This is a genomic window from Salipiger mucosus DSM 16094, from assembly GCF_000442255.1.
GTDB lineage: Bacteria > Pseudomonadota > Alphaproteobacteria > Rhodobacterales > Rhodobacteraceae > Salipiger > Salipiger mucosus.
Window position 1 is genome coordinate 30266 of the sequence record NZ_KE557286.1, and the last position, 44157, is coordinate 74422.

The following is a 44157-nucleotide window of genomic DNA, read 5'->3' on the forward strand; positions in this document are numbered from 1 at the left end:
CAACGGCGTCGAACCATTCGCCTATCTCAAGGCCACCCTTGAGGCCATCGCCGCTGGCTATCCGCAAGGTCGGATCGACGATCTCCTGCCGTGGAACTTCCCGCCGTCAAGCTGAACGCGCGTGGGGCGCAGCCAACGCTTACATCCAATTTCATTCCTCGCACAGGAGTACTTGTGCATTTTTCGTCTGCGCGCTTTAATGAGACACGTTGCTCTCAAGTTTAAATTGGCAAAACTCGGCCGCAAACTTCAGTTGCGAGAAGATCGCACTACGGTCCTAAGCGAGGCCGTGGAGATGAAAATGCGCGACCAAGACTATCGTATTGAGATTTTTCGCTATCTGAAGGACCGCTTCGGCGCAGAATTATTCCTGCACCCAGAACGTCAGAGGATATTCTCAGAGTATCGATTTATACTTGACTCGCTAGTTGAGAGCAAAGATTTAGTGAAAACGCCGAATGGCGCTTATAACGTTTCGCCTCAAGCGCTTAATACATTATCACAAATTGCCATTGAAGATAGACAACACCGGGATGCGATAAGTCAGCAACGCAAGCTCAACTTCCTAACCGCCGCACTGATATTGGTGACGCTGGTTGCAGCTCTTGTAGGAAACTAGGCTATTAAATCTAGATAACCCCTGATAGCCACTCGTCCGCTACTAAACGCACCATCGAAGAGGCAAAGCCGCAAACATGCCCCTAGCCGTCTTCACCACCACCGACTCCGAAACCGAGGCCCGCGATCTCGCGCGCGGAGCCGTGGAGCGGCACCTGGCCGCCTGTGTCCAGGTCGAGCGGATCACCTCGGTCTACGACTGGCAGGGCATCCAGGAGGACGCCGAGTTCCGGCTGCTCTTCAAGACCAGCGCCGAGCGCTATGACGCCCTCGCCGCCTTCATCCTCGAACGCCACAGCTACGACGAGCCCGCGCTCTGGGGCGTCGAGATGACCCACGGGTCGCCCTCCTTCCTGCAGTGGATCGACGAGACCTCGACCGGCTGAGCTTTCGCTTGCCTCGCGCCGCGCGGCGCCCTACCCCACGTCCATGCTGTCCTATCAACACGCCTACCACGCGGGGAACCTCGCCGACGTGCAGAAGCACGCGATCCTGGCCTCGGTGCTCGAGTACCTGACGCGCAAGGACAAGCCGCTGAGCTACATCGAGACCCACGCCGGCCGCGGGCTCTACGACCTGGGCGGCGCCGAGGCGCAGAAGACCGGCGAGGCCGAAAAGGGCATCGCCCGGCTCTCGGACCGCTTTCCGGCCGATCACCCCTATACCCGCGCGCTGAAGGGCGTGCGCGCGGCGCATGGCCCCCGCGCCTACCCCGGCTCGCCGCTCATCGCCGCGAGCCTGCTGCGCGAGACCGACCGCCTGCACCTGGCCGAGCTGCACCCGCAGGAGCATGCCGCGCTGACGCAGGCGCTGGCCGCGCCCAACGTGACGATCCACCGGCAGGACGGCTTCGAGCTGGCGCAGAGCCTCTGCCCGCCCGACCCGCGCCGGGGCGTCATGCTGATCGACCCCTCGTGGGAGGTGAAGGCCGATTATGCCCGCGTGCCCAAGGCAATGGCGCAGATCCACCGCAAGTGGAACGTGGGCGTGCTGATGCTGTGGTATCCGATCCTGCAGGACGCCCCGCACGCCCCCATGCTCAAGGCGCTGGGGCGCGAGTTCCCCGAGGCGCTGCGCCACGAGGTCCGCTTCCCGCCGATCCGCCCGGGCCACCGCATGCGCGGCAGCGGCATGTTCGTGGTGAACCCGCCCTGGGGCCTTGCCGAGGAGACCCGCGCGCTCGACCGCCTGCTGGCGCGGCAAGGCTGACACGACTGGGCCATTGTCCCGCGCCGAAAGCTGCGACAGACTGCCCCGGGTGACCGAGAGGGAGGAGGCGCGGATGACCGGGAGAGGCGCAAGGACCGTGCAGGCCGGCCGGAGCGGCGCCGCGTGGCCCGCTCGCTGAGATACTGGCTCGGGGCGCCCGAGCGCACGCAGCTCGACCCCGGCGACGTGCCGCTGGCGCTGGGGGCGCTGCTGGTCCGGCTCGCGCGGGCCGAGGAGGGCCGCCTGATCCGCGAGGCCGCCGCGATCGACGCGATCCTCGCCCGGCGCCACGAGCTGACCGCGCAGGAGGCGCTCGAGATGCGCGAAACCTGCGAGGCGCTGGCCGAGTTCGCGCCCGAGACCGCCCGTTTCGCCGCCATCCTGCGCGTCTCGGTGCCCTATGCCGACCGGCTTTCCATCGCGCGCTGCCTCTGCGAGGTGATGCGCGTCGCCGGCGCGGAGGAGGAGGCCCTCGTCGCGCTGGCCGAGACCGTGCTGGGCGTGCCCGCGCAGGACATCGCGCCGCCGCGCCGGGCCGGGTAAGAGGCGCAAGGAGACCTTCATGTTCGAGAGACTGACGCACCTCTTCCACCGGCGCGCCCGGCCGAAGGCGCCGCTGCCGCCGCTCGACGCGCGCCACGCGCTGGGGGCGCTGCTGGTCAAGATGGCGCTGGCCGACCGCGGCTACCTCTTTGCCGAGGTGGCCGAGATCGACCGCATCCTGCGCAGGGCCCACGGGCTGAAGCCCCTCGAGGCCGCCCGCATGCGCGCCGAATGCGAGGCCATCGCCCGAGCCGCGCCCGGTATCGACGAAATGGCCCGCGTGATCCGCGAGACGGTCGATCCCGCCCACCGCTACGAGATCGTCGAGGCGCTCTGGCAGGTCGCGCTGGCCGACGGCGCCACCGACGCGCAGGAGGCGGCGCTGGCGGACCTCGTCGAGGACAAACTGGGCCTCGACCGCGAGGCCTCGGAGACCGCGCGTGCCGCCGCGGCGAGCATTCCCTAGGCCGCCAGTGCGGCCTCGCACGCCCGTGCATTGCGGCCGCCGTCCGGCAGGCTATATCAGAGGCCATGTTTTCCGATTTCCTCAAGCGGCTCACGCAGCCCGACCCCGCGCCTCTTCCGGACGAAGACGCGCGTCTTGCATTGACCGCGCTGCTCGTCCGGGTGGCGCGCTCGGACGAAAGCTACGACGAGAGCGAGCGCGAGAGGATCGACCGCATCGTCGCCGCGCGCTACGGGCTCTCGCCCTTCGAGGCCGCGAAGCTGCGCGGCGAGGCCGAGGGGCTCGAGGGCGAGGCGCCCGACACCGTGCGCTTCACCCGCGCGATCAAGGACGCCGTCGACTACGAGCACCGGATCGCGGTGGTCGAGGCGCTCTGGCAGGTGGTGCTGGCCGACGGCGTGCGCGAGGCCGAGGAGGACGCCCTGCTGCGGCTGGTCGCGAACCTGCTGGGCATCAACGACCGCGACTCGGCGCTGGCCCGGCAAAGGGTCGAAGCCAAGGGATAGGCGCCGGCTCCCTGCCACGCCACGCCACGCCACGCCACGCCACGCCACGACGGCCGCGCTGGGGCTGCGCGACCTCGTGCGGCGCCACGCGGCCGACCTGCCGGGCCCGACATGGTCCGCGCCCCGCCGCTTTCGCGGGCAGATGCCCAGTGACGCAGCGAAACCCGGCGGATTGCGCATTGCCAAGCGCCGGGCTTTCCGACCATCCTCGCCCAAACTGACGCCCATGACAGAAGGTGAGGCTTGACCAACCCGGCCCCCGTCATCGAGATCCGCAACCTGCACAAGGCCTACGGGCCGCTCGAGGTGCTCAAGGGCGTCGACGTGACCGCGCGGCGCGGCGACGTGGTCTCGCTGATCGGCTCCTCGGGCTCGGGCAAGTCGACGCTGCTGCGCTGCTGCAACCTGCTCGAGGACAGCCAGCAGGGCGACATCCTCTTCAAGGGCGAGGGCGTGCACTGGCGCGGCGAAGGCCACCAGCGCCGGCCCTCGGACGCCAAGCAGGTGCTGCGCATCCGCACCAACCTGTCGATGGTCTTCCAGCAGTTCAATCTCTGGGCGCACATGACGATCCTGCAGAACGTCATGGAGGCGCCGCTCACCGTGCTGGGCCGGCCCCGCGACGAGGTGGAGGCCGCCGCGCGCGGCTATCTCGACAAGGTGGGCATCGGCGACAAGGCCGAGGCCTGGCCGGCGCAGCTTTCGGGCGGGCAGCAGCAGCGCGCCGCCATCGCCCGCGCGCTCTGCATGGAGCCAGAGGCGCTGCTCTTCGACGAGCCGACCTCGGCGCTCGACCCCGAGCTGGAGCAGGAAGTGGTGCGCGTCATCAAGGACCTCGCCGCCGAGGGCCGCACGATGATCATCGTCACCCACGACATGAAGATGGCCCGCGACGTGAGCGATCACGTGGTGTTCCTGCACCAGGGCCTCATCGAGGAAGAGGGCCCGCCGGACCGGCTGTTCGGCGCCCCCACGTCGGAACGCCTGCGGGGGTTCCTGAAATCGACCACCCATGCGTGAGACAACGCGCAGGGCAAAGACCAACCAAGGGAGCAAGACATGAAATCCATCCTTCTCGGCACGGCCGCGCTGGCCATGACCGCCGGCATGGCGCTGGCACAGGACGTGGTGCGCATGGGCACCGAGGGCGCCTACCCTCCGTACAACTTCATCAACGATGACGGCGAGGTCGACGGCTTCGAGCGCGAGCTGGGCGACGAGCTCTGCGCGCGGGCCGAGCTGGACTGCGAGTGGGTGACCAACGACTGGGATTCCATCATCCCCAACCTCGTCTCGGGCAACTACGACACCATCATCGCCGGCATGTCGATCAACGACTCGCGCGACGAGGTGATCGACTTCACCCAGGACTACATCCCGCCGGCCGAGTCGGCCTATGTCGCGCTCAGCGAGGACGCGCCGCTCGACGGCGTGATCGCGGCGCAGACCTCGACCCTGCAGTCGGCCTACATCGTCGAGCAGGGCGCGACGCTGCTGGAATACGCCACCGCCGAGGAGATCATCTCGGCCGTGCGCAACGGCGAGGCCGACGCGGCCTTCTTCGATTTCGACTTCCTCCGCCCGATCGTCGAGGAGTCGAGCGAACTGAGCTTCGTGGGCGAAGAGGTGATCCTTGGCCGCGGCACCGGCATGGGCATCCGCGAGAGCGACACCGAACTCAAGGCGACCTTCAACGAGGCCATCGACTCGATGAAGGAAGACGGCTCGCTCAACGAGCTGATCGTCAAGTGGTTCGGCGACGACGTCAAAGTCTACGAGTGACGGAGACGGGCGGGGGCTGCGCGCCCCCGCTCCCCCCGGCCCGCCGATGTTCGGATTCTGCGAAGACCCCTCCGTCCTGGATACCCTGCCGTGGTTCGCCTGCTACATGACCACGGGCAAGATGATGCTGTTCTACGGCTCCTTCGGGACGGTGCTGGTGCTGCTGGCCATCACCGCGCCGGTGGCACTGGGATTCGGTTTCGCCGGGGCCATGGCCGCGCGCTCGCACGTCGCGCCGGTGAGCTGGCTCGGGCGGATCTACATCGCCATGGTGCGCGGCGTGCCCGACATCGTCTTCTTCCTGTTCTTCATCGTGGCGCTGGACCAGGGGTTCGAATGGCTGCGCCACAAGATCAAGTGCCCGGACTGGGACCAGCCGATCCGCCAGGGCTCGGATTTCATCGTCTGCGCCGAGGCCAAGCTGCCGCTCTCGACCGCGCCGCAGGTCTGGCACGAGGTCTACGGCTTCTCGCTCGCGGTGCTGACCTTCGCCATCGTCTTCGGGGCCTTCGCGGCCAATGTGCTCTACGGCGCCATGCGGGCCGTGCCCAGGCCGCAGCTCGAGACCGCCGAGGCCTATGGCATGACGCGTCGGCAGATCTTCCGGCGCATCCTCGTGCCGCAGATGTGGGTCTATGCGCTGCCGGGACTGTCGAACCTCTGGATGGTGCTGATCAAGGCGACGCCGTTGCTCTTCCTGCTGGGGGTCGAGGACATCGTCTACTGGGCGCGCGAGCTGGGCGGCACCAAGTCGCCGCGCTTCACCGACTACCCGCACGGCGACTGGCGGGTCTGGTTCTTCCTCGCGCTGCTGGTCTTCTACCTGGCCTTCACGCGGGTCTCGGAGATCGTGCTGGAGCGGATCATGAAGCGGCTCACGCGCGGACAGGCGACGCTGGGCGGCGACGCCCAGAGGATGGCCTGATGCGGGGCGCGGTGCGTCATGCGGGGCTGCGCCCCGGTCGCCTGCGGCGACATTCGCGTATTTGCGGAAAGATGAAAGGGCGGGCCGTGCGCCGGTCCGGCGGGGGGCGCGCTTGAGCTGCTGGGAGACGCTGGCGGATTACGGGCTGCGCTCGCTCGGGATCGGCGAGCGGCTGCTGCCGCGCGACAACTTCACGCTCTGCCAGCAGGTGGTGCTGATCGGCTCGGGGCTGATCTGGAACGTCTACTTCGGCGTGCTGGCCCTGATCACTGGGTTCTTCATGGCGGCCGCGGTGGCGGTCGGCAAGGCCTCGCGCCGGCCACTGGCGCGGAAGCTCTCGGAGTGGTTCATCTTCGTCTTCCGGGGCTCGCCGCTCTTCATCCAGATCTTCTTCGCCTATTTCCTGTTTCTCAGCCTCAAGCAGGTCTCGCCGGTCTTCGATCCCTTCACCTCAGCCTGGGCCGGGGCGCTGGTTGTGCTGTTCCTGAACACCGCCGCCTACTCGGGCGAGATCTTCTACGGCGCGCTGCTCTCGGTGCCGCGCGGGGACATGGAGGCGGCGGATGCCTACGGGCTCTCGGGCTGGACCCGGTTCCGGCGGATCGTCTGGCCGACCATGCTGCGGCTGGCCTGGCCCGCCTATACCAACGAGGCGATCTTCCTGTTCCACGCCACGACGCTGGTCTACTTCTCGGGCTTTCCGGCCTTTCAGCAGCGCGGCGACGCGCTCTATTATGCCAGCTACTTCGCCGACAAGACCTTCAACCCCTTCGTGCCCTACCCGATCCTCGCGGTCTATTTCATCCTGCTGACGTTGCTGATCGTCGGGATCTTCGGCTGGATCAACCGTCGGCTGAACCGGCACCTGCCGCAGGAGCGCCGGCAGCGGATGCGATTCCGTCCCAACCTGCTGCGCTGAGCGGCACCGCCGCGCGGCCCCGAGGCCGTTCCGGCTCTGCCGAGAACGCGGGCGTTGGCGGCGCGGCGCGAACAGCGCTTCATCAATTCGCGCGTCATGCCGCCTCTCCTGCCTCGCGACGCGTGACGCAGGGGCAAGGAACGTGCTGCCCTGCCTATGCCCGGTGCGGTGCGCTTCTTCCTCCGAGCGCCCGCACCAGGGCACGAAGGATTTCGTCAGGCCAAGGTCATTCAGCAAGTCTGCGCAAAGAGGGCGCACCTCATGTTATCGTTTCTCATGCCCTTCCTGTTCAGGGTCCTGCTCGTCATGGTCGTCTACGAACTGATGCGCCACGTTCCCTCCTACTACGACATGCCGCGCCGGCGCCGGGCGCTGACCTTCGGCGGCATCCTTGCCGTGACGCTGCTTCCCTTCGGGCTTGCGCTGGCCCTCTTCCACCTGCCCTGAGGCAGCCCCCCGCACGGGCTCACCGCCAAGCCCCCTTGCCAAGGGCGGGTCCGGGTCGATATTGATGATTTGATCAAATTATCGACCTCTCCATCGACCCCCGGTGATCCATGCTTTCCGACACCAAGAACTGGCTGCGCAAGAACCCGCAGGTCCGCACCATCCGCGTCGCCGCCTGCGACCTCAACGGCCAGCCGCGCGGCAAGCGCGTGCCCGCGCGCTTCGCCCACAAGGTCGTGGAGGACGGCACGCGCTTTCCCTTCTCGGCGCTCAACCTCGACATCTGGGGCGAGGACATCGACGACAGCCCCCTGGTCTTCGAGAGCGGCGACCGTGACGGGCTGCTGCACCCGACGCAGCGCGGCTTCGTGCCGATGCCCTGGCTCGAGGCGCCGAGCGCGCTGCTGCCGATCTGGATGTTCCACGAGGACGGCCGCCCCTTCGAGGGCGACCCGCGCCACGCGCTGGCCAAGGTGCTGCGCCGCTACAAGGCGCGCGGGCTGACGCCGGTGGCCGCGGTCGAGCTGGAGTTCTTCCTGATCGACGACAGCGGCAAGAAGCTCGAGGTGCCGATCTCGCCGCGTTCGGGCAAGCGGCGCAAGGCGGCCGAGGTGCTGTCGATCCGCGCGCTCGATCAGTTCGACCAGTTCTTCACCGATCTCTACGACGCCTGCGAGGAGATGGACATTCCCGCCGATACCGCGATCAGCGAGGCGGGGCTGGGGCAGTTCGAGATCAACCTCATGCACCAGGACGACGCGCTGCGCGCGGCCGACGATGCCTGGCTCTTCAAGATGCTGGTGCGCGGTCTCGCCCGGCGGCACGGTTTCGCCGCCTCCTTCATGGCCAAGCCCTACGAGGACTACGCCGGCAGCGGCATGCACGTGCATTTCTCGGTGCTGGACTCGGAAGGCAACAACATCTTCGACGACGGCGGGCCCAAGGGCACCGACGCGCTGCGCCACGCGGTGGGCGGCTGCCTCGCGGCGATGTACGACAGCACGCTGATCTTCGCGCCGCACCTCAACAGCTACGACCGTCTGGTGCCCGAGAACCACGCGCCCTGCGGCATCTCCTGGGCCTACGAGAACCGCACGGCGGCGATCCGCGTGCCCAGCGGCAGCCCGGCGGCGCGCCGGGTCGAGCACCGCGTCGCGGGCGGCGACGTGAACCCCTACCTGCTGCTCGCCACGATCCTCGGCGCCGCGCTGGTGGGCATGGAGGACGGCATGGAGCCGCCCGAGCCCATCACCGGCAACGCCTACGCGCAGGACCTGCCGCGCATCCCCGACAACTGGGAAGCGGCCATGGACGCCTTCGAGGCCAGCACGCTGATCCCGCGGATCCTGCCCGAGGGGCTGATCCGCAACCTGCTGCTGACCAAGCGGCAGGAGGCGCACTACATGGCCGAACTCTCGCCCGCGGAGCAGGTGGAAATCTATCTCGACACGGTCTGAGCCGGCCCTTGCCGCGTCCCTGCGGCGGGTCTAGGCTCCGCGCCGACACGACCATTGGTGGTTCATGAAAATCGGCATACTGCAGACCGGTCTGGCGCCCGAGACCCTGGCGCCCGAGAGCGGTGAATACCCCGACATGTTCGCGCGGCTGCTCGCGGATCGCGGCTTCGAATTCGAGAGCTGGTCCGTGGTGACGGGAGAGTTCCCGCCCGGCCCCGAGGCGGCCGACGGCTGGCTCATCACCGGCTCCAAGCACGGCGTCTACGAGGATCACGACTGGCTGCCCCCGCTGGAGGCTCTGGTGCGCGACATCTATGCCTCCGGGCGGCCGCTGGTGGGCGTCTGCTTCGGCCACCAGGTCATCGCCCAGGCGATGGGGGGCAAGGTCGAGAAGTTCGAGGGCGGCTGGAGCGTGGGACCCACCGTCTACCGCTTCCCCGAGGGCGAGCGCACCGTGCACGCCTGGCACCAGGACCAGGTCATCACCCCGCCCGAGGGCGCGCAGACGCTGGCTTCGAGCGATCACTGCCAGCACGCCGCCCTGCTCTATCCCGGCCACGCCTACTCGGTGCAGCCGCATCCCGAATACGGCGACAGCTTCATCCGGGGCCTGATCGAGACGCGCGGCCCCGGCGTGGTGCCCGACGCGCTGCTCGCCGAAGCCTCGGAGCGCATGGGCACGCCGCTCGACAGCGCGGCACTGGCCGACCAGTTCGCGCATTTCTTCACCGAAAGGCGCCTGCCATGACCGACTGGACCGCAAACCTGCCCCGCGCCGCCATGGCCTACCTCGAGGGGCGCCGGCTGGACGAGGTCGAATGCATCATCTCGGACCTGCCGGGGATCGCCCGCGGCAAGGCGGTGCCGGCCTCGAAGTTCGCGCGGATGAGCTCGTTCCACCTGCCGGATTCGATCTTCTACCAGACCATCACCGGCGACTGGGGCGATGCCGCCGGCGAGGACGGCTTCATCGAGCGCGACATGATCCTGCGCCCCGACCTCACCACCGCCAGCGCCGCCCCCTGGACCGGCGACTGGACGCTGCAGGTGATCCACGACGCCTACGACCGCCACGGCGAGCCGATCAAGTGCAGCCCGCGCAACGTGCTCAAGCGCGTGATGAAGCTCTACGAGGCCCAGGGCTGGGAGCCGGTCGTCGCCCCCGAGATGGAATTCTACCTCGTGGCGCGGAACATCGACCCGGCCAAGGACATCGAGCCGATGATGGGCCGCTCGGGCCGCCCGGCGGCGGCGCGGCAGGCCTACTCGATGACCGCGGTGGACGAGTTCGGCCCGGTGATCGACGACATCTACGACTTTGCCGAGGCGCAGGGTTTCGAGATCGACGGCATCACCCAGGAGGGCGGCGCCGGCCAGCTCGAGATCAACCTGCGCCACGGCGACCCGGTGAAACTCGCCGACGAGGTCTTCTTCTTCAAGCGGCTGATCCGCGAGGCGGCGATGCGGCACGACTGCTACGCCACCTTCATGGCGAAACCCATCGCCGACGAGCCGGGCTCTGCCATGCACATCCACCATTCGGTGCTGGAGACGGAGACCGGCCGCAACCTCTTCGCCGGGCCGCAGGGTGGTGAGACCGACGCCTTCTATCACTTCATCGGCGGGCTGCAGGCGCATCTGCCGGCGGCAATCGCGGTGCTGGCGCCCTACGTCAATTCCTACCGCCGCTACGTCCGCGACCACGCGGCGCCGATCAACCTCGAATGGGCGCGCGACAACCGCACCACGGGCATCCGCATCCCGCTCTCCGAGCCCGAGGCGCGCCGTGTCGAGAACCGCCTCGCGGGGATGGACTGCAACCCCTACCTGGGGATCGCAGCCTCGCTCGCCTGCGGCTACCTCGGGCTGATGGAGGAGCGGCGCCCCTCGAAGCAGTTCCGCGGCGATGCCTACGAGGGCGAGGGTGACATCCCCCGCGTGCTGGGCGAGGCGCTGGACATGTGGGACGAGGCCACCGCCCTGCACGAGGTGCTGGGCCGGGAGTTCGCGCGGGTCTACTCGGTCGTGAAGCGCGCGGAATACGAGGAATTCCTGTCGGTGATCTCGCCCTGGGAGCGCGAACACCTGCTGACCAACGTGTAGCCGGGCCGGGCCTTCGGCCCGGCGCGGGGGCGCTGCCCCCGGTCCCTGCGGGACTCCCCCGGGATATTTGCAGCCAGAAGAAGCGAGGGGCGCGTGAACCTTCTGTTTTCCAACGACGAGCGCGGCGCCTACCCCGCGAGCTGGTATGCCGCCACGGCCCTGCCCGCGCCCGAGCGGCCGGTCCTGCGCGGCGAGGTGCGGGCCGACGTCTGCGTGGTGGGCGGCGGCTATACCGGGCTCTCGGCGGCGCTGCACATGGCCGAGGCCGGACTCGACGTGGTGCTGGTCGAGGCGCATCGCGCGGGCTTCGGCGCCTCGGGGCGCAACGGCGGGCAGCTGGGCTCGGGCCAGCGGGTCGACCAGGTCGCGCTGGAAAAGCTCGTGGGGCGCGACGACGCGCGGCACCTGTGGGATCTCGGCGAGGAGGCCAAGACGCTGGTGCGCGGGTTGATCGCGCGGCACGGCATCGATTGCCACCTGCGTGACGGCGTGGCCTGGGCGGGCTCCTCCGAGGCCGAGGTGCGCGAGCTGCACGCCTATGCGGGCCACATGGGCCGGCACTACGGCTACGAGGTCGAGGCGCTGAACCGCGAGGCCTTTCACGCGCTCTGCCCCTCGCCCGACTACCGCGGCGGCGTGCTCGACATGGGCGCGGGGCACCTGCACCCGCTGCGCTTCGCCCAGGGGCTCGCGGGCGCGGCCGAGGCGGCGGGCGCACGCCTCTTCGAGCGCTCGCTGGTGCTGGAGGTGAGCGAGGGCGCGCCCTGCACCCTGCAGTGCGAGGCGGGCCGGGTCACCGCCGCTCACGTGATCCTCGCCGGCAACGGCTACCTGGGCGGCCTGGCGCCGCGCGTGGCGCACCGGGTCATGCCCATCAACAACTTCATCGCCGCCACCGAGCCGCTGGGTCCGCGCGCCGCAGAGGTGCTGACCCGCGACGTGGCGGTCTCGGATTCGCGCTTCGTGGTGAATTACTTCCGGCTCAGCCACGACGGGCGGCTGCTGTTCGGCGGGGGCGAGAGCTATGGCTACCGCTTCCCCGACGACATCGCCGCCAAGGTGCGCCGGCCCATGCTCGAGGTCTTCCCCTCGCTGGAGGACGTCGAGATCGACTACGCCTGGGGCGGGACGCTGGCGATCACCATGAAGCGCCTGCCGCTGCTCGCGCGGCTCTCGCCGCACGTGCTCAGCGCCTCGGGCTATTCCGGGCACGGCGTCGGCACGGCGGTGCACGCCGGCCGGCTCATGGCCGAGGCGCTGCGCGGCGAGACCGCGGGCTTCGACGCCATGGCCGCCCTGCCGGTGCCGCCCTTCCCCGGCGGCGCAGCCCTGCGCAGCCCGCTGCTGGCGCTCGCCATGAGCTGGTACGCGCTGCGGGACCGCCTGGGGCTCTGAGACCACAGGTCAGATCATCGTGATCCGCCGCGGCCCCGCGCCGCGCCAATTTCGCTTGGCTGTTACAATGCGCTTGTTTAAACTTTTTGAAAGTGGACATTCTGGAAGTCGAAAACATGACCCGCCTGCCGAACATGCACCACGCCGAGCCGATCCCCGAGGAGGCCCGCGCCGAGATCGACCGCCTGCTGCAGTCGGGTGACCTCTTCCGCTACACCGCCCCCGAGGACGCGCCGGTCGCCCTGCTCGAGACCGAGTTCGCCGAGCTGCTGGGCAGCCGCTACGCGCTGGCGGTCTCGAGCTGTTCGGCGGCGCTCTTCCTCTCGCTCAAGGCGCTGGGGCTGCCCCGCGACGCGCGCGTGCTGATCCCGGGCTTCACCTTCGCCGCCGTGCCCTCGTCGGTGGTGCACGCCGACTGCATCCCCGTCCTCTGCGAGGTGGGCGAGAACTACCGCGTGGATCTCGCCGATTTCGAGGCCAAGCTCGATGGCGTCCAGGCGGTCATCATCAGCCACATGCGCGGGCATACCTCGGACATGGACGCGATCATGGCGCTCTGCGACGCGCGCGGCCTGCCGGTGATCGAGGACGCGGCGCATTCGCTGGGCACCACCTGGGCCGGACGCAACATCGGCACCATCGGCCGCGTCGGCTGCTTCAGTTTCCAGAGCTACAAGCTGGTGAACGCGGGCGAAGGCGGCATCCTGGTCACCGACGACGCCGACCTCGTGGCCCGCGCGGTGATCCTCTCGGGCGCCTACGAGCACAACTGGAAAAAGCACCCCGTCCTGCAGGAGGCCTTTGCCCGGTGGCAGAACAAGCTGCCGCTCTACAACCTGCGCATGTCGAACCTCTCGGCCGCGGTGATCCGACCGCAGCTGCCGCACATCGCCCGCCGGGTCGCGGACGGCCGCCGCAACCACGATTTCGTGGCCGAGCGCATCGCCCGCAGCCCCTGGATCGAGGTCCCCGAGAAGCTGGGCCCCGAGCAGCGCGCGCCCGACTCGCTGCAGTTCAACCTGACCGGCATGGATCTCGACGAGATGCGCGCCTTTGCCGAGGCGGCCGAGGCCGCCGGCGTCAAGGTGCAGGTCTTCGGCCTGTCGAGCGACAACGCGCGCGCCTTCTGGAACTGGCAGTTCATGCCCGAGATGCCCGAGCTGCCGCGCACGCGCGCCATGCTGCAGCGCGCCTGCGACACGCGCCTTCCGGCGCGGCTGACGCTCGAGGACTGTGCGGCGGTGGCGGATGTGCTGGTTCAGGCCGCCGAGGCGGTCATGGGCGATACCCGCGCCTACGGCACCTGAGTTCGGAAGCGGGGCGCGCCGTGGCGCGCCCTATTTTTCCATCTTCTTCAGCTTGCCCTGAAGCTCGGCCAGCTGGCGCTTGATCTCGTCGAGATCCTCTTCCTCTTCCTCGCCGCCCGATCCCTCGGGGCCCGACCACTGGTTGCCCATGTTGCCGGTCATCGCCTTGAGGAAGGCCTCCTGCTGCGCCTGCATCGCCTCGAAGCCGGGCACCTTGGGCACCTTGCCCATCATCGGGTTCATCTGGCTCATGCTCTCGGCCCACTTCGACTGGCTGTCGCGGAACATCTCGAAGCTCGCGGCCAGGAACTGCGGCACCGCGGAGGTCGCCTGCGTGGTGTAGCTGCGCACCAGGTCGGTCAGCACGTTGATCGGCAGCACGCTCTCGCCGCGGCTCTCGTGTTCGGCCACGATCTGCAGCAGGTACTGCCGGGTCAGGTCGTCGCCGGACTTGAGGTCGATGATCTGAACCTCGCGCCCGTCGCGGATGAAACCCGCGATATCCTCGAGCGTGACGTAGTCGCTCGTCTCGGTGTTGTAGAGACGCCGGCTGGCATAACGCTTGATCAGCAGCGGTTTTTCCTTTTCAGCCAACTGGGCACCTCCCCTCATGCAGCAGATGCAGAAAAGCCTATGCTGCTGCAGAAAAAAGAAAAGCCTTACGTTTCAGCAGCGCCCGGGCAAATGCTCATCCGCCGGCCGCGAGGATGTCGTCGATCCAGGCCTGCGTGCCCCGGCAGAACTCCAGCGGCAGGGGGTAATCGCTGCGCCCGCGCACCGCGTCGTTGAAGTTCTCGACCTGCAGGACGTAGTGGTTTTCCGCGGGCCAGCGCCAGGTCTTCACCTCCAGCCCGGGGCCGTGCAACTCGAGCCGCGCCTCGCCGAAGACCTGCACGTTGAAGGGCACCGGCAGGCGCATCAGGCCCTTGTCGCCATGCAGCACGATCTCCTGCCAGGGCGCGGCGCGCATCGAGACGCGCCCCGAGTAGATGAAACCCGGGAAGCGCGCGGTGATGTGGGCGGCGGTGTCGATGCCGTTCTCCCAGTCCACCACCGTCGAGAGCAGCGCCTCGGGCTCCTGCCCCGTCAGCAGGCGGATGCTGCCGAATGCGTAGATGCCGATGTCGCCCAGCGCGCCGCCGCCGGTCTCGGGCTTGTTGCGGATGTTGTCGAGGTCGGCGTTGTAGAAGCTGTGGGTCGAGTCCACCCGCACGAGGTTGCCGATGGCGCCCTCCTGCAGCAGCTCGCGCGCCTTGGCGAACTGCGGGTGATGCGCGATCATCCAGGCCTCGGCGATGAGCTTGCCGCTGCTGTCGCGCAGCGCGATCAGCTCGTCGATCTCGGCGGCCTTCATGGCGATGGGTTTCTCGCAGAGCACGTGCTTGCCGGCCTTGGCCGCGCGCTTGCACCACTCGACGTGCAGCGCGTTGGGCAGCGGGATGTAGACCGCGTCGATCTCGGGATCGGCCAGCAGGGCGTCGTAGCTGTCGAAGACGCGCAGCCCCGGCGCGAAATCGAGGAAGGGCGCGGCCTTTTCGCCGCTCGAGGTGGCCAGCGCGGTCAGCGCCCCGCCGCGCGCGGCGTGAATCGCCGGGCCCATGAACTGCTTCGCGAAATTCGCGGCCCCAAGAATGCCCCAGCGCAGATGTTCCGCCATCGTCCGTCCCCTCCTGTCGGTCCTGCGCGGAGGGTAGCGCCAACATCGCCCCATGCAAGCAGAACGCCCGCCGGGATGCGGCGGGCGTTCGTGTCTCGGTCATGGCGACGGGGATCAGGCGGGGACGGTCATCCCCTGCTCCTGCGCCAGCTCGCGCATGCGCGTCTGCAATTTCTCGAAGGCGCGCACCTCGATCTGGCGGATCCGCTCGCGGCTGACGTCGTAGACCGAGGACAGGTCCTCGAGCGTCACCGGCTTCTCGGCCAGGCGGCGCTGGGTCAGGATGTCCTTCTCGCGGTCGTTGAGCACGTCCATCGCCTGCGCCAGCAGCTCGCGGCGCGCCTCCAGCTCGTTGCGCTCGGCGTAGTCCGAGGCCTGGTCGGCGTCCTCGTCCTCGAGCCAGTCCTGCCACTGCATCGAGCTGTCCTCGTCGGTGCCCACGGTGGCGTTGAGCGAGGCGTCGCTGCCCGCCAGCCGGCGGTTCATCGAGATCACCTCGTCATGGGTCACGCCGAGATCGGTGGCGATCCTTTCGACGTGCTCGGGGCGCAGGTCGCCGTCCTCGAGCGCGCCGATGCGCGACTTGGCCTTGCGCAGGTTGAAGAACAGCTTCTTCTGCGCGCTGGTCGTGCCCAGCTTCACGAGGCTCCACGAGCGCAGGATGTATTCCTGGATCGAGGCGCGGATCCACCACATCGCGTAGGTCGCGAGGCGGAACCCCTTCTCGGGGTCGAAGCGCTTGACCGCCTGCATCAGGCCCACGTTGGCCTCCGAGATGACCTCGGCCTGCGGCAGGCCGTAACCGCGGTAGCCCATGGCGATCTTGGCCGCCAGCCGCAGGTGGCTGGTGACGAGCCGATGGGCCGACTGCGCGTCCTGGTCCTCGACCCAGCGCTTGGCCAGCATGTATTCCTCTTCGGGCTCCAGCAGCGGGAACTTGCGGATTTCCTGCAGATAGCGGCTCAGGCCGGCCTCCGGCGACGGCGCCGGGAGATTCGCATAGGTGCTGACGTTGCTCACGTGCCCTGATCCTCCAATGTTACGGGGCTTAACATGCCATATGGGCATGGCCCGGTCTTCGTTCAAGCGTCCTCGCGCCCTATGGTTTCCACGATGTTAACGCGAAACTCCGTCGGTTTGCTCCGGGAAAATCCCTGACTCACGCGGTTGGGAATAGATGTAACAGCCATGATCCCGCCGCGCAGGTCATGAATTCCGCACAGTCCGGGTGCGCCTGCGGTCCGATGTCGCGCGGGCTCAGGCCCCGCCGCGCAGCAACTCCAGCAGGTCGGCCATGTCGCCGGGAAGCGGCGCCTCGAAGTGCAGGTGCTCGCCGGTGACCGGGTGGTCGAAGCCCAGTTGCGCCGCGTGCAGCGCCTGCCGGTCGAATCGGCCCACCGCCTCGGTCGCCGCGGTCGAGAGCGCCCGCGCCGGCAGTTTGCGCCGCCCGCCGTAGACCGGGTCCCCCACGAGGCCATGCCCGGCATGGGCCATGTGCACGCGGATCTGGTGGGTGCGCCCGGTCTCGAGCCGGCATTCCACCAGCGACAGCGCCGGGGGATGGCCGTAGGTCTCCAGCACCCGGGCCCGGGTGACGGCGTGCCGCCCCTGCCCGTCGAAGTAGACCGCCTGCTTCTGCCGGTCGGTCTTGTGCCGGGCCAGCCCCGACTGGATGCGGATCACGCCGCCCGGCTCCGAGGCCACGCCGCGCGTGCCGCGCAGGCGCGGATCGCCCCGGTCGGGCACGCCGTGCACCAGCGCGAGGTAGGCGCGCTCGGCGGTGTGCGCCTCGAATTGCGCGGCGAGCCCGTGATGCGCGCGGTCGGACTTGGCCACCACCAGCAACCCGCTGGTGTCCTTGTCGATGCGGTGCACGATGCCGGGCCGCTTCGCCCCGCCCACGCCGGAAAGCTTTCCGCCGAAATGGTGCAGCAGCGCGTTGACCATGGTGCCCGAGGGCGTGCCCGGCGCCGGATGCACGACCATGCCCGGCGGCTTGTTGACGACGACGAGGTCCTCGTCCTCCCAGACGATGTCGAGCGGGATCTCCTCGGGGCCGATGTGGCTCTCCTCGGCCTCGGGCACGATGATCTCGATCTCCTCGCCCTCGGCGACGCGGGCCTTGGGGTCGTCCAGCACCGCGCCCGCGCGGGTGACCGCGCCCTCGGCGATGAGCCGCGCGAGCCGCGTGCGCGACAGCGCCGCGCCCTCTGGCACATCGCGCGCCAGCGCCTTATCAAGGCGCGGCGGCGGGTTCGCCCCGATGGTGATGCGCAAAGGCCCCGACATGTCCGACACTCCCGATCCCGAAAACCTGCCGGAACCGGCCAGCCTGCGCTTCCTGCGACGGCTGATCACGGTGCTCACGGCGGTGATGATCGCCGGGTGTCTAGCGATCCTCGCGATGCTTGTCATCCGTTACACGACGACGCGCGCACCGCTGCCCGAGGTCATCACCCTGCCCGGCGGCGCCACGGCCACGGCCTTCACCCAAGGCAGCGACTGGTACGCGGTGGTGACCGAGGCCGACGAGATCCTGATCTTCGACCGCGCCACCGGCAACCTGCGCCAGACGCTGCGGATCGACCCGGCGCCCTGAGCCCCGGTGAGGGCCAGCGCCCGGCCGCCGGATGGGCGCTCCTGCCGGTCGAGACCCTGGCACTTTATCCCTCGGCCATATGCCGATGTGCCGGACGGCAGGCCCCGCCTCGAAAAGCGCCCGCCCGTTGCGCCGGAAGCGCACCTTCGGTGCGACGGGGCGGACGAGCGCTGGCCCGGCGGGCTTCGCCCTTGATTCCGGGCCGGAGCCGGCCCGTTACCAACTCTGCCCCGCAAACACCGCGCGAGATTGCCTTTCCCCGCGCGAGGCTGCACAAAAGGCACCACCACGCCGTTCGTGTCCGGCCCCGCCGGAGAAGAGGAGTTCCGATGCGCCCAATCTTCGTCCAGATCCGCTGCACGCCCGGCAAGACCTATGCCGTCGCCGACGAGATCGCCCTGCGGGAAATCCACTCCGAGCTCTACTCGACCAGCGGGGAATTCGACCTGCTGCTCAAGCTCTACGTCCCCGAGGACGAGGACATCGGCCGCTACATCAACGAGCGGCTGCTCGACATCCCCGGCATCGAGCGATCCTTGACGACGCTGACATTCAAGGCCTTCTAGAGCCGAAAAGAAAAACACAGGGAGAACTTTCGCAATGACCATCAGGAACCTGCTCGCCTCGGCCGCGCTGGCGGTGCTGGCGATGCCCGCGGCCGCCGATGTCAAGGTCGGCATGATCACCACCCTCTCGGGCGGTGGCGCCGGGCTGGGCATCGACACCCGCGACGGCTTCATGCTGGCCATCGACCAGGCCGGCCGCGACGACGTCGAGGTCGTGATCGAGGACGACCAGCGCAAGCCCGACGTGGCGGTGCAGCTGGCCGACCGGATGATCCAGTCCGACAAGGTCGACGTGCTGACCGGCATCGTCTGGTCCAACCTCGCGATGGCGGTGGTGCCCTCGGCCACGGCGCAGGGGAAGGTGTACCTGTCGACCAACGCGGCGCCCGCGCAGCTGGCCGGGCGGGGCTGCAACCCGAGCTACTTCGCGGTCTCCTACCAGAACGACAACCTGCACGAGGGCGCCGGCGCCTATGCCACCAACGAGGGCTTCGAGAACACCTTCATCATGGCGCCTAACTACCCCGCCGGGAAGGACAGCCTGAACGGTTTCAAGCGCTTCTACGAGGGCGAGCTCGCGGGCGAGATCTACACCCAGCTCGGCCAGACCGACTACGCCGCAGAGATCGCGCAGATCCGCGCCTCGGGCGCCGACAGCGTCTTCTTCTTCCTGCCGGGCGGCATGGGCATCTCGTTCCTCAAGCAATACGCCGACTCGGGCGTCGATCTGCCGCTGGTCGGCCCGGCCTTCTCCTTCGACCAGGGTATCCTGCAGGCCGTGGGCGAGGCCGCGATGGGCGTGAAGAACACCTCGACCTGGTCCAAGGACCTCGACAACGAGGCCAACGCGGCCTTCGTCGAGGCCTTCGAGGCCGAGTACGACCGCCTGCCCTCGATCTACGCGGCGCAGGGCTATGACACCGCGAACCTGCTGCTCTCGGCGATGGACGCGGCCGACATCTCGGACGCCGAGGCCTTCCGCGCGGCGCTCAAGGCGGCGGACTTCGCCTCGGTGCGCGGCGACTTCGAGTTCGCGGCGAACAATCACCCGGTGCAGGACGTCTACGTTCGCGAGGTGATCAAGGAAGGCGATATCTTCACCAACAAGATCGTCGGCACCGCCATCGAGGACCGCTCGAACGCCTACGTCGACGACTGCAGCATGTAAGCGCGGCCCAGACCGCCCCCACCCTGACCCTCCCCCGCAAGGGGGAGGGACACCCGCGGCGCCCCTGCGCGGAGGCCGCGCGCAACAGGTTCGCGATGTCCCCCATCCTGATCATCGAGCAGGTGCTGAACGGGCTCCAGTTCGGCGTCATGCTGTTTCTCATGGCCGCCGGGCTCACGCTGATCTTCGGCGTCATGGGCCTCATCAACCTCGCGCATGGCTCGCTCTACATGGTGGGGGCCTTCGCAGCGGCGGGCGTGGCGGCGGCCACCGGCTCGTTCCTGATGGCGCTCGTCGCGGCCATGGCGGCGGCGGCGCTCGCCGGCGCGCTGGTCGAGCTGGCGGTGATACGCAGGCTCTACGACAAGGACCACCTCGACCAGGTGCTCGCCACCTTCGCGCTGATCCTGATCTTCTCGGAAGGCACGCGCTGGCTCTTCGGCTCCTTCCCGCTCTTCCTCGACATCCCCGATGCCCTGGCCGGGCCCGTGACGCTGCCGGGCGGCATCCAGTACCCGCTCTACCGGCTGGTGCTGATAGGCGCGGGGCTCGCGGTCGCGGCGCTGCTTGGCCTGCTCATCGGACGCACGCGCCTCGGCATCCGCATCCGCGCCGGCGAGAACGACCGCGAGATGATCGCCGCCCTCGGCGTCGACATCTCGAAGCTCTACACGCTGGTCTTCGCCCTCGGCGCCGCGCTCGCGGGGCTTGCGGGCGCGCTGGTGGGCGCGATCCAGTCGGTGCAGGTCGGCATGGGCGAGCCGGTGCTGATCCTGGCCTTCGTGGTCATCGTCATCGGCGGCATCGGCTCGATCCGGGGCGCGCTGGTGGGCGCGCTGCTGGTCGGGCTCACCGACACGCTGGGCGGCATCTTCCTGCCCGAGCTTTTCAAGCTGGTCATGGCGCCCGCCGCGGCCACCTCGGCCGGGGCCTCGCTGGCCTCGATGTCGATCTACATCCTCATGGGTGCGGTGCTGATCTGGCGCCCCACGGGCCTCTTCGGAGCGCGCGCATGACCCGCGAGCGCCTCTTCAACGCCCTGCTGCTGGCGGGCCTCGTGCTCGTGCCGCTGGCCGCGCAGGCGGCGGACGAACCCTTCACCATCACGCTCGCCACCCGCGCGGTGATCCTCGCGCTGGCCGCCGTGGGCCTCAACATCGCGCTGGGGCTGGGCGGGCTGGTGAGCCTCGGCCACGCGGCCTTCTTCGGCATCGGCGGGTATGCCATGGGCATCCTGGCCAGCCACGCCCAGAGCTACGCGCCGCTCGCCGAGTGGCCCATCCTGATCGAGGGCACCAAGTCGATGCCGGTGATCTGGCTGGTGGCGATCCTCGCCTCGGGACTCGCGGCGCTGGTGATCGGCGCGCTCTCGCTGCGCACCTCGGGCGTCTACTTCATCATGATCACGCTGGCCTTCGGGCAGATGTTCTTCTTCTTCACCATCAGCTGGGCGGCCTACGGCGGCGAGGACGGGCTATCGATCTACGTTCGCAACGGCTTTCCGGGGCTGAACACGCTGGCGCCCCTGCCCTTCTACGGGCTCTGCCTCGTGCTGCTCTGCGCGGCGCTCTGGCTCTTCGACCGGCTGGCGAAATCGCCCTTCGGCCTCGCGCTCGGCGCCGCGCGGCAGGTGCCGGCGCGAGTCGCGGCAGTGGGGCTCGACCCGACGCGGCTCCGGCTGGTGGCTTTCGTCATCTCGGGCGCGATCACCGGGCTCGCGGGCGCGCTCTTCGCCGACCTCAACCGCTTCGTGAGCCCCGCCATGCTCAGCTGGCAGATGTCGGGCGAGATCATGGTGCTGGTCATCCTCGGCGGCGTCGGACGGCTCTTCGGCCCGGTGGCAGGCGCGGTGGTCTACGTCACTCTGGAACACCTGCTTGGCGGGATCACCGAGTTCTGGCACATCTTCCTCGGGCTCATCCTGCTGGGCATCGTGCTTTTCGCGCGGGGCGGGATCGTGGGGCTGGTCGCGGGACGCGGGGGCGGCCATGACTGAGCCCATCCTCGCAACCCGCGGCATCACCAAGGCCTTCGGCGCGCTCACCGCCAGCGACGACATCTCGATCGACCTGCGCCCGGGCGAGATCCACGCCGTCATCGGCCCCAACGGCGCGGGCAAGTCGACGCTCATCGCGCAGATCTGCGGCGGGCTCGCCCCCGACGCGGGACAGGTCATCTTCGGCGGGCAGGACGTGACCGGCCTCGCCACGCCCGCCCGCGCCCGCATGGGCCTCGCCCGGACCTTCCAGATCTCGGCGCTGGCGATGGAGGACACGGTGCTGCAGAACGTCCTGCTGGGCGCGCTCGGCGCCTCGGGCCGGGTCTGGCGCTTCCTCCGCCCGGCGCTGAAGGACCGCGCCCTGCGCGAGCGGGCCGAGGCCGCGCTCGCCCGCGTCGGTCTGGCCGACCACGCCCGCACCCGCACCGCCGAGCTCAGCCACGGCCAGCGCCGTCAGCTCGAGGTGGCCGTCGCGCTCACCCTGCGCCCCCGCGCCTTCGTCATGGACGAACCCATGGCAGGCCTCGGCGCCGAGGGATCGAAGCAGCTGACCGGCGTGCTCGACGGGCTGCGCGCCGAGGCGCCGATCCTGCTGGTGGAACACGACATGGACGCGGTCTTCGCCCTCGCCGACCGCATCAGCGTGCTGGTCTACGGCCGCGTGATCGAGACCGGCTCCGTCGAGACGATCCGCAACAGCCCCGCCGTGCGCGAGGCCTACCTCGGGGACCCGGCATGAGCCTGCTCGAGCTGCACGACGTCACCGCCCGCTACGGCGCGAGCCAGGCGCTCTTCGGCGTCGACCTGGCGCTGGCGGAAAGCGAGGTGCTGGCGCTCATGGGCCGCAACGGCATGGGCAAGAGCACCACGGTCAAGGCGATCTGCCGCATGATCCCGGCGGGCGGCACGATCCGCTTCGACGGCCGCGACCTCGCGCGCCTGCCCAGCCACCGCGTCGCGCGGCTGGGCGTCGGGCTGGTGCCCGAGGGGCGGCGCTGCTTCCGCGACCTGACCGTGCGCGAGAACCTCGTCGCCGCCGCCCGCCCCGGCCCCTGGGACATGGCCCGCGTGACGGCGCTCTTCCCGCGGCTGGGCGAACGCGAGGGACAGGTCGCCGCCTCGCTCTCGGGCGGCGAGCAGCAGATGCTGGCCATCGGCCGCGCGCTGATGACCAACCCGCGCCTGCTCATCCTCGACGAGGCGACCGAGGGCCTCGCCCCCATTGTCCGGCAGGAGATCTGGGCCGCCATCGCACGCCTCAGGACCGAGACCGCCATGGCGATCCTCGTCATCGACAAGTCGCTCTCCGAGCTGCGCGCCGTCTGCGACCGCGCCGTGATGCTCGAACGCGGGCGCAGCGTCTGGACCGGCGACATGGCGTCCCTCACGCCCGAGATCGCCGAGCGTTACGTCGGCGTCTGAGCGCCTCAGCTGCGCTGCTGTCCCGGCCAGTCGAGGAAGAGCGCCGACAGCCCCTCGGCCGCGGTCACCGCAGGCCAGAGCCGTTCCATCGCGTGATAGATCGTGCCGTGACGCGGCAGCGGCTCGGTCGGCCAGGCCGGCTCCGGCCCCGCGAGCGCAAGCATGCGCTCGGCCACGCGGCCCGAGACATGGAACATGTTGCCCACCGGGAAGAGCAGCGGGTCTTCCGGCAGCGGCTCCGGCAGGCCGCCCGCCAGCCCGGGCAGCACGCGCCGCGCGGTGCCCCAGCCGGGACGGTAGGGATCGAAGGGCGCGACCAGCCCCGTCTCCGGCGCCATGATCCGCTCCAGCCCCGAGGACAGCCGCCGGTCGTCGCCCACCAGGATGGTCATCAGGAAGCGCTTCCAGATCGCCCCGGCGGGCGAGGTGCCCTCGGACCGCTTCTGGTGCAGGTGGCACCATGTCTCGTCGGCCCCCGCGATGCCCCGCTCGAAGAGCCGCAGGAAGGGCAGCACGTCGCGCCCGACGTTGGGCATCACCACCACTTCGACCGCGACACCGGCCTCGCCCGCGATATGCGCGACGGCGGCGCGCTTGGCCTCGGAGTCGGTCGTCACCACGATCCGCCGCGCCTCGCGCAGCGCGCGGTAATACAGCAGGTCGCCGCCAAGGTCCTGAAGGTGATGCGCATGCATGTGCACCGAAAGCGCCGGCGGCATCGCCTCGGCCCAGGCGAAACGCTCGACCGCCATCGCCCCGTGCACCCAGTTCTCCGAGCCCGCGATCGCCGCCTCCGCTTCGGCCCGCGATTGCCAGACGGCCCGCCGGCCCAGCGTCCAGAGTTTCTCGCGCTCCGCTGCCCGCGCCGCGCCCGCGCCGGGCCCCGGGGGCATCATCACCGGCACGTCGTAATCGCCGCCCCCGATCACGAAGCGCTCCTGCGCCGCCAGCCGCCGCTCCAGCCGCTCGCGGATCGCGCGGAAGACGCGCGGGCGCGGCACTGCCTCGGGCGCCTCCCCGGCCGGCGCCTTGCGGGGCAGCGCCAACAGCGCGTCGCAGGCCGCCCCGAGATCGCCCCAGTCGATCCGCACCAGCCCCTCGGCGGTCTCGTCCAGCCCCGTCGCGCCCGCGAAGACCACCACCGGGCAGCCCGCCTCGGCCGCGTCGAAGACGACCTCCGGCCAGGGCTCCATCCGCGCTGGAACAAAGACCGCGTCCGCCGCGCGCAGCACGTCGGCGTCATGCTCCCCGTTCGGCAGAACGCAGACGTTGCCGCCCGCCGATCTCAGCTGCCGCTCGAGGAAGACGCCGAACGCCGCGTCCTCGTGGTTCGCCCCGTCGCCCAGCCAGACGAAGAGCGTATCCTGACCGCGCCGAGCCGCCGCCTGCGCGGTCAGCACGAACAGGTCCGTGCCCGCCGCCCAGCCCACGGGTCCCGCGCCCAGCACGACGCGCCGCCCCTCGCAGTCCGCGCCCGTCAGCCGCGAAAGCCGCGCCCGCGCGGCACCCAGCGCCTCGGCGGCCACGCCGCCCTGCGCCAGGACGCGCGGCGCCACCACGCAGGTGTCGCGCGCCACATCGACGCCCAGGTCCTCCAGCATCGGCGCCCATTCCGCGCGCAGCGCCTCGGAGGGAAAGACCGTGAGGTCGGAGAAAAGCGCCGTGAAATGCGCCCGGTGCGCGGGCTGCACAGTCTCGGGAAAGGCCCCGACGCAGGTGGCATGGGGCACCCCCTCGCGCACGAGATACCGCGCGGCGGGCAGGCTCTCGACCGCTCCCAGCACCGCGAGGTCGAGCCCGCCCAGCCCCTCGCTCTCGAGGAAATCGAGATCCCGCAGCGGCTCGGGCGCGACGATCAGCTCGATGGCCTCCGCCGCGAAGGCCTCGCGCCTCTCTCCGTCCGCCAGCGCCAGCACCAGCACGTCCTGCCCCGCCGCGGCCTCCTGCACCAGCGCCAGCCCCGGCCCCGACAGGTCGGGCAGAGCCACCATGCACAGCGCCCGGCCCGGCCGCCGCTCGCGCCCGCCGGGCTGCTGGCCCTCGCGCAGGTCGCGCAGGATGCGCCGGCCCTCGCGCCGCCCGTGCTGCAGCCAGTGGACGAAGGGCACCGCCCCCTCGGGCAGGCCCGGATGACAGGCGCGGTAATAGCTCTCGGAAAAGCCCGAGACGCGGGCATCGACCGGATCGCCCAGCAGGATCAGCTCGCAGAGCAGCTCGCAGGCCTCGGGCTCGCCCCGCGCGATCATCTCGCCCAGCTCGTGGTCCGCGACCAGCTCGGCAAGGCAGCGGTCGAGGTCGGGCACCTGCGCTGCCAGCCGCCGGTAGTCGTTGGGCGGCAGGCCCGCCGCGCGCCCGCTCTCGTCGTAATGCGTCCGCGGGTCCTGCCCCTCGTGCAGCGCGGCGCCCGCCCGGCGCCGGTAAGCGGCGGGCGAAAAACGGAAATCCGGGCGCTCCTGCGCCAGCGGCGTGCCGGCGATGTGCTCGCGCCACAGGGCATCGGGCGTGGTCACCATCCCGCCTCCTCCTCGTCCCAGGGCACGAGGTGAAAGCGCAGCTGCTCGAAGACCGCCTCCGCGTCCTGCTTCTCGGCCTCGGCGAGATTGCGGAAGAAGGGCAGGAACAGCGGGTTGCCCAGCACGTCCGCGCCCAGCACCAGCCGGGCGATCTGCCCCGCATCGTCTTGCGTCATCTCGGCGGTATGCGGCGCGTCCTCGCAGCGCTCCAGCAGCGCGGCCAGTTCCTCGGGCGGAACCGCGTCGGCGGCGAACAGGAACGCCCCGTCGCCCAGCTGCCGGAACCGCGCCGCGCGCAGCACGACCTCGCGGATCACCCGCAGCGGGCTGCGCGTCTCCTCGAGAAAGCGGAACAGCCGCAGGCCCTCGCCGCCGGGCACCGCCTGCCCCGGTTGCAGCACGAGGCAATGCGGCCCCGGCCAAGCCGGGCCCTGCCAGTCGCTGTCGAGCGTGATGAGCATCGCCTGCCGGTCCCTCCCTTTCGGAAAATGGCTAACGGCCCCCGCGCCCGCGCACAAGGCGCGGCGTCAGCCCGGCTCGGCCTGTCGCGCGAAATCCTCGGCCATGCGCGCCACGCCCTCGTCCAGCGGCACCGAAGGCGTCCAGTCGAGCGCCGCCTGCGCCCGCGCGATGTCCAGCACGTTCGAGCCGACCTCGAGCGTCGAGGGCTCGCGCCGCGTGGCGATCTCGCGCCCCGTCGCCGCCTCGACCCGCGCGATCAGCTCGTTGAGCGAGGTGCCCTGCCCGCTGCCAAGGTTCAGCCGGCGCACCCAGCCCTCGGCCCTCTCGGGCGGACGCTCGCGCACCCGCCGCACGGCCGAGAGGAAATCCGAGATGTGCAGGTAGTCCCGCAGCCCCTCGCCGCTGCCGTAGACGGTAAAGCCGCTGCCGGCCTCCGCCGCCGCCAGCAGCAGCCGCAGCACCCCGCGCTCGCGGCGCGGCAGGCTCGTGCCATAGGGATTGGCGATGCGCAGGATCGTCAGCGGAAAACCGTGGTGCGCGGCGAGAAAGGCCAGCGCCTCCTCCACGGCCAGCTTGTGCAGCGCGTAGAAGCCGCGCGGCGCGGGCTGCTGGGTCTCGGGGATCGGCAGCACCTCGGCATCGCCGTAGACGGCGGCCGAGGACAGGTAGACGAAATGCCCCCGCCAGCCGCGCGCCAGCAGCGCCTCGACCATCGTGACCTGCGGCAGCACCATGCGCTGCGTCAGCTCCGCGATGGACCCGAAGGAGGCCCGCGCGTCCGACAGCCCCGCGCAGTGGATCACCGTGGCGTCCTTGCCCTCGAGCCAGGCCGGATGCAGCACCTCGGGCGTTGTGATCTGCAGCAGCCCCTCGCCCGTCTCGGGCAGGGGCCGCCGGGCCACGCCGGTCACCGGCCCCGCGCCCTGCGCCGACAGGTGGCGCAGGATCTCGAAGCCCAGGACGCCGGAACTGCCGGTCACGTATGTCGGTTGCACCATGCTCTCTCCCGCGCTCAGACCGAGAGCGTCGCCGACACCGCGCGCTTCCACGCGGCGTATTTCTCCTCGCGGTCGCTCTCGCCCATGCCGGGCTCGAAGCGCCGCTCCAGCGCCCAGCCCTCGGCAAAGCCCGCGCGGTCGGGATAGAGCCCGGCGCGGTATCCGGCAAGCCAGGCCGCGCCCATCGCCGTGGTCTCGACCACCTCGGGCCGGTCCACCGGCGCGCCGATGATGTCGGCCAGGAACTGCATCGCCCAGTCGCTCGCGCTCATGCCGCCGTCGACGCGCAGGGTCTGCGCCTCGCCGCCCTCCTGCCAGTCGGCCTGCATCGCCTCCAGCAGGTCGCGCGTCTGGTAGCCCACGCTCTCGAGCGCCGCCTTGGCGAACTCCGCCGGCCCCGAGTTGCGCGTCAGGCCATAGACCGCGCCCCGGCACTCGGCGTTCCAGTAGGGCGCGCCCAGCCCGGTGAAGGCCGGCACGAGGATCACGTTCTGCGCCGGGTCCGCGCGCTCGGCCAGCGGCTGCGTCTCGGGCGCGGCGCGGATCACCTGCATGCCGTCGCGCAGCCACTGCACCACCGCCCCGGCGATGAAGATCGAGCCTTCGAGCGCGTAGGTCGTCTCGCCGTCCAGCCGGTAGGCGATGGTCGTCAGCAGCCGGTTCTTCGAGCGCACCGGCTCGGTCCCGGTGTTGAGCAGCGCAAAGCAGCCCGTGCCGTAAGTGCTTTTCAGCATCCCCGGCCGGAAGCAGGCCTGCCCCAGCGTCGCCGCCTGCTGGTCGCCCGCGACGCCCAGGATCGGGATCTCGGCCCCGAAGAGGTCCGCCCGCGCCATGCCGAAATCGTCGGCGCAGTCCAGCACCTCGGGCAGCATCGACATCGGGATGCCCAGCATCTCGCACATGGTCGAGGACCAGCGCCCCTCGCGGATGTCGTAGAGCATCGTGCGCGCCGCGTTGGTGGCGTCGGTGACGTGGCGCTTGCCGTCGGTCAGCTTCCAGATCAGCCAGGTGTCGACCGTACCGAAGGCCAGCTCCCCGCGCTCGGCCCGCTCGCGCGCGCCTTCGACGTTGTCGAGCAGCCACTTCACCTTTGTGGCCGAGAAATAGGGGTCCAGCAGCAGCCCCGTCTTGGCCGTCACCGCCTCTTCATGGCCCGCCTCGCGCAACTCCTGGCACATCTCCGAGGTGCGCCGGTCCTGCCAGACGATGGCGTTGTGGATCGGCTTGCCGGTCTCGCGGTCCCAGATCAGCGTGGTCTCGCGCTGGTTGGTGATGCCGATGCCCGCGATGTCGGAGCCGTGGATGCCCGCCTTTTCCATGGCGGCGCGGCAGGTGGCGGCGGTGCTCGACCACAGGTCGCCGCAGTCGTGCTCGACCCAGCCCGAGTCGGGGAAGTGCTGCTCGAACTCCTCCTGCGCCGAGGCCGCGACGGTCATCCGGTCGTCGAACAGGATCGCCCGGCTCGAGGTGGTGCCCTGGTCGATGGCGAGAATGTAACGCATCAGTCCTCCCTTACGTGGCCTGGGTCTCAGGGTAAGGCATGCGGCGGGCATGTCCATGCCGCTCGGGACGCGACCCGCCGCCCGGGACACGGTCAGGTGTCACGGTAACATGACACCATGCGCCCCGGCGCCGCCCGCCGAACCGTGTCGCGGGGGCCGCGATGACACGCGGATTTCATTGCATCGCCACAAGATGTGCCCGATGACTCTGGCCGCAAAGCTACCGCTTCGTTAACCTAGCGTGACGTCAAAACGGAAAGGACCGCCCGTGCTGCTCCGGCGATTCGACCTGGCCCTCGCGGCCACCCTGAGCCTCGCGGCCCTTCCGGCCGCCGCCTTCGACGCACTCGATTTCGACACTCCCGGCATGGACGAGGATCTGCGCTCGGAGATCAAGACCAACTCGGCCCTGGCCGAGGCCGAGAACGACGAGCGCATCTCCGGACAGGACGTGCTGGCCGCCGCGCTCTCGGACTACGGCATCCTGCTCGAGACGCTCTACGCCAGCGGTTACTACGGCGGCACGATCTCGATCCGCATCGACGGGCGCGAGGCATCGGACATCCCGCTGCTCTCGGTGCCCGACACCGTCGGGCAGGTCTCGGTCACCGTGCAGCAGGGCCCCAAGTTCAAGTTCGGCGAGGCCAGCGTCGCCCCCGTCACCCCCGAGACCGAGCTGCCCGAAGGCTTCGCGACCGGCCAGACCGCGCGCTCGGCGCTCATCACCGACGCGGCGCAGGCGGGCATCGACGGCTGGCGCGCCATCGGCCACGCCAAGGCCGGGATCGCGCGCGAGCGCGTCACCGCCAACCACGCCACCTCGCGCATCGATGCCGACATCGACCTCGCGCCCGGCGACCGGCTGCGTTTCGGCCGTCTGGTGACCGTCACCGACAGCTACGTGCGCACCGCCGCGCTGCGCCGCATCGCGGGCCTGCCCACCGGCGAGGTTTTCGATCCCGACGAGATGCAGCTCGTCTCGGACCGCCTGACCAGCACCGGCGCCTTCTCGACCGTGCGCCTGACCGAGGCCGAAGAGCCCAACCCCGACGGCACGCTCGACATCGAGCTGCGCGTGCAGGACGCCGAGCCGCGCCGCTTCGGCTTCGGCGCCGAGCTCTCCTCGCTCGACGGGCTGACGCTCAGCGCCTTCTGGCTGCACCGCAACCTGCTGGGCGGCGCCGAACGCTTCCGCATCGACGGCGAGATTTCTGGCATCACCGGCCAGCAGGGCGAAGCCGACGGCGAAGTCAGGGCGCGGCTCGAGGTGCCCGGCGCCATAGGCCCCGACACCGACGCCTACTTCGAGGGCGAACTGGCCTATCTGCAGGAACCGACCTACGAGCTCGAGACCATCGCGCTTGGCGCCGGTCTCACCCGGCGCTTCAACGAGTATCTCAGCGCCGACATCGGCGCCGGTCTCGCCTTCGCCCAGGTGCGCGACGACTTCGGCACCCGCACCTTCGAGATGATCCTCTTCCCCGGCGAGGTCACCTACGACCGCCGCGACAACGAGCTCGACCCGCGCAACGGCTTCTATGTCGGGGCCGAGGCCGAACCCTTCTACGAGTTCGGCGGCAGCGGCACCGGCGCGCGGCTCTACGGCGACCTGCGCGGCTACTACGGGCTGGGCGAAGAGGATCGCACCGTGCTCGCCGCCCGTCTTCAGGTCGGCTCTCTCGTCGGCCCCGATATCTCGGACACGCAGCCCTCGTTCCTGTTCTACTCCGGCGGCGCGGGCACCGTGCGCGGCCAGCCCTACCAGTCGCTCAACGTCGATCTGGGCAACGGCGACGAATCCGGCGGCCGCAGCTTCGTCGGCCTCTCGGCCGAGGTGCGGCAGGACTTCGGCGAGAACTTCGGCGTCGTTGCCTTCGCCGACGCGGGCTTCGTGGGCGAGACCGCCACGCCCGGCCAGGACGGCGAATGGCATTCCGGCGCGGGCCTCGGCGTGCGCTACCAGACGGGCCTCGGGCCCATCCGCTTCGACGTCGCCGCGCCCACCAGCGGCGAAACCGGCGACGGCGTGCAGATCTACCTCGGCATAGGGCAGGCATTTTGACCCGGACTCTGCGACTTCTCCCGCTCCTCTTCTGTCTCACGCTCCCCGTCGCGGCCCCCGCGCAGGACGCCGAGGATGACGGCGGCGGCCGGCTCGAGCGGCTGATCGAGGGCGCGCTCTCGGGCGCGGGCCGCAATGTGCAGATCTCGGGCTTCCGCGGCCTGCTGTCCTCCGAGGCCACGCTCGACCGCATGACCATCTCGGACGACCAGGGCGTCTGGCTCACGCTCGAGAACGCGACGCTCGAGTGGACCCGCACGGCCCTGCTGCGCGGCGCGCTCGAAGTGAACGAACTCACCGCCGAGCGTCTCGAGATCGCCCGCGCGCCCATCGCCTCGCCCGAGGCCCCGGCCCCCGAGGCCAGCGGCGGCTTCTCGCTCCCCGAGCTTCCCGTCTCCGTCAACGTCGGCGAGCTTGGCATCGACCGCGTCGAACTCGGCGCCTCGCTCATCGGCGAGCCGCTGGCCCTGCAGCTCCAGGGCAGCGCCGAGCTGGCCGGCGGCGAGGGCGACGCCACGCTGCAGGTCACCCGCATCGACGGCACGCAGGGCGACATCACCCTCGCGGGCAGCTACGCCAACGACACCGGGCAGCTCGCGCTCGACCTCTCGGTCGAGGAAGGCGCGGGCGGCATCATCACCAGGAAGATGAACCTGCCCGATGCGCCGCCGCTCTCGCTCACGCTGCAGGGCGAGGGTCCGGTCGACGACTTCACCGCCGACCTCGCGCTGGTGATCGACGACGCCGAGCACGTCGAGGGCCAGATCACCCTGCGCGGGCAGGAGGACGGCGGGCAGGCCTTCGCCGCCGACGTCACCGGCGACCTGCGCCCGCTCCTCCCCGAGGAGCAGCGCGCCTTCATGGGCGCCGAGCAGGCGCTGCAGGTCAGCGGCCTGCTGGGGGCCGACGGCGCCATCGACCTCGACACCCTCGCGCTCACCACCGCCCAGCTCCAGCTCGAGGGCTCCGCCCGCATCGGCGCCGACCGCTGGCCCGAGGTGCTGCAGCTCGACGGCCGCATCGCCTCCGAGGACGGCGAGCCGGTGCGCCTTGCCTTCACCGAGGATGCGACGCTGCTGGACGGCGCCACGCTCGCGCTCGACTACGACCGGTCGCAGGGCGACAGCTTCACCCTCGACGTGGTGGCCCAGGGCCTCGACCGGTCCGAGATGTCGCTCGCCGAGGCCCGCATCGCCGGCCGCGGCACGATCACCCGCAGCGCGGGCGAAAGCCTGCCCGGCGCGGTGCGCGGCGCGCTGACCCTCGACCTCGAAGGCCTGCAGTTCGCCGACGCGGCGCTGGCGCGGGCCACCGGCCCCGCGATGCAGGGACGGCTCGATTTCGACTGGCAGCCGGACGAGCCGCTGACCCTCGCCGATATCGACCTGCAGGGCGCCGGCCTGCAACTCGTGGGCGACGTGGTCTTCTCCGGCCTCACCGCGGGCGAGGATCCCGCGATCGAGCCCGACCTGCGCCTCGACGCCGACGACATCTCGCGCTTCTCCGGCCTCGCCGGCCAGCAGCTCGAGGGCGCCGCCGACGTGGCCCTCGCCGGCCGCGTCGAACCCCTCGCCGGGCGCTTCGACCTGACGCTGAACGGCCGCACCGTCGACCTCGCCTCGGGCATCGAACAGCTCGACCCGCTCCTCGCGGGCATCGTCAGCCTCGACGCCGCCGTCGCCCGCGACGAGGAGGGCACCGTCCTGCGCGAACTCGTGCTGAACGGCGACCACCTGAACCTCGACGCCTTCGCCCGCCTGCAGACCGACGGCAGCACCGGCACCCTCGAGGCCGAGCTCAGCGACCTGTCGCTCATCGACCCCTCGCTCTCGGGCGCCGCCACCATCCAGGGCGACCTGTCGGAAACCCCCGAGGCCTACAGCCTCGACTTCACCGCCAGCGCCCCGGGCGGCACCGACGCGCAGGGCACCGTGACCGCCGAGAAATCCGAGAGCGGCATCGCCGCCGTCGGCTTCGACGGCCAGGCCGCCGCCGACGACCTCTCGGTCTACTCCGCCATCGCCGGGCGCGAGCTGGGCGGCAGCGCCACCTTCGACGGCCAGGCGCGCTACGCCCTCGACGGCGGCGCCTTCAGCGCCGAGGGCGACCTCGCCACCCTCGACGTGCGCGTCGGCATCCCCGAGGTCGACGGCCTGCTCGCCGGCCGCACCGAGATGACCGTCGCCGTCGACCGCGACGCCGATGGCATCGTCCTGCGCACCCTGCGCGCCCAGGGCCCGGCCATCGACCTCGACGCCGAGGGCCGCATCGTCGAAGGCGCCAGCACCGGCACCTTCACCCTGCGCCTGCCCGAGCTGTCGCGCATCCGCGACGGCCTGTCCGGCGCGCTCGCCCTCGACGGCACGCTCGAGGAAACCGCCGAGGCCTATGTCGTCGACTTCACCGCCTCCGGCCCCGGCAGCACCGAGGCCGACGGCGTCGTGCAGGCCGAGAAATCCGAGGGCGGCGTCGCCGCCCTGGCCTTCGACGGCCGCGCAGCGGTCGCGAACCTCGCGGCCTATGCCCCGCTCCTCCAGCGCGAGCTGGGCGGCGGCGCGGACTTCGACGGCGCCGCACGCTACGAGCTGGACACCGGCCACTTCAGCGCCGCGGGCGATCTGGTGACGCAGGACATCCGCGCCGGCATCCCCGAGGTCGACGGCCTGCTCGCCGGCCGCACGGTCATGCAGGTCGACGCCGAACGGAACGAGAGCGGCATCGTGCTGCGCACCCTCAACGCCGAGGGCCCGGCCATCACCCTCGACGCCGAGGGCCGCATCACCGACGGCGCCAGCAACGGCACCTTCACCCTGCGCCTGCCCGAGCTTTCGCGCATCCGCAGCGGCCTGTCCGGCGCGCTCGCCCTCGACGGCACGCTCGAGGAAACCGCCGACGCGCTGCTGCTCGACTTCACCGCCTCCGGCCCCGGCGGCACCGACGCCAGCGGCCGCGTCAGCGCCGAGAAGCTGGGCGAGGGCTATGCCGACATCGGCCTCATCCGCTTCACCGGGCAGGCCGGAGCCGAGTCGCTCTCGGCCTATGCCCCGCTCGTCGGACGCCCGCTCTCGGGCGGCGTCTCCTTCGACGGCACCGCCGCCTACGCCCTGCCCGACGGCAGCTTCGACGTGGACGGCCGGCTGACGACCCGCAACCTCGCGCTGGGCATCCCCACCGCCGACCGCCTGCTCGCGGGCACCGGCACCGTGCAGGTCACCGCCGCGCGCGACGCCGAGGGCGCGATCACCATCGAACGGCTGAACGCCGAGACGCCCGAGATCACGGCCACCGCCACCGGCGACATCGGCCCCGCGCAGGGCTCGGTCCGCTACGACGTGGCGCTGCGCGACCTCGGCGTGGTCGTGCCGCAGTTCCCCGGCCGCGCCACGGCGCAGGGCACGCTCTCGTTCTCCGGCGACGGGCCCTGGCAGGTCGACACCTCGGCCACCGGCCCGGCGGGCATCACGCTCAACGCCGACGGCAGCGTCGCCCGCGACTTCGGCAGCGCCAACCTCGGGCTCAACGGCAACGTGCCGCTCGCGCTCATCAACCGCTTTGCCGAGCCCAACCTCTTCGAGGGCACGGCCCAGCTGAACCTGCGCCTCGACGGGCCGCTCGCGCCCTCGTCGCTTTCGGGAACCGTGCGCGTCGCCAACGGCCAGGCAGTGTTGCCCGGCCCCGCGCTCACCATCACTGACCTCGCGATCGACGCCGAACTCGGCGGCGGACAGGTCCGGCCCGTGGTGACCGGCAACCTCGCCAGCGGCGGCCGGCTGCGGGTCGAGGGCACCGTCGGGCTCGACGCGCCCTACCCCGCCGCGCTGCAGGTCCGGGGCCGCAACCTCATCTTCGAGGACCGCCGCCTCTACCAGGCCGAGGCCGACGCCGACATCACCGTCGAAGGGCCGCTCCTGACCGGGCCGCGCGTCGCCGGCCGCATCGGCATCGTCAACGCCGAGATCCGCGTCCCCGAGACCGGCATGGGCCCCGGCAGCCGCAGCTTCACGCTCACGCACATCAACGAACCCGGGCCGGTGCATGTCACCCGCGAACGCGCGGGCCTCGTGCAGCAGGAAAGCGCGCGCAGCGGACCGACCTACTCGCTGCCGCTCGACCTGACCATCGACGCGCCGAACCGCATCTTCGTGCGCGGCCGGGGCCTCGACGCGGAACTCGGCGGCCAGCTGACCCTCACGGGCTCCAGCACCAACATCGTGCCGCAGGGCCGGTTCGAGCTCATCCGCGGCCGGCTCGACATCCTCGGCCAGCGGCTGACGCTGGACGAGGCCATCCTGACCCTGCAGGACGGCACCTTCATCCCGACCATCAACGTCACCGCCACCACGGAACGCGACGGCGTCGACATCACCATCGGGATCGAGGGCGAGGCCACCTCGCCCGATGTCTCCTTCAGCTCCAGCCCCAACCGCCCCGAGGACGAGGTGCTGGCGCTGCTGCTCTTCGGCCGCGACATCTCCGAGCTCTCGGCCCTGCAGGCGCTGCGCATCGCGGCGGCGGTCAACACGCTGGCCGGGCGCGGCGGCACCGGGATCATCGAGAACCTGCGCCTCGGCTTCGGTGTCGACGACCTCGACGTGACCACCGACGAGGACGGCAACGCCGGTCTGCGCGTGGGCAAGTATATCAACGAGAACCTCTACACCGACGTCGAGGTGAACTCGGAGGGCGAGACCGAGGTGAACCTGAACCTCAACGTCACCTCCGACATCACGGCGCGAGGCAGCGTGGAATCCACCGGCAACACCTCGATCGGCATCTTCTTCGAGCGCGACTACTGAGCCCGGCACGGCCACGCGCGGCGGCGCCCGAGTCCCTCGCAGGGACTCGGGCGCCGCCTCACGGACCGGTCGCATCATATGGTTTGCCTTGGGCGGTCAGGCCCGGCCGGTCACATGCCGAGGGCGTCCAGCGCCTCCTGCCGGGTGACCGCGCCGGGGGCCAGCCCCTCGCGCAGCATCCGCGCCGCCAGCCGCATGGCCCAGGCGTTGCGCGGCACCGGCACGCCGGCCTGCCGTCCCAGCAGCACGATCTCGCCGTTGAGGTAGTCGGTCTCGACCGACCCCGCCCCGCGCACGAGGCTCTGCGCCGTGGACGAGCCCACGCGTGCCGCGCCCTCGACGGGCTGCGTCTGCATGTATTGCTCGCGGCGCGGATCGCTCAGGTCCACCGCCGCATAGGGGATGCCGCAGGCGCGCAGCACCGCCTCGCCCTCTTCCGTGAGCGCCGCGACGATGTCCGCACGCTCGGCCTCGCCCAGCGCCGCGCCCACGATGTTGCCGAGGTTCATCAGCAGCTTGCCGTGCTTGCTCGCCATGACGTCCTCCATCACGAAGCTCTGCACGCCCGCATCGGTCAGCAGACCCGCCAGCGTCTCGTCCGCCGCGTCCGAGCCGCCGGGATAGCGCCCGATGTCGAAGATCCCGTGACAGGGCGCGCCAAAGGCCGCCACCTCGCCGGGCGAGAGGTATTCCGCCGGCAGGATCACCGTCACCCCGTGCACGTTGGCAAAGCGCCGCAGCGCGAGGCGCTCGTTCTCGACCCCGTTCTGCACGCAGAACACGGGCTGGTCCTGCACCCCGGCGGCTACCAGCTGATCCAGCGCCGCCGCCGTGTGCTGCGTCTTCATGCACAGCAGCACCGCGTCGTCCGGGCGCCAGTCCACCTCCGAGGGGTCGGCGACGCAGGGAAACTCCGCCACCTGCACGCCCCCCGGGCTGCGCAGCGTCAGCCCCCGCTCGCGGATCGTCTCGAGTTGCGCGCCGCGCGCGATGCCCAGCACCTCGTGGCCCTTCAGCGCCAGCGCGGCGGCCACCGTGCCGCCGATGGCGCCCACGCCCTGGACGACGACCCGCATCTACTCGGCCGCCTGCGCCAGCGGCAGGCCCCCGATGCGGGTCAGCAGGTCGATGACCTCGTCGACGCCCCCGCCCTGCCGCAGCGAGGCAAAGACATGCGGCCGCCCGGCCCGCATCTTCGTGGCGTCCCGCTCCATCACCTCCAGCGAGGCGCCCACGTAGGGCGCGAGGTCGGTCTTGTTGATGACCAGGATGTCCGACTTGGTGATCGCCGGCCCGCCCTTGCGCGGGATCTCCTCGCCCGCGGCCACGTCGATCACGTAGATCGTCACGTCCGCCAGCTCGGGCGAGAAGGTGGCCGAGAGGTTGTCGCCCCCGCTCTCGATCAGCACGAGGTCGAGGTCGGGAAAACTCTCGTTCAGCTCGGCGATGGCGGCGAGGTTGATCGAGGCGTCCTCGCGGATCGCCGTGTGCGGGCAGCCGCCGGTCTCGACCCCGCGGATGCGCTCGAGCGGCAGCACCTGCCGGCGCATCAGCTCCTCGGCGTCCTCGCTGGTGTAGATGTCGTTGGTGACCACCGCCATGGAGAGCCGGTCGCGCAGCGCCATGGCCAGCGCCGCCGTCAGGGTGGTCTTGCCCGCGCCGACCGGGCCGCCGATGCCCACGCGCAGCGGGCCGTTGGGGGATGTCATGAAAGCCTCCGTCAGGATCTGAACAGTCTCGAATACAGCATGTCGTGGCGTTGGCTGGCGATGTCGATCGCGGGCGCGAAGCCCCCGATCTCGTCCAGGCCCGCCACCTCGGCCCGCTCGGCCAGCGCGGCGCAGAGCGGCGCCAGCGCGCTCACCACCCGCTGGCCGTCGGTCTGGCCCAGCGGGATCAGCCGCACGCCCGCCCCCGCGAGGTTCGACGCGAAGGCCTGCAGGAACAGCCGCAGCGCCGGCACCAGCGGCAGCTCCAGCGCCGCCACGGCCTGCCCCACGGCCACCGGGTAGGGTGCCGGCTGCACCGTCACGCCCCAGACGGCGGACACCGTCGCCGCCAGCGCCGTCCCCTGCTCCTGCGCCTCGCGCCGCCGCTCGGCCGAGGGCGCCATCGCCAGCGCCAGCTCCGCCAGCGCGGCGACATCGCCGCCCCGCGCGGCCTCGGAGAGCAGAACCGCGTCCGACCAGCCCGCGCCATGCTCCAGCGCGTCGGTCAGCCAGTCCTGCAGCTGCGCGGCCGTCGTCACGCGCTCCTCCTGCACCGCGGTCTCCAGCCCGTGCGACCAGGCGAAGGCGCCCACCGGGAAGGCGGGCGAAAAGAGCTGGTGCAGGACGAGCTGCGGATCAGAGGTCATCGCGGTCGTGATGATGCTGCCCGGCGTGCGCCGAGGCATCGTCGTGGTCATGATCGTGGCTGCTGGCGTGATGGTGCACGTGGCCGTGGTCGTGCCCGTGCGTCCGGCCATGGCCATAGGCCCCGCCCTCGGGCGTGAAGGGCTCCTCGACCTCGGCGACCGCCGCGCCGATGCGCTCCAGCATGTCGCGGATCACGTGGTCGCGCTGGATCAGCAGGCGCGTGCCCTCGATCTGGCAGGGCGTGTGGCGGTTGCCGATGTGCCAGGCGATGCGCGGCAGGTCGGCGCCGGTCACCGCCAGCAGCGGCTCGGCGGCGGCCACGACCTCGACCAGGCCGCCCTCGGCGAGGCGGAAGGCATCGCCGTGGTCCAGGCTCTCGGTATGCGCGAGATCGACGAGAAACTCCGTCCCCGCCTCCGACCGCAGCACCTTGCGGCGCAGGAAGCGGTCCTCGTAGCTCAGGACGACGCGCTCCGCGGCGTCCTGCCACTGGCCCTTGCGGGCGATCTCGTGCGCGTGGGGAAGATGACTCATGCTGGCTCCGTTTTTACCCAGATCACCGCAGGAGCCGGAAAAGATCAAGGCCGCGGCCCGGGATCGTCCGGGCCCGCGGCCTCGCAGGTCGTGTCATGGGACGCGGCGCGGGGCCGGTCTCAGAGGTAGTAGACGTCGTGGAACACGTGGCGCACGATGTCTTCGCGACGGATGCCACGCTCGGCCAGTTGCGCGTCGCTCATGCGCTGCAGCTTCTCGACGCGGCGCAGGCGCGGGTTCGCTTCGCCAACGGCGACGATTGCGTTGCCGATGCCGGACAGGATGCGCGACAGCAGCGGTTCGGAGTGGTGACGGTCGGTTGCGGTCAGAAATGCCATTGATCTGGGCCCCTTACAGGTGTTCGTTTCGGGTCCCCTCCCTTGCCGATCAATCTAGGGGTGGGGGGGCAGGACCACAAATGCTGCATCTGCAAAGTCGTCGCGCATCCGGCGCATAGGTGGATTGTTCATTTTTTGAACAATTGCCGAAGCCCGAGGCACCCCGCACAGGCTCCGACCCGAAAAAAACGTTTAAGTCTCAATTACTTTTCCGGACCCCCGAACGAACAGGGCCCCGGCACTGCCGGGGCCCTCGAGGCGGGCGGCTGCCATGCACCGGGCGCAAACCGCCCCCTGCATGGCCCGTTTGGCCCTCAGTAGAGGAAGTAGCGTTGCGCCATGGGCAACTCGGCGGCGGGCTCGCAGGTCAGCAGTTCGCCATCGGCGCGGACCTCGTAGGTCTCGGGATTCACCTCGATCTTCGGGCAGGCGTCGTTCAGCACGAGGTCTTTCTTGCCGATCCCGCGCGTGTTGGTCACCGCCACGGTCTGCTTGGCCAGCCCCAGCCGCTCGCGGATGCCCGAGGACTGCGCCGCCTCCGACACGAAGGTCACCGCCGAATGCTCGACCGAGCGGCCGTAGGCGCCCCACATCGGCCGCGTGTAGACCGGCTGCGGCGTGGGGATCGAGGCATTGGGATCGCCCATCTGGGCGCAGACGATGGTGCCCGACATCATCACCATGTCCGGCTTCACCCCGAAGAAGGCCGGGCTCCAGAGCACGAGGTCGGCGCGCTTGCCCTCCTCGATCGAGCCGATCTCGCGGTTGATGCCGTGGGCGATGGCCGGGTTGATGGTGTATTTCGCGATGTAGCGGCGCACGCGCATGTTGTCGTTGTCGCCGGTCTCCTCCGCCAGCGCCCCGCGCTGCTTCTTCATCTTGTCGGCGGTCTGCCAGGTGCGGATGATGACCTCGCCCACCCGGCCCATGGCCTGGCTGTCGCTCGCGATGATCGAGAAGGCGCCCATGTCGTGCAGGATGTCCTCGGCCGCGATGGTCTCGCGCCGGATGCGGCTCTCGGCAAAGGCCACGTCCTCGGGGATCGACTTGTCGAGGTGGTGGCACACCATGAGCATGTCGAGGTGCTCTTCCAGCGTGTTCACCGTGAAGGGGCGCGTGGGGTTGGTGGACGAGGGCAGAACGTATTCCTCGCCGCAGACGCGGATGATGTCGGGCGCATGCCCGCCGCCCGCGCCCTCGGTGTGGAAGGCGTGGATCGTGCGGCCCTTCATGGCCTTGATGGTATGCTCGACAAAGCCGCTCTCGTTCAGCGTGTCGGTGTGGATCATCACCTGCACGTCCAAGTCGTCGGCCACGCTCAGGCAGCAGTCGATCGAGCCGGGCGTCGTGCCCCAGTCCTCGTGCAGCTTCAGCGCGCAGGCCCCGCCCTGCACCTGCTCGACCAGCGCACCGGGCAGCGAGGCGTTGCCCTTGCCCGCGAAGGCGAGGTTCATCGGAAAGGCATCCGCGGCCTGCAGCATCCGCCCCAGGTGCCAGGGCCCCGGCGTGCAGGTCGTGGCCATGGTGCCCGTCGCGGGGCCGGTGCCGCCGCCCAGCATGGTGGTCAGCCCGGAATGCAGCGCATCCTCGATCTGCTGCGGGCAGATGAAGTGGATGTGGCTGTCAAAGCCCCCGGCGGTCAGGATCTTGCCCTCGCCCGCGATGACCTCGGTCCCCGGGCCCACGATGATGTCGACGCCCGGCTGGGTGGTCGGGGTTGCCCGCCTTGCCGATCCTGGCGATGCGCCCGTCCTTGAGGCCCACGTCCGCCTTGTAGATGCCGGTGGCATCCACGATCAGCGCGTTGGTGATGACCGTGTCCATGGCCCCGTCCGCGCGGGTCGCCTGGCTCTGGCCCATGCCGTCGCGGATCACCTTGCCGCCGCCGAACTTCACCTCCTCGCCGTAGACCGGCGCATTGCCCCCGGCGGCCTGGCCCACGGCCTCGGCGGTCAGGTCACGCTCGACCTCGATCACGAGGTCGGTATCGGCAAGCCGCACCTTGTCGCCCTTGGTGGGCCCGAACATGGCGGCGTAATCGGCGCGGGAAATCGTTGCAGGCATGGTGGTCTCTCAGTCCTCTCTCGGCGGCCCGGGCCGCGTCTGTTGGCGGGCGGCGGCGCGCATCGCGGCGCGCGTCACGCCACCCATAATCCGTGCGTCCTGTGCCAGTCGTCCAGCGACAGCTCGGGATATTCGTCGAAATGCACCTCGCCCGGGCCCTCGGGCAGGGGCACCCACGCGGGCTTGCCCGCCAGCATCAGGTGCACGCGCTCGGGCGCCTCGGGCAGATCGGTGTCGATGGCGCTGGCGAAGGGATGCAGCAGCTCGGGCCACGAGGGATCGTAGAGCCAGAGCGCCGTGGCGCAGCCCTTGCAATAATGCCGCTCTCCGGTCGAGACCTCGCAGGCCCCGCTGCGGTGGATCTTCGCCCGGTAGACCTCGACCCAGTCCCAGCCGCTGACGGTCAGCGTGTCGGCCAGCGCGCCGAGGTTGATCGCATAGCCGCCGCCGCCCGCCGTCTTGCGGCAGATCGAGCAATAGCACCGCTGGTATGGCACCGGGGTGTGGCTCTGGACGGTGAACGCCACCGCCCCGCAGCGGCAGGACCCCTCGAGCGTCATCGGCATGGCAATCCCTCGCAATAGGCCGCCGGCGCGGCGCAGATGATCCCGGTTCCCCGCATCACGCATGCTGAGCGCGTCGCGGCGCCGATTTCAAGAAGCCGCCCTGCGCCGGGCCATGCGCAGCCGGTCCCCTGCCCGTCGAAGCCGCAACCGCGGGACGATGTCGCGGCCGCGCTCATGCCTCCCGGTCTTCGACGCGGAAGGCGTCGTCGACCTCGACCTGCAGCGCCGAGACCATGCCGTTGGTCTGCATCGCCATGCCGATCACCGACAGAAGCTCGTTGTGCATCTCATCGGACATGCCCTTCCCCCGCGCCGCGGCGGTGTGCGAATGACAGCAGTATTCGCACCCGTTGGCCGCCGAGACCGCGATGTAGAGCATCTCCTTGGTCAGCGGATCCAGCGCGCCCGGGCCCATCACCTTCTTCAGCCGGTCCCAGGTCAGCCGCAGCGTCTCCGGGTCATGCGCCAGCGCGCGCCAGAAGTTGTTGACGTAGTCGGTGCCCCGCGTGGCGCGGAGTGTCGTCGAAGACCTCGCGCGCCAGCGGGGACAGCTCGTCGTCGCTCAGCGATCGCCGTGTTGCCATGACGCCGCGCTCAGTTCGAGCTGCCGGAACCGCCGGTCGTCTTCCGGGCGGTCTCGCTCGAGGCCGTCGCGGGTTTCGCGGACTCGGCGCTCTCGGTGCCGGCCTGCGGTGCGGCGGGCTTGGGCATCTCGGCCTTGGGCGCTTCGGTCTTCGGCGCGGCGGGCTTGGGGGCCTCGGCCTTGGACGTCTCGGTCTTGGGCGCCTCGGTCTTGGGCGCGGCGCTCGCCGGGCTCTCTGCCTTCGGGGCGCTCGTCCCGGCCGTGGTCGCGCTCTCTGCCGTGGTCGTGCTCTTTGCCGTGGTCGTGCTTTTTGCACTGCCCGTCTTCGCGCCCGAGGACGCACGCGTGGTCGCACGCGTGGTCGCCGACTTGGCCGGCGCCTTGGCGGCGGGTTTCGCCGCGCCCGACTTGGCCGTCGTCCCCGAGGAGGCCTTGGCCGTCGTCGCGGGCTTCGCCGTGCTCGTCGCGGTCTTGGCGGTCGTGGTCGAACTCTTGGCAGCCGTCGTGCTCTTGGCCGTCGTCGTGCTCTTGGCCGTGCCCGAGGCCGGCGCCTTCGCCTTCGCCGCCGGCTTGGTCGCGGGCGTCGCGGCTGGTTTCGCCGGTGCCGGTGCCGCCGCAGGGGCCGCCTTCGCCGCCGGGGTCGCGCCGGGGCCGCAGATGCCCATGGGCATCGTCGGGCGCGCCATGCCCCAGAAGGCCTGCTGCTGCTGGACGCTCGCGTCGAAGAGCACGCGGGCAAAGCGCGTCTGCGCGCCCCAGAACTCGGTGCCCATCCGCATCGCGGCAACGGTGAAATGCATCGGTGTCATCGGAATCATCCTGTAGATCCTCCTGTCTGGCCCGGCGTGCCGTCAGTCGGCATCCACACCGGGCATCGTGCCAGGCCCGCGGCGTTCCAGCCGCCGGCGATTGCTCTGCGCCGCCCGGGCGAGCGGCGCGGTGAAGGCGCCGACGACGGCATGGGCGGGCTCGCCCCGGGTCATCGCCAGCGCGGCGCTCCACCATCCGTCGAAGAAGGCGGGCGCCTTTTCAACCGTCATGCGCATCATCTCGGTGTCCGGCACCGGCCAGAGGCCGGCCATCCCGAGCACGCGGTAGGTCACCACGCTCTGCGCTTCCGTGAGCAGGGCACCGAACTCGAAGGCGTTGGTGCGCCACCCGTCAATGTCATCGACCGGGATCACTCGTCTCCACTCATATGCCCTGCAGGCGCCGCGCGCCTCACAGGTCCCCCATCACGGCCTGGTTGAAGCCGTAGACCTTGCGCGCCCCGGCAAGCGGGATCAGCGGCACCTCGCGGCGCTGGCCGGGCTCGAAGCGCACCGCCGTGCCCGCCGCGATGTCCAGCCGCATGCCCCGCGCCGCCGCGCGGTCGAAATCCAGCGCCGGGTTCGTCTCGGCGAAATGGTAGTGCGAGCCCACCTGCACCGGCCGGTCGCCGGTATTGGCCACCATCAGCGTGATCGGCTCGCGATCGCTGTTGAGCGTGATCTCGCCCGCCGCCGGGATGATCTCGCCGGGGATCATTTGCGCTTGTCCCCGCGCGCCCGGGCCAGCGCCAGCCCGCCGGCCAGCGCCATCACCGCCAGCGCGCCCGCCACGGCCAGCCACTGCGCGCCATCGTGCGGGTGCACGTGGGCGCCCGGGTGCGCCAGCGCGGGGCCTGCGGTGGCCGCGAGCGCGGCGGAAAGGGCAACGAGGTGTTTCATGGGATTGGCTCCTGTCAGGTCGTCGGCTGTCTTGGTCGGCAGCGGATCGGGTCGTCAGCGGATCGGGTTGTGCACGGTCACCAGCTTGGTGCCGTCGGGAAAGGTCGCCTCGACCTGCACTTCCGAAATCATCTCGGGCACGCCTTCCATGCACTGGTCGGCGGTCACGACCTCGGCGCCCGCCTGCATCATCTCGGACACCGGCCGCCCGTCGCGGGCGCCCTCGACCACCGCGTCGGTGATCAGCGCCACCGCCTCGGGGTAGTTCAGCCTCACGCCACGGGCGAGGCGCTTGCGCGCGACCTCGGCGGCCATGGCGATCATCAGTTTGTCCTTTTCGCGGGGGGTCAGTTGCATGTGTCAGATCATCCAGGGACGTGGGAGCGCGGCACCGCTCAGATGCTGCAGTACAGCAACAAGGTGGCCGCGCAGAACGAAAGAATCAACGGAAAGAATGCGCGCGACGACAAGATCGTCGTCCAGCGCCGAGACGCCGGCCGTCTCGGGCAGCATGTCGCGCAGCGCGTCGCGACGGGCGCCCGCGCCTGGCGCGGCATGCACCACGGTGGCCACGGCGCCCGCGCC

General features: G+C 70.4%; 45 protein-coding genes and 3 pseudogenes. 26 read left to right on the forward strand and 22 right to left on the reverse strand.

All coding sequences use genetic code 11. The features are described from left to right. From SALMUC_RS29320 to SALMUC_RS25235, 17 genes are all read left to right on the forward strand, one after another. A partial coding sequence (locus tag SALMUC_RS29320) for a transposase domain-containing protein (protein WP_156883630.1) occupies nt 1-115 on the forward strand: 115 nt, incomplete at its 5' end. A 186-nt stretch (nt 116-301) separates the two neighbouring features. Further along, nucleotides 302-619: a hypothetical protein gene (locus tag SALMUC_RS30170; protein ID WP_156883649.1), complete on the forward strand. Its 318-nt coding sequence runs from the start codon at nt 302-304 to the stop codon at nt 617-619. A 76-nt stretch (nt 620-695) separates the two neighbouring features. Further along, complete coding sequence (gene cutA, locus SALMUC_RS25170; protein WP_020042390.1) at nt 696-1004, forward strand: divalent-cation tolerance protein CutA; 309 nt, start codon at nt 696-698, stop codon at nt 1002-1004. A gap of 43 nt (nt 1005-1047) precedes the next feature. After that, complete coding sequence (locus SALMUC_RS25175; RefSeq protein ID WP_020042391.1) at nt 1048-1827, forward strand: 23S rRNA (adenine(2030)-N(6))-methyltransferase RlmJ; 780 nt, start codon at nt 1048-1050, stop codon at nt 1825-1827. Between the two features lie 123 nt (nt 1828-1950). After that, entirely contained in the window at nt 1951-2370 is a 420-nt protein-coding gene (locus SALMUC_RS25180) for a tellurite resistance TerB family protein (RefSeq protein WP_020042392.1), read from the forward strand. Nucleotides 2371-2389: 19 nt separating this feature from the next. Continuing rightward, nucleotides 2390-2836, forward strand: a complete 447-nt coding sequence (locus tag SALMUC_RS25185) for a tellurite resistance TerB family protein (protein WP_020042393.1) — start codon at nt 2390-2392, stop codon at nt 2834-2836. Nucleotides 2837-2901: 65 nt separating this feature from the next. Further along, entirely contained in the window at nt 2902-3342 is a 441-nt protein-coding gene (locus tag SALMUC_RS25190) for a tellurite resistance TerB family protein (protein ID WP_020042394.1), read from the forward strand. A 243-nt stretch (nt 3343-3585) separates the two neighbouring features. Further along, on the forward strand, nt 3586-4362 hold the full coding sequence (locus SALMUC_RS25195; RefSeq protein ID WP_020042395.1) for an ABC transporter ATP-binding protein: 777 nt from the start codon (nt 3586-3588) through the stop codon (nt 4360-4362). 39 nt (nt 4363-4401) lie between these two features. Further along, on the forward strand, nt 4402-5124 hold the full coding sequence (locus SALMUC_RS25200) for a transporter substrate-binding domain-containing protein (RefSeq protein WP_020042396.1): 723 nt from the start codon (nt 4402-4404) through the stop codon (nt 5122-5124). A gap of 46 nt (nt 5125-5170) precedes the next feature. Then, nucleotides 5171-6049, forward strand: a complete 879-nt coding sequence (locus tag SALMUC_RS25205) for an ABC transporter permease (RefSeq protein ID WP_020042397.1) — start codon at nt 5171-5173, stop codon at nt 6047-6049. Nucleotides 6050-6161: 112 nt separating this feature from the next. After that, on the forward strand, nt 6162-6968 hold the full coding sequence (locus tag SALMUC_RS25210) for an ABC transporter permease (protein WP_020042398.1): 807 nt from the start codon (nt 6162-6164) through the stop codon (nt 6966-6968). 261 nt (nt 6969-7229) lie between these two features. After that, nucleotides 7230-7415, forward strand: coding sequence for a hypothetical protein (locus SALMUC_RS30175; protein ID WP_021120974.1), 186 nt, complete (start codon nt 7230-7232; stop codon nt 7413-7415). Nucleotides 7416-7525: 110 nt separating this feature from the next. Continuing rightward, a complete protein-coding gene (locus SALMUC_RS25215; protein WP_020042400.1) occupies nt 7526-8872 on the forward strand; it encodes a glutamine synthetase family protein in 1347 nt (448 codons plus the stop codon). Between the two features lie 64 nt (nt 8873-8936). Then, a complete protein-coding gene (locus SALMUC_RS25220; RefSeq protein ID WP_020042401.1) occupies nt 8937-9620 on the forward strand; it encodes a type 1 glutamine amidotransferase in 684 nt (227 codons plus the stop codon). Beyond that, nucleotides 9617-10975, forward strand: coding sequence for a glutamine synthetase family protein (locus SALMUC_RS25225; protein WP_020042402.1), 1359 nt, complete (start codon nt 9617-9619; stop codon nt 10973-10975). The genes SALMUC_RS25220 and SALMUC_RS25225 overlap by 4 nt, the downstream gene beginning before the upstream one ends. Before the next feature lie 93 nt (nt 10976-11068). Beyond that, entirely contained in the window at nt 11069-12370 is a 1302-nt protein-coding gene (locus SALMUC_RS25230) for an NAD(P)/FAD-dependent oxidoreductase (protein ID WP_020042403.1), read from the forward strand. 116 nt (nt 12371-12486) lie between these two features. Next, complete coding sequence (locus tag SALMUC_RS25235) at nt 12487-13677, forward strand: DegT/DnrJ/EryC1/StrS family aminotransferase (protein ID WP_020042404.1); 1191 nt, start codon at nt 12487-12489, stop codon at nt 13675-13677. A 30-nt stretch (nt 13678-13707) separates the two neighbouring features. Here SALMUC_RS25235 and phaR read toward each other — a convergent pair whose 3' ends face one another. The 4 genes from phaR to SALMUC_RS25255 all read right to left on the reverse strand — a co-directional run bounded on the left by phaR (nt 13708) and on the right by SALMUC_RS25255 (nt 17623). Beyond that, complete coding sequence (gene phaR, locus SALMUC_RS25240; RefSeq protein WP_020042405.1) at nt 13708-14271, reverse strand: polyhydroxyalkanoate synthesis repressor PhaR; 564 nt, start codon at nt 14269-14271, stop codon at nt 13708-13710. Between the two features lie 94 nt (nt 14272-14365). Next, nucleotides 14366-15334 carry a Gfo/Idh/MocA family protein gene (locus tag SALMUC_RS25245; protein ID WP_020042406.1) on the reverse strand — a complete coding sequence of 323 codons (969 nt, stop codon included), beginning with the start codon at nt 15332-15334 and terminating at the stop codon, nt 14366-14368. Nucleotides 15335-15448: 114 nt separating this feature from the next. Further along, nucleotides 15449-16354, reverse strand: a complete 906-nt coding sequence (gene rpoH, locus SALMUC_RS25250; RefSeq protein ID WP_020042407.1) for an RNA polymerase sigma factor RpoH — start codon at nt 16352-16354, stop codon at nt 15449-15451. A 237-nt stretch (nt 16355-16591) separates the two neighbouring features. Continuing rightward, nucleotides 16592-17623 carry an RluA family pseudouridine synthase gene (locus SALMUC_RS25255; protein WP_037372931.1) on the reverse strand — a complete coding sequence of 344 codons (1032 nt, stop codon included), beginning with the start codon at nt 17621-17623 and terminating at the stop codon, nt 16592-16594. Between SALMUC_RS25255 and SALMUC_RS25260 the strand changes: the two genes are divergently transcribed. The 7 genes from SALMUC_RS25260 (at nt 17622) to SALMUC_RS25290 (ending at nt 23088) form a co-directional block, all read left to right on the forward strand. Further along, nucleotides 17622-17933: a DUF6476 family protein gene (locus SALMUC_RS25260; RefSeq protein ID WP_021120976.1), complete on the forward strand. Its 312-nt coding sequence runs from the start codon at nt 17622-17624 to the stop codon at nt 17931-17933. The genes SALMUC_RS25255 and SALMUC_RS25260 overlap by 2 nt on opposite strands. A 329-nt stretch (nt 17934-18262) precedes the next feature. After that, on the forward strand, nt 18263-18499 hold the full coding sequence (locus SALMUC_RS25265) for an Lrp/AsnC ligand binding domain-containing protein (RefSeq protein WP_020042410.1): 237 nt from the start codon (nt 18263-18265) through the stop codon (nt 18497-18499). Nucleotides 18500-18533: 34 nt separating this feature from the next. Beyond that, nucleotides 18534-19667: an ABC transporter substrate-binding protein gene (locus SALMUC_RS25270; RefSeq protein WP_020042411.1), complete on the forward strand. Its 1134-nt coding sequence runs from the start codon at nt 18534-18536 to the stop codon at nt 19665-19667. Nucleotides 19668-19762: 95 nt separating this feature from the next. Continuing rightward, entirely contained in the window at nt 19763-20683 is a 921-nt protein-coding gene (locus SALMUC_RS25275) for a branched-chain amino acid ABC transporter permease (protein ID WP_020042412.1), read from the forward strand. Continuing rightward, entirely contained in the window at nt 20680-21663 is a 984-nt protein-coding gene (locus SALMUC_RS25280; RefSeq protein ID WP_020042413.1) for a branched-chain amino acid ABC transporter permease, read from the forward strand. Before SALMUC_RS25275 ends, SALMUC_RS25280 begins: the two co-directional genes overlap by 4 nt. Further along, complete coding sequence (locus SALMUC_RS25285; protein WP_020042414.1) at nt 21656-22405, forward strand: ABC transporter ATP-binding protein; 750 nt, start codon at nt 21656-21658, stop codon at nt 22403-22405. Before SALMUC_RS25280 ends, SALMUC_RS25285 begins: the two co-directional genes overlap by 8 nt. Continuing rightward, on the forward strand, nt 22402-23088 hold the full coding sequence (locus tag SALMUC_RS25290) for an ABC transporter ATP-binding protein (protein WP_020042415.1): 687 nt from the start codon (nt 22402-22404) through the stop codon (nt 23086-23088). Before SALMUC_RS25285 ends, SALMUC_RS25290 begins: the two co-directional genes overlap by 4 nt. 5 nt (nt 23089-23093) lie before the next feature. On the opposite strand, the gene SALMUC_RS25295 is transcribed toward SALMUC_RS25290, so the two are convergent. The 4 genes from SALMUC_RS25295 to glpK all read right to left on the reverse strand — a co-directional run bounded on the left by SALMUC_RS25295 (nt 23094) and on the right by glpK (nt 28563). Beyond that, nucleotides 23094-25601 carry a rhamnan synthesis F family protein gene (locus tag SALMUC_RS25295; RefSeq protein WP_020042416.1) on the reverse strand — a complete coding sequence of 836 codons (2508 nt, stop codon included), beginning with the start codon at nt 25599-25601 and terminating at the stop codon, nt 23094-23096. After that, complete coding sequence (locus SALMUC_RS25300; RefSeq protein ID WP_020042417.1) at nt 25595-26062, reverse strand: hypothetical protein; 468 nt, start codon at nt 26060-26062, stop codon at nt 25595-25597. Before SALMUC_RS25300 ends, SALMUC_RS25295 begins: the two co-directional genes overlap by 7 nt. Before the next feature lie 66 nt (nt 26063-26128). Beyond that, nucleotides 26129-27061: an NAD-dependent epimerase/dehydratase family protein gene (locus tag SALMUC_RS25305; RefSeq protein WP_037372936.1), complete on the reverse strand. Its 933-nt coding sequence runs from the start codon at nt 27059-27061 to the stop codon at nt 26129-26131. Nucleotides 27062-27075: 14 nt separating this feature from the next. Beyond that, nucleotides 27076-28563, reverse strand: coding sequence for a glycerol kinase GlpK (glpK, locus tag SALMUC_RS25310; protein WP_020042419.1), 1488 nt, complete (start codon nt 28561-28563; stop codon nt 27076-27078). A gap of 268 nt (nt 28564-28831) precedes the next feature. On the opposite strand from glpK, the gene SALMUC_RS25315 reads away from it, so the two are divergent. Both SALMUC_RS25315 and SALMUC_RS25320 read left to right on the forward strand, forming a co-directional pair. Then, complete coding sequence (locus SALMUC_RS25315; protein WP_020042420.1) at nt 28832-30625, forward strand: autotransporter assembly complex protein TamA; 1794 nt, start codon at nt 28832-28834, stop codon at nt 30623-30625. After that, entirely contained in the window at nt 30622-35421 is a 4800-nt protein-coding gene (locus SALMUC_RS25320) for a translocation/assembly module TamB domain-containing protein (protein ID WP_020042421.1), read from the forward strand. Before SALMUC_RS25315 ends, SALMUC_RS25320 begins: the two co-directional genes overlap by 4 nt. 110 nt (nt 35422-35531) lie before the next feature. Here SALMUC_RS25320 and SALMUC_RS25325 read toward each other — a convergent pair whose 3' ends face one another. The 14 genes and pseudogenes from SALMUC_RS25325 to SALMUC_RS31370 all read right to left on the reverse strand — a co-directional run. Further along, entirely contained in the window at nt 35532-36497 is a 966-nt protein-coding gene (locus tag SALMUC_RS25325) for a ketopantoate reductase family protein (protein WP_020042422.1), read from the reverse strand. Next, nucleotides 36498-37130: an urease accessory protein UreG gene (gene ureG, locus SALMUC_RS25330; protein ID WP_020042423.1), complete on the reverse strand. Its 633-nt coding sequence runs from the start codon at nt 37128-37130 to the stop codon at nt 36498-36500. 11 nt (nt 37131-37141) lie between these two features. Beyond that, complete coding sequence (locus SALMUC_RS25335; RefSeq protein ID WP_245584745.1) at nt 37142-37828, reverse strand: urease accessory protein UreF; 687 nt, start codon at nt 37826-37828, stop codon at nt 37142-37144. Continuing rightward, complete coding sequence (ureE, locus tag SALMUC_RS25340; protein ID WP_020042425.1) at nt 37767-38312, reverse strand: urease accessory protein UreE; 546 nt, start codon at nt 38310-38312, stop codon at nt 37767-37769. Before ureE ends, SALMUC_RS25335 begins: the two co-directional genes overlap by 62 nt. A 119-nt stretch (nt 38313-38431) precedes the next feature. After that, a complete protein-coding gene (locus SALMUC_RS25345; protein ID WP_020042426.1) occupies nt 38432-38650 on the reverse strand; it encodes a DUF1127 domain-containing protein in 219 nt (72 codons plus the stop codon). A gap of 314 nt (nt 38651-38964) precedes the next feature. After that, nucleotides 38965-40714: pseudogene (ureC, locus tag SALMUC_RS25350) on the reverse strand (urease subunit alpha). A 74-nt stretch (nt 40715-40788) separates the two neighbouring features. Then, a complete protein-coding gene (locus SALMUC_RS25355; protein ID WP_020042428.1) occupies nt 40789-41280 on the reverse strand; it encodes a GFA family protein in 492 nt (163 codons plus the stop codon). Between the two features lie 172 nt (nt 41281-41452). Beyond that, nucleotides 41453-41864 (reverse strand): annotated as a pseudogene (locus tag SALMUC_RS25360) (carboxymuconolactone decarboxylase family protein). Between the two features lie 10 nt (nt 41865-41874). After that, on the reverse strand, nt 41875-42672 hold the full coding sequence (locus SALMUC_RS30180; protein WP_156883650.1) for a hypothetical protein: 798 nt from the start codon (nt 42670-42672) through the stop codon (nt 41875-41877). A gap of 42 nt (nt 42673-42714) precedes the next feature. Then, on the reverse strand, nt 42715-43047 hold the full coding sequence (locus tag SALMUC_RS25370) for a hypothetical protein (protein ID WP_020042432.1): 333 nt from the start codon (nt 43045-43047) through the stop codon (nt 42715-42717). A gap of 37 nt (nt 43048-43084) precedes the next feature. Beyond that, nucleotides 43085-43390, reverse strand: coding sequence for an urease subunit beta (locus SALMUC_RS25375; protein ID WP_020042433.1), 306 nt, complete (start codon nt 43388-43390; stop codon nt 43085-43087). Continuing rightward, nucleotides 43387-43572, reverse strand: coding sequence for a hypothetical protein (locus tag SALMUC_RS25380; protein ID WP_020042434.1), 186 nt, complete (start codon nt 43570-43572; stop codon nt 43387-43389). Before SALMUC_RS25380 ends, SALMUC_RS25375 begins: the two co-directional genes overlap by 4 nt. A 54-nt stretch (nt 43573-43626) precedes the next feature. Continuing rightward, on the reverse strand, nt 43627-43929 hold the full coding sequence (locus SALMUC_RS25385; RefSeq protein WP_020042435.1) for an urease subunit gamma: 303 nt from the start codon (nt 43927-43929) through the stop codon (nt 43627-43629). Nucleotides 43930-43932: 3 nt separating this feature from the next. Then, nucleotides 43933-44157: pseudogene (locus SALMUC_RS31370) on the reverse strand (urease accessory protein UreD); the annotation flags it as partial.

Coding starts and splice junctions, on each gene's coding strand:
- SALMUC_RS30170 (WP_156883649.1), top strand. CDS start 302: ATGCGCGACCAAGACTATCGTATTGAGATTTTTCGCTATCTGAAGGAC.
- cutA (WP_020042390.1), top strand. CDS start 696: ATGCCCCTAGCCGTCTTCACCACCACCGACTCCGAAACCGAGGCCCGC.
- SALMUC_RS25175 (WP_020042391.1), top strand. CDS start 1,048: ATGCTGTCCTATCAACACGCCTACCACGCGGGGAACCTCGCCGACGTG.
- SALMUC_RS25185 (WP_020042393.1), top strand. CDS start 2,390: ATGTTCGAGAGACTGACGCACCTCTTCCACCGGCGCGCCCGGCCGAAG.
- SALMUC_RS25190 (WP_020042394.1), top strand. CDS start 2,902: ATGTTTTCCGATTTCCTCAAGCGGCTCACGCAGCCCGACCCCGCGCCT.
- SALMUC_RS25200 (WP_020042396.1), top strand. CDS start 4,402: ATGAAATCCATCCTTCTCGGCACGGCCGCGCTGGCCATGACCGCCGGC.
- SALMUC_RS25205 (WP_020042397.1), top strand. CDS start 5,171: ATGTTCGGATTCTGCGAAGACCCCTCCGTCCTGGATACCCTGCCGTGG.
- SALMUC_RS30175 (WP_021120974.1), top strand. CDS start 7,230: ATGTTATCGTTTCTCATGCCCTTCCTGTTCAGGGTCCTGCTCGTCATG.
- SALMUC_RS25215 (WP_020042400.1), top strand. CDS start 7,526: ATGCTTTCCGACACCAAGAACTGGCTGCGCAAGAACCCGCAGGTCCGC.
- SALMUC_RS25220 (WP_020042401.1), top strand. CDS start 8,937: ATGAAAATCGGCATACTGCAGACCGGTCTGGCGCCCGAGACCCTGGCG.
- SALMUC_RS25225 (WP_020042402.1), top strand. CDS start 9,617: ATGACCGACTGGACCGCAAACCTGCCCCGCGCCGCCATGGCCTACCTC.
- SALMUC_RS25235 (WP_020042404.1), top strand. CDS start 12,487: ATGACCCGCCTGCCGAACATGCACCACGCCGAGCCGATCCCCGAGGAG.
- SALMUC_RS25245 (WP_020042406.1), bottom strand. CDS start 15,334: ATGGCGGAACATCTGCGCTGGGGCATTCTTGGGGCCGCGAATTTCGCG.
- SALMUC_RS25260 (WP_021120976.1), top strand. CDS start 17,622: ATGTCCGACACTCCCGATCCCGAAAACCTGCCGGAACCGGCCAGCCTG.
- SALMUC_RS25255 (WP_037372931.1), bottom strand. CDS start 17,623: ATGTCGGGGCCTTTGCGCATCACCATCGGGGCGAACCCGCCGCCGCGC.
- SALMUC_RS25265 (WP_020042410.1), top strand. CDS start 18,263: ATGCGCCCAATCTTCGTCCAGATCCGCTGCACGCCCGGCAAGACCTAT.
- SALMUC_RS25270 (WP_020042411.1), top strand. CDS start 18,534: ATGACCATCAGGAACCTGCTCGCCTCGGCCGCGCTGGCGGTGCTGGCG.
- SALMUC_RS25275 (WP_020042412.1), top strand. CDS start 19,763: ATGTCCCCCATCCTGATCATCGAGCAGGTGCTGAACGGGCTCCAGTTC.
- SALMUC_RS25280 (WP_020042413.1), top strand. CDS start 20,680: ATGACCCGCGAGCGCCTCTTCAACGCCCTGCTGCTGGCGGGCCTCGTG.
- SALMUC_RS25285 (WP_020042414.1), top strand. CDS start 21,656: ATGACTGAGCCCATCCTCGCAACCCGCGGCATCACCAAGGCCTTCGGC.
- SALMUC_RS25290 (WP_020042415.1), top strand. CDS start 22,402: ATGAGCCTGCTCGAGCTGCACGACGTCACCGCCCGCTACGGCGCGAGC.
- SALMUC_RS25295 (WP_020042416.1), bottom strand. CDS start 25,601: ATGGTGACCACGCCCGATGCCCTGTGGCGCGAGCACATCGCCGGCACG.
- SALMUC_RS25300 (WP_020042417.1), bottom strand. CDS start 26,062: ATGCTCATCACGCTCGACAGCGACTGGCAGGGCCCGGCTTGGCCGGGG.
- SALMUC_RS25305 (WP_037372936.1), bottom strand. CDS start 27,061: ATGGTGCAACCGACATACGTGACCGGCAGTTCCGGCGTCCTGGGCTTC.
- glpK (WP_020042419.1), bottom strand. CDS start 28,563: ATGCGTTACATTCTCGCCATCGACCAGGGCACCACCTCGAGCCGGGCG.
- SALMUC_RS25325 (WP_020042422.1), bottom strand. CDS start 36,497: ATGCGGGTCGTCGTCCAGGGCGTGGGCGCCATCGGCGGCACGGTGGCC.
- ureG (WP_020042423.1), bottom strand. CDS start 37,130: ATGACATCCCCCAACGGCCCGCTGCGCGTGGGCATCGGCGGCCCGGTC.
- SALMUC_RS25335 (WP_245584745.1), bottom strand. CDS start 37,828: ATGACCACGACGATGCCTCGGCGCACGCCGGGCAGCATCATCACGACC.
- ureE (WP_020042425.1), bottom strand. CDS start 38,312: ATGAGTCATCTTCCCCACGCGCACGAGATCGCCCGCAAGGGCCAGTGG.
- SALMUC_RS25345 (WP_020042426.1), bottom strand. CDS start 38,650: ATGGCATTTCTGACCGCAACCGACCGTCACCACTCCGAACCGCTGCTG.
- SALMUC_RS25355 (WP_020042428.1), bottom strand. CDS start 41,280: ATGCCGATGACGCTCGAGGGGTCCTGCCGCTGCGGGGCGGTGGCGTTC.
- SALMUC_RS30180 (WP_156883650.1), bottom strand. CDS start 42,672: ATGACACCGATGCATTTCACCGTTGCCGCGATGCGGATGGGCACCGAG.
- SALMUC_RS25375 (WP_020042433.1), bottom strand. CDS start 43,390: ATGATCCCCGGCGAGATCATCCCGGCGGCGGGCGAGATCACGCTCAAC.
- SALMUC_RS25380 (WP_020042434.1), bottom strand. CDS start 43,572: ATGAAACACCTCGTTGCCCTTTCCGCCGCGCTCGCGGCCACCGCAGGC.
- SALMUC_RS25385 (WP_020042435.1), bottom strand. CDS start 43,929: ATGCAACTGACCCCCCGCGAAAAGGACAAACTGATGATCGCCATGGCC.